General features: G+C 70.2%; 42 protein-coding genes (1 of these 42 cut by a window edge). 18 read left to right on the forward strand and 24 right to left on the reverse strand.

The genetic code is table 11. The features are described 5' to 3' along the window. Positions 1–1,006 precede the first annotated feature (1,006 nt). The 8 genes from ABTY62_RS16405 to ABTY62_RS16440 all read left to right on the forward strand — a co-directional run bounded on the left by ABTY62_RS16405 (position 1,007) and on the right by ABTY62_RS16440 (position 9,518). Complete coding sequence (locus ABTY62_RS16405) at positions 1,007–1,948, forward strand: hypothetical protein (protein WP_352130081.1); 942 nt, start codon at positions 1,007–1,009, stop codon at positions 1,946–1,948. 81 nt (positions 1,949–2,029) lie between these two features. Continuing rightward, the gene (locus ABTY62_RS16410; RefSeq protein ID WP_352130082.1) at positions 2,030–2,467 is read left to right on the forward strand and encodes a phage tail protein; all 438 of its coding nucleotides are present in this window, start codon (positions 2,030–2,032) and stop codon (positions 2,465–2,467) included. After that, the gene (locus ABTY62_RS16415) at positions 2,468–3,232 is read left to right on the forward strand and encodes a CIS tube protein (protein WP_352130083.1); all 765 of its coding nucleotides are present in this window, start codon (positions 2,468–2,470) and stop codon (positions 3,230–3,232) included. After that, positions 3,232–5,130, forward strand: coding sequence for a VgrG-related protein (locus ABTY62_RS16420; protein ID WP_352130084.1), 1,899 nt, complete (start codon positions 3,232–3,234; stop codon positions 5,128–5,130). Before ABTY62_RS16415 ends, ABTY62_RS16420 begins: the two co-directional genes overlap by 1 nt. Further along, complete coding sequence (locus ABTY62_RS16425; protein ID WP_352130085.1) at positions 5,130–5,603, forward strand: GPW/gp25 family protein; 474 nt, start codon at positions 5,130–5,132, stop codon at positions 5,601–5,603. Before ABTY62_RS16420 ends, ABTY62_RS16425 begins: the two co-directional genes overlap by 1 nt. Beyond that, on the forward strand, positions 5,603–7,570 hold the full coding sequence (locus ABTY62_RS16430; protein WP_352130086.1) for a putative baseplate assembly protein: 1,968 nt from the start codon (positions 5,603–5,605) through the stop codon (positions 7,568–7,570). Before ABTY62_RS16425 ends, ABTY62_RS16430 begins: the two co-directional genes overlap by 1 nt. Further along, the gene (locus tag ABTY62_RS16435) at positions 7,567–8,139 is read left to right on the forward strand and encodes a phage tail protein (protein ID WP_352130087.1); all 573 of its coding nucleotides are present in this window, start codon (positions 7,567–7,569) and stop codon (positions 8,137–8,139) included. The genes ABTY62_RS16430 and ABTY62_RS16435 overlap by 4 nt, the downstream gene beginning before the upstream one ends. Beyond that, positions 8,136–9,518, forward strand: coding sequence for an NADase-type glycan-binding domain-containing protein (locus tag ABTY62_RS16440; protein WP_352130088.1), 1,383 nt, complete (start codon positions 8,136–8,138; stop codon positions 9,516–9,518). Before ABTY62_RS16435 ends, ABTY62_RS16440 begins: the two co-directional genes overlap by 4 nt. Positions 9,519–9,542: 24 nt before the next feature. Here ABTY62_RS16440 and ABTY62_RS16445 read toward each other — a convergent pair whose 3' ends face one another. The 3 genes from ABTY62_RS16445 to ABTY62_RS16455 form a co-directional block, all read right to left on the reverse strand. After that, positions 9,543–10,205, reverse strand: a complete 663-nt coding sequence (locus ABTY62_RS16445; protein WP_352130089.1) for a class I SAM-dependent methyltransferase — start codon at positions 10,203–10,205, stop codon at positions 9,543–9,545. A gap of 101 nt (positions 10,206–10,306) precedes the next feature. Beyond that, positions 10,307–11,176, reverse strand: coding sequence for a M56 family metallopeptidase (locus ABTY62_RS16450; RefSeq protein WP_352130090.1), 870 nt, complete (start codon positions 11,174–11,176; stop codon positions 10,307–10,309). Next, a complete protein-coding gene (locus tag ABTY62_RS16455) occupies positions 11,173–11,532 on the reverse strand; it encodes a BlaI/MecI/CopY family transcriptional regulator (RefSeq protein WP_352130091.1) in 360 nt (119 codons plus the stop codon). Before ABTY62_RS16455 ends, ABTY62_RS16450 begins: the two co-directional genes overlap by 4 nt. Positions 11,533–11,911: 379 nt before the next feature. Here ABTY62_RS16455 and ABTY62_RS16460 point away from each other — a divergent pair, with 379 nt between their 5' ends. Together ABTY62_RS16460 and ABTY62_RS16465 are read left to right on the forward strand one after the other, a co-directional pair. Further along, positions 11,912–16,189: a discoidin domain-containing protein gene (locus tag ABTY62_RS16460; RefSeq protein ID WP_352130092.1), complete on the forward strand. Its 4,278-nt coding sequence runs from the start codon at positions 11,912–11,914 to the stop codon at positions 16,187–16,189. Positions 16,190–16,352: 163 nt separating this feature from the next. Further along, positions 16,353–16,643, forward strand: coding sequence for a zinc-ribbon domain-containing protein (locus ABTY62_RS16465; RefSeq protein ID WP_352130093.1), 291 nt, complete (start codon positions 16,353–16,355; stop codon positions 16,641–16,643). Positions 16,644–16,660: 17 nt separating this feature from the next. Here ABTY62_RS16465 and ABTY62_RS16470 read toward each other — a convergent pair whose 3' ends face one another. The 9 genes from ABTY62_RS16470 to ABTY62_RS16510 all read right to left on the reverse strand — a co-directional run bounded on the left by ABTY62_RS16470 (position 16,661) and on the right by ABTY62_RS16510 (position 30,008). Then, a complete protein-coding gene (locus ABTY62_RS16470; protein WP_352130094.1) occupies positions 16,661–18,028 on the reverse strand; it encodes an ankyrin repeat domain-containing protein in 1,368 nt (455 codons plus the stop codon). 146 nt (positions 18,029–18,174) lie between these two features. Next, a complete protein-coding gene (locus ABTY62_RS16475; protein WP_352130095.1) occupies positions 18,175–20,925 on the reverse strand; it encodes a bifunctional YncE/alkaline phosphatase family protein in 2,751 nt (916 codons plus the stop codon). Between the two features lie 6 nt (positions 20,926–20,931). Beyond that, complete coding sequence (locus ABTY62_RS16480; RefSeq protein WP_352130096.1) at positions 20,932–22,308, reverse strand: ABC-2 transporter permease family protein; 1,377 nt, start codon at positions 22,306–22,308, stop codon at positions 20,932–20,934. Then, the gene (locus ABTY62_RS16485) at positions 22,305–23,246 is read right to left on the reverse strand and encodes an ABC transporter ATP-binding protein (protein ID WP_352130097.1); all 942 of its coding nucleotides are present in this window, start codon (positions 23,244–23,246) and stop codon (positions 22,305–22,307) included. Before ABTY62_RS16485 ends, ABTY62_RS16480 begins: the two co-directional genes overlap by 4 nt. Before the next feature lie 373 nt (positions 23,247–23,619). Beyond that, positions 23,620–24,546 carry an ROK family protein gene (locus tag ABTY62_RS16490; protein ID WP_352130255.1) on the reverse strand — a complete coding sequence of 309 codons (927 nt, stop codon included), beginning with the start codon at positions 24,544–24,546 and terminating at the stop codon, positions 23,620–23,622. A gap of 11 nt (positions 24,547–24,557) precedes the next feature. Next, the gene (locus ABTY62_RS16495; RefSeq protein ID WP_352130098.1) at positions 24,558–26,288 is read right to left on the reverse strand and encodes a dipeptide ABC transporter ATP-binding protein; all 1,731 of its coding nucleotides are present in this window, start codon (positions 26,286–26,288) and stop codon (positions 24,558–24,560) included. Then, entirely contained in the window at positions 26,285–27,184 is a 900-nt protein-coding gene (locus ABTY62_RS16500; protein WP_352130099.1) for an ABC transporter permease, read from the reverse strand. Before ABTY62_RS16500 ends, ABTY62_RS16495 begins: the two co-directional genes overlap by 4 nt. Continuing rightward, positions 27,181–28,140 carry an ABC transporter permease gene (locus ABTY62_RS16505; RefSeq protein ID WP_352130100.1) on the reverse strand — a complete coding sequence of 320 codons (960 nt, stop codon included), beginning with the start codon at positions 28,138–28,140 and terminating at the stop codon, positions 27,181–27,183. The genes ABTY62_RS16500 and ABTY62_RS16505 overlap by 4 nt, the downstream gene beginning before the upstream one ends. Positions 28,141–28,190: 50 nt before the next feature. Next, positions 28,191–30,008: a peptide ABC transporter substrate-binding protein gene (locus tag ABTY62_RS16510; RefSeq protein ID WP_352130101.1), complete on the reverse strand. Its 1,818-nt coding sequence runs from the start codon at positions 30,006–30,008 to the stop codon at positions 28,191–28,193. A gap of 306 nt (positions 30,009–30,314) precedes the next feature. Here ABTY62_RS16510 and ABTY62_RS16515 point away from each other — a divergent pair, with 306 nt between their 5' ends. From ABTY62_RS16515 to ABTY62_RS16545, 7 genes are all read left to right on the forward strand, one after another. Then, on the forward strand, positions 30,315–31,547 hold the full coding sequence (locus tag ABTY62_RS16515) for an ROK family protein (RefSeq protein WP_352130102.1): 1,233 nt from the start codon (positions 30,315–30,317) through the stop codon (positions 31,545–31,547). Between the two features lie 25 nt (positions 31,548–31,572). Then, complete coding sequence (locus tag ABTY62_RS16520) at positions 31,573–33,093, forward strand: M81 family metallopeptidase (protein WP_352130103.1); 1,521 nt, start codon at positions 31,573–31,575, stop codon at positions 33,091–33,093. After that, the gene (locus ABTY62_RS16525; protein WP_352130104.1) at positions 33,090–33,905 is read left to right on the forward strand and encodes a copper homeostasis protein CutC; all 816 of its coding nucleotides are present in this window, start codon (positions 33,090–33,092) and stop codon (positions 33,903–33,905) included. Before ABTY62_RS16520 ends, ABTY62_RS16525 begins: the two co-directional genes overlap by 4 nt. A gap of 146 nt (positions 33,906–34,051) precedes the next feature. Further along, positions 34,052–34,978 (forward strand): endo-beta-N-acetylglucosaminidase H, encoded by a 927-nt coding sequence (locus ABTY62_RS16530; protein WP_352130105.1) that lies wholly within the window; start codon positions 34,052–34,054, stop codon positions 34,976–34,978. 290 nt (positions 34,979–35,268) lie between these two features. After that, entirely contained in the window at positions 35,269–37,524 is a 2,256-nt protein-coding gene (locus ABTY62_RS16535; protein WP_352130106.1) for an MMPL family transporter, read from the forward strand. A gap of 111 nt (positions 37,525–37,635) precedes the next feature. Beyond that, on the forward strand, positions 37,636–38,856 hold the full coding sequence (locus ABTY62_RS16540; protein ID WP_352130107.1) for a sensor histidine kinase: 1,221 nt from the start codon (positions 37,636–37,638) through the stop codon (positions 38,854–38,856). Further along, positions 38,853–39,533, forward strand: a complete 681-nt coding sequence (locus tag ABTY62_RS16545; RefSeq protein ID WP_352130108.1) for a response regulator — start codon at positions 38,853–38,855, stop codon at positions 39,531–39,533. The genes ABTY62_RS16540 and ABTY62_RS16545 overlap by 4 nt, the downstream gene beginning before the upstream one ends. On the opposite strand, the gene ABTY62_RS16550 is transcribed toward ABTY62_RS16545, so the two are convergent. The 11 genes from ABTY62_RS16550 to ABTY62_RS16600 form a co-directional block, all read right to left on the reverse strand. After that, positions 39,519–39,974, reverse strand: a complete 456-nt coding sequence (locus tag ABTY62_RS16550) for an LppU/SCO3897 family protein (protein WP_352130109.1) — start codon at positions 39,972–39,974, stop codon at positions 39,519–39,521. The genes ABTY62_RS16545 and ABTY62_RS16550 overlap by 15 nt on opposite strands. A gap of 39 nt (positions 39,975–40,013) precedes the next feature. After that, complete coding sequence (locus ABTY62_RS16555) at positions 40,014–41,162, reverse strand: S8 family peptidase (protein ID WP_352130110.1); 1,149 nt, start codon at positions 41,160–41,162, stop codon at positions 40,014–40,016. Next, complete coding sequence (locus tag ABTY62_RS16560) at positions 41,162–42,151, reverse strand: hypothetical protein (protein ID WP_352130111.1); 990 nt, start codon at positions 42,149–42,151, stop codon at positions 41,162–41,164. The genes ABTY62_RS16555 and ABTY62_RS16560 overlap by 1 nt, the downstream gene beginning before the upstream one ends. 235 nt (positions 42,152–42,386) lie before the next feature. Continuing rightward, positions 42,387–44,453 carry a helix-turn-helix domain-containing protein gene (locus ABTY62_RS16565; RefSeq protein ID WP_352130112.1) on the reverse strand — a complete coding sequence of 689 codons (2,067 nt, stop codon included), beginning with the start codon at positions 44,451–44,453 and terminating at the stop codon, positions 42,387–42,389. Between the two features lie 35 nt (positions 44,454–44,488). Continuing rightward, positions 44,489–45,211 (reverse strand): dienelactone hydrolase family protein, encoded by a 723-nt coding sequence (locus tag ABTY62_RS16570; RefSeq protein ID WP_352130113.1) that lies wholly within the window; start codon positions 45,209–45,211, stop codon positions 44,489–44,491. Positions 45,212–45,455: 244 nt separating this feature from the next. Continuing rightward, positions 45,456–47,636 (reverse strand): discoidin domain-containing protein, encoded by a 2,181-nt coding sequence (locus ABTY62_RS16575; protein WP_352130114.1) that lies wholly within the window; start codon positions 47,634–47,636, stop codon positions 45,456–45,458. Positions 47,637–47,695: 59 nt separating this feature from the next. Next, a complete protein-coding gene (locus ABTY62_RS16580) occupies positions 47,696–49,294 on the reverse strand; it encodes a glycoside hydrolase family 13 protein (RefSeq protein WP_352130115.1) in 1,599 nt (532 codons plus the stop codon). Between the two features lie 56 nt (positions 49,295–49,350). Then, on the reverse strand, positions 49,351–50,226 hold the full coding sequence (locus ABTY62_RS16585) for a carbohydrate ABC transporter permease (RefSeq protein WP_352130116.1): 876 nt from the start codon (positions 50,224–50,226) through the stop codon (positions 49,351–49,353). Next, positions 50,223–51,179, reverse strand: coding sequence for a carbohydrate ABC transporter permease (locus ABTY62_RS16590; RefSeq protein WP_352130117.1), 957 nt, complete (start codon positions 51,177–51,179; stop codon positions 50,223–50,225). Before ABTY62_RS16590 ends, ABTY62_RS16585 begins: the two co-directional genes overlap by 4 nt. Positions 51,180–51,184: 5 nt before the next feature. Next, the gene (locus ABTY62_RS16595; RefSeq protein WP_352130118.1) at positions 51,185–52,525 is read right to left on the reverse strand and encodes an ABC transporter substrate-binding protein; all 1,341 of its coding nucleotides are present in this window, start codon (positions 52,523–52,525) and stop codon (positions 51,185–51,187) included. A gap of 158 nt (positions 52,526–52,683) precedes the next feature. Continuing rightward, positions 52,684–53,682 carry a LacI family DNA-binding transcriptional regulator gene (locus ABTY62_RS16600; protein ID WP_352130119.1) on the reverse strand — a complete coding sequence of 333 codons (999 nt, stop codon included), beginning with the start codon at positions 53,680–53,682 and terminating at the stop codon, positions 52,684–52,686. Positions 53,683–53,937: 255 nt separating this feature from the next. Between ABTY62_RS16600 and ABTY62_RS16605 the strand changes: the two genes are divergently transcribed. Continuing rightward, entirely contained in the window at positions 53,938–56,961 is a 3,024-nt protein-coding gene (locus tag ABTY62_RS16605; protein WP_352130120.1) for a 3-keto-alpha-glucoside-1,2-lyase-like domain-containing protein, read from the forward strand. 85 nt (positions 56,962–57,046) lie between these two features. On the opposite strand, the gene ABTY62_RS16610 is transcribed toward ABTY62_RS16605, so the two are convergent. After that, a protein-coding gene (locus ABTY62_RS16610; RefSeq protein ID WP_352130121.1) for a serine/threonine-protein kinase crosses the window boundary here: on the reverse strand, positions 57,047–57,671 show its 3' end. It continues 1,661 nt past the right edge of the window; 625 of the gene's 2,286 nt are visible here — the last part of the coding sequence; the start codon falls outside the window, past its right edge; its stop codon occupies positions 57,047–57,049.

Raw genomic sequence — 57,671 nt, forward strand, 5'->3', positions numbered from 1 at the left:
TACCCCTGTACAGCGCGCCAGTGCGCCAACGGCGGTGCCGCTGCGTCGTGTCGACCGGGGGACCGCGCCACAGCCGGGGGGTTCACCGGCCGGGCCCCGGCGGGAGACGAGCCGTCCCAGGCTCCCCGCCTCGCTTCCCTTGGCGTCGGCGCGGGCCCTTACCTCCGCGCTATCGACGGTGGCCCCGGCCGGGGCTACCCCTGTACAGCGCGCCAGTGCGCCAACGGCGGTGCCGCTGCGTCGTGTCGACCGGGGGACCGCGCCACAGCCGGGGGGTTCACCGGCCGGGCCGGTGACCCGGGGCTCGGCGGCGGCCCCCGTCCCCAGCGCCGCGACCACCGGTCGCGCTCCCCGGGCGGTCTCTCCGGTGCAGGCCATGCCCGCGCCGTCCGTGTCGGCGACGCCGCCGGGTACCGCGGCGACCGGCACCCGTATCCCCCAGGGGGCACCACCGTCACGGACACCTGGTCAGCCCCTTTCCGCCCCCGGAGCCGTCGCGCCGTCAGGCGCGGACGGCAATGCGAGCGTGGCCTCGTCGGTGCGCCGCGCTGCCGGGCCGGCCGAGTCCCGTACGCCTGTGCAACGCGAGGCCGTCCCGTCGCCGTCACCCTCGCAGCCCACGTCGGGTCGGGAGGGTACGGACGGCCCACCGGGGCAGCCCACCGCCGCGTCGGCACCTGCGGAGGGCGGGCCCGCGGCGACGCCGCCCCTCAGGCCATCCGCCGCCGATGGTGTTCCTGTGCAGCGCAAGGCGGCCACGTCAGGAGCGGTGCGGTCCGCCAAGGCCGGACCGGCCCCACAGCCCCCACAGCCGCGACCGCGCGCCGGCGCGCCGATGCGCTTGCCGCAAACCCCTCCGCCCGTGCAGCGCGAGGCCGTCACTGTGCCGTCCCCCGCGCGGCTCGCGCCTGGCCGCACGAGTGCGGGCGGCCGACCAGGGACGGATACGGGCAGTGGGCCCGCGGCGGCGCCACCCCCCAGGCCCTCCGCGGCCGATGCCGTTCCCGTGCAGCGCAGAGTGGCCGCACCCCGCAACGGTCCCGCCGACGCGACGCGGGCGCCCTCGCCGTCCCTGCCCGTGCGGCGGTCCGGGGACGGCGACGGGGGCGGCGACGGGGGCGGAGGTCCAGCCACGCCCGTGCAGCGCGCCGCCGCGCAGCCGTCCGCCCTGTCCGCCCCGCCCGCAGCGCCTCAGGGGCAGCCGGAGGCGCGGTCGGCGGCGGGTGTTGAGGGTGCGGCGTTCGGTGGGGCGACGATGCCGGTGGCCGCGCCGCCCCAGGCGCCGTCGTCCGCCGCGCCGCTCGTAGGGTCCGTGGCGCAGCGGATCGCCGCGGCCCGTACGCCCGGCGTGGCACAGCCGCTCGCGCAGCCCGGCCACGCGCCCGCGCGGCGGGCCTCGGGCGGTGGTCCGCCTGCCGCTCTGCCGGTGCAGCGCGTGGCGGCCCCTCCCCGTAGCGCGGCCCCTCCCCGCGCGCGGCCTCAGCCGCCCGCGCCCCGGCACACTTCGCCCGCCGCACCCGTACAGCTGCGGCGCGGGGAACCCGTACCGCCCGTACCGCCCGTACCGCTGCCCGTGCAGCGAAGTGGCGCCACACCGGCCCGTACGCCCGCCTCACCGCGCCCCGCGCTGCCCCTCCCGAGCACGACGCCGTCACCCCCGCCGGCCCGGACCGTCCAGCGCACCCCCACCGCGTCCCAGAACCCACGGACGACGAGCACGAGGACCAGTACGCACACCACCAAAACAGAGGCAGGCGAACGCACCGGCACCCGCAAGTCCACCGCCTCCGAGCGCACGCCCACCGCCGGCTTCGACCCCCGGGCGCTGACGGACGGCCAGCTCGACGAGCTGGTCCACCGGCTGATCGGCCCGCTGACGCGGCTGCTGAGGACCGAGTTCCGCCTCGACCGCGAGCGCGTCGGCAGGCTCCGTGACCCACGCCGCTGACCACCGGACCACCGGACCGACGCTCAAAACCCCAGCGCACCCAGACCGCACCACCCGTAGCAAGAAAGAAGGCCGACCCCGATGCCCAGTGATCTCGACCCGGGATCCACGATCTTCTTCACCCTCACCATCGACGGCGAGAGCCTGGGGTACTTCAACAGCTGCGAGGGCCTGTCGTCCGCGGTGGAGATCGAGCAGCACCAAGAAGGCGGCAACAACGGCTTCGTCTGGCAACTGCCGTCCCGCGTGACGTTCTCCAGCATCCGGCTGGCCCGGCCCCTCACCCCGGACACGGCGAAGGTCGCGGCCTGGATCTCGTCCGTCACCACGGGCGTCACCCGCCCCACCGGCCAGATCGCCGCGCTGCGCGCGGACGGTTCGCTGGTCGCCCAGTGGGGGCTGATAGACGTGCTGCCGGTGAGCTGGCAGGGGCCCTCACTCAACCCGGAGAGCCCGGCGGTGGCCACCGAGGTGCTGGAGATCACCCACCACGGCTTCACGGATGCGGGGGCGGCGTAGATGGCCGGGCACGGAGGCAGGGGCGGCGGAAGGGGCGGCGCGAAGGGGGGAGCCAAGGGCGGTGCCGGCAAGAGCCTGGTGCGCGCCTCGCTGGCGATCCACCAGCCCCCCGTCGGGGAGAGCACCACCCCCGGCGCGCTGATCAAGAACTTCACCTTCGACTTCAACCCGTCCCAGCTCACCATGAGCCGCCGCACGACCTGGAAGGCCACCCCGAGCGCGGCCGTCCGTGACGGCTCGGAGCCGGAGTTCATGGGCCCCGAGCCCCGACGGCTCGGCATTGACGTGTTCCTGGACTCCTCCGACGAGCCGGACGGCAACAGCGTGCTGAAGAAGGCCGAGGCGCTTTTCTCCTGTTGTGAGGTGACCGAGGCGAGCCTCGCCGCCAAGCAGCCGTCGACGCCGTGGGTGGTGTTCCAGTGGGGTTCGTTCTCCACCGCGCGCTTCACCGCCTACGTCGAGTCCGTGGACGCGACGTACACCCTCTTCTCCACCACCGGGGTGCCGATCCGGGCCACCTGCCAGGTCCAGTTGCATGAGATACCGGGTAGTACCGAGCGACAGAACCCCACGTCGGGTGCGCTCACCGCGCGCCGCGTCCACCGGCTGGTGGCGGGCGACTCGCTCCAGTCGCTGGCCTGGCGGGAGTACGGGGACGCCACCGTCTGGCGGGTGATCGCCGAGACCAACGGCATCGACGACCCGTCGCGGCTCGAGCCCGGCTCGGAACTCATCCTGCCCGCGGTCGAGGAGGTGACCGCCTGATGACGAAGATCGCGTACTCGAGCGTCATCCACGTGAAACTGAACGACACCGTCCTGCCCCCGAAAGTCGCGAGCCGATTGACCGAGGCATGGGTGGACTTCGGGGCGGGGGTGCCCGGTGCCTTCCAGCTCACCTTCCGCGATCAGCGCCGGAAGGTGTTGCAGCAGGCGCGCGTCACCATCGGCAGCGAGGTCGTGCTGGCGCCCGTGGCGGACGGCAAGGGGGCGCAGGATCCGCTGTTCACCGGCGAGGTCACCGGGCTGGAGACGGATTACGACGGCACCGGCACGTTCACCGTCGTACGGGGCTACGACCTCGGCCACCGCATGGTGCGCCAGCGCCGGGTGGCCGGATACCCGGGCCTGTCCGCCAGCGACATCGCCAGGAAGCTGATCAAGAAGAGCGGGATCCGTGCGGGACGGATCGAATCCACCGGGTCCGCGTACGAACACGTCACCCAGGACAACGTCAGTGACTGGGACTTCCTGGCCCGCCTGGCGGACGAGAACAAGAAGGTGATGTACCTGGACTCCCGGGGGAAGTTCCAGTTCGTCAGCCGTGAGAGCGCCGCCGGGGCCCCTCCGCCGAGCTTGGACAGTGACAGAAGCCCGTTCGTGCTCCAGGGCGGCCGGGACATCCTGCGCTGCCGGACCTCCGTCACCTCCGCCGACCAGGTTCCCCGGGCGCGGGCGCGCGGATGGAACGTGCAGGAAAAGGCGCCCCTCACCGCCCAGGCGTCGACCAAGAGCAACCCCGCGCTCGCCATCGGCACCGGACCCGGCTCCGGTAAGACGAAGTTCAAACCGGTCAGCCTGGTCGAGACGGCCGTCCCGTACGACGAGGACGGACAGGTCGAGCGGGCGGCGGAGTCGCTGGCCGACGACGTGACATCGGCCTTCGCCGAACTGGAGGTCACCGTCCGCGGCAACCCCAAGTTGCGCCCCGACATCCCGGTGACGCTCAAGGACGTCGGCAAACCCTTCGAGGGCAAGTACACGATGACCGGTGTCCGCCACGTCTTCGAGCCGGGCAGCCACTACCAGACCTGGGTGACCGTCAGCGGCCGCCAGTGGCGGTCGCTGTACGGCCTCGCCTCCGGCGGAACGGCGGCCGCGCCCCGGATGCCGTCCGTGGCCAACGCGATCGTCACCAACGTGAAGGACCCGCTGCAACAGGGCCGGGTGAAGCTGGAGTTCCCCTGGCTGGACGCCACCTACGAGAGCGACTGGACCCGCACCGTGCAGTCCGGCGGGGTGGACGGCGGCAGCATCCTCCCGCTGGACGTCAAGGACGAGGTCCTGGTGGCGTTCGACCGCGGCGCACTGGACCATCCGTACGTCATCGGCGGCCTCTACAGCGGCAAGGACAAGCCGGAACCCGGCGACGTACCGCTGTACGACCCCCTCAAGGGCAAGGCGACCCGGCACACCGTCGCCGACCGGGAGAACAACCGCCTGGACCTGCTCAGCCAGCGGCTCGGCAAGCGTGGCGTGCGGCTGAGGACCGGCGACGACCGGCTCACCATCAACCTGGACCGCACCAGGACCGAGATCACCGTGGACAGCAAGGGCTCCGTCGTCATCAAGGGAACCCGGTCGGTGTCGGTCGAGGCGGGCACGGACCTCAGCCTCAGGTCGCACGGCACCATGAACCTGCGGGCCGGGGGAGCGATGACCTTCACGGCGGGCGGGGCCCTGTCCGCCACCGCGGGCAGCGCCTTCAGCCTCAAGGGCGCCACCGGATCCGTCCAGGCCGGGACCCTGAGCGTGACGGGCGGGAACGTGAACGTCCGCCCCGGGACCCTCCAGGTGATGACGCCCGGCGTCATCACCATCGGGGGCACCTCCGTCGCGCTGACCGGCCTGGTCACCGTCAACGCCAAGCCGGTGCCCCTCTGATGGCCGGGCAGTTCGTCGGCTCCGGCTGGTCCTTCCCCCTGCGCGTCAGCCCGATCGGGGGCATCGCCCTGGTCAGCGGGGAGCGGGAGATCGAGGAGGCCATCCGGCTGGTGCTCGCGACCGCCCCGGGCGAGCGGCGCATGCGCCCCGAGTTCGGCTGCGCCATCCACGACCTGGTCTTCGCGCCCGTCAACGAGGCCACCGCGGGCCGGATCCAGCACGAGGTGTACACCACCCTGGACCGCTGGGAGCCCCGTATCGAGGTGCGTGAGGTGGAGGTGACCGCGGGCGACGACCAGGGGGTGCTCTTCATCGACGTCCGGTACGTCATCCGCGGCACCAACAACCCGCGCAGCCTCGTCTTCCCGTTCTATGTCATCCCCTCCCACGACGAACCCGATCCGTCCTCCGACGCCGCCGGCCCCGACGGCGAGGGCCCCGGCGGCGGACCGGCCACCGAAAGCGATCGCTGATGGCACTGCCCTCCCCGAACCTCGACGACCGGCGCTTCCAGCAGTTCGTCGACGACGCCAAGCGCTACATCCAGCGGCGCGCCCCCGAGTGGACCGACCACAACGTCTCCGACCCCGGTGTCACCCTCGTGGAAACGGTCGCCCACATGGCCGACCAGATCGTCTACCGGCTCAACCGGATCCCCGAGAAGAACCACCTGGCCTTCCTCGACCTCGTCGGCATCACCCTCTTCCCGCCGTCCGCCGCGCGCACCGACGTCACCTTCTGGCTGTCCGCTCCGCAGGCGGACCCGGTCCGCGTCCCGCTCGGCACCGAGACCGCCACCCGGCGCGGCGACAGCGAGGAAGCGGTCGTCTTCGCCACCGAGCGCGAACTGACCGTCGTCGCCAGCGAACTGCGCCATCTCGCCGTGCAGCACCGCGGACAGCAGGTCACCGACCGCACCACGGACCTCGTCGAGGGGACCGACGTGCTGTGCTTCGCCCAGTCCCCGGCGCCCGGGGACTGCATGCTGCTCGGGCTCAGCGCCGCCGTCCCGCACTGCGCGGTCGCGCTGCGGCTCGACAGCCAGGTCGACGGTGTCGGCGTGGACCCCCGGCAGCCGCCGCTGGTCTGGGAGGCGTGGACCGCCGACGGCTGGGTGGTCTGTGAGGTCGACCGGGACACCACCGGCGGCCTCAACCGCCCCGGTGACGTTGTCCTGCACGTCCCCGGCGGGCACATTCTCTCCCGCACCGGGCGGAAGGAAGCGGGCTGGCTGCGCTGCCGGGTCACCGAGCCCGGGCCCGGCCAGCCCTTCTACACCTCCTCGCCCACGGTGCGGTCGGCCGAGTCGTTCACCATGGGCGGCACCGTCCCCGCCGTCCACGCCGAGACGGTGGACGACGAGGCCCTGGGCGAGTCCACCGGGCTGCCCGGCCAGCGGCTGCGGCTCGCCCACGCCCCGGTCGTCGGCGACGTACCCCCGCTCCACCTCCAGGTGGCCGGCCACGCCGGGGGGGACGGCTGGATCGACTGGGAGGTCGTCCCGCACTTCGCCGCCTCCCGGCCGCACGACCGCCACCTGACCCTCGACGCCGCGACCGGCGAGATCGCCTTCGGCCCCGCCGTCCGCGAACCCGACGGCACCCTGCGCCAGTACGGGGCCGTACCGCCCAAGGGCGCCGTGATCCGTGCCCGCCGCTACCGCACCGGGGGCGGGCGCACCGGCAACGTCGCCCGCGGCGCCATCCGCATCCTGCGCGACTCCGTCCCGTACGTCGCCGAGGTCGTCAACCGCGAGGCCGCCCACGGCGGAGTGGACGGCGAGACCGTCGAGGAGGCCAAGGCCCGCGCCCCGATCACGCTGCGCGCCCAGGACCGCGCCGTCACCCTGCGCGACTACGAGGAACTCGCCCGCCGCGCCGCGCCCGAGACCGCCCGCATCACGTGTCTGGAAGGCGAACCCGAGAGCCACGGCGCCTACGCCGTACGCGTCCTCGTCGTCCCGCGCGCCGTCCCCGACCCCGGCGGACGGCTCCGCTTCGAACAACTCGTCCCCGCCGACGCGCTGCTCCAGCGCATCACCCGCTACCTCGACGACCGGCGGCTGATCGGCACCCGGCTCGCGGTCGGCCCGCCGTACTACCAGGGCGTCACCGTCGTCGCCACCGTCCACGCCTTCCGCGGCGTCGACGCCGACCGGGTCCGGCGCGACGCCCACGACGCCCTCCACCGCCACATCGACCCGCTCACCGGCGGCGCCGACGGCACCGGCTGGCCCTTCGGCCGCCCCGTCCAAGCGGGCGAGATCTTCGCCGTACTCCAGCGCGCCCCCGGGGTGGAACTGGTGGACGAGGTACGGCTGCACGCCGCCGACCCGCTGAGCGGCAAACGCGGCAACCCGACCGACCGGATCGACCTCGACCCGCCGTCCCTCGTCTTCTCCTACGACCACCGTGTCCGGGTGATCGGAGACGCCTCATGAGGGGCTCCATCGACGGCCTTGCCTCCTCCACCCCGCTCGCCCTGATGCTGCCCGCCGTCTTCGCCGACGACGACCTGATGCAGCGCTTCATCGCCGGGCTCGACGAGGTCCTGGCCCCCCTCCACAACGTCCTGGACTGCCAGGACAGCTACTTCACCCCCGCCCTCGCCCCCACCGACTTCACCCGCTGGCTCGGCATCTGGATCGGCGCCGAGACCGACGGCATCGAGGACGACAACCCGGAAGGCGTGGCCCGGCTGCGCGACGCGGTCGCCGCCGCGGCGTATCTGCACCGCGTTCGCGGCACCCGCGGCGGCCTGGCCGAGACCATACGGCTCGCCTTCGGCGTCGAAGCGGAGATCACCGAAAGCGGCGGCGCCACCTGGAGCGCCCGCCCCCGCGGCGCCTTCCCCGGCGAACCCCGCCCCGGGCTCCACGTCACCCTGCGCCTCCCGTCGCCGACCCCGGCCGACGAGCACCGCCTGAACGAGATCGTGGCAGCCGCGCGCCCCGCCCACGTCCCCTACACGGTCCAGGTGACCGCTGCGGAAAGGAACCCTCAGACATGACCGCCAGTCAGGCATCCGGTGGCCGCGACACCAGGGAGCCGACCCTGGCCTGCGCGGAGTGCGGTACGCGGTACGAGCCGGAGCAGTCCTTCTGCGACGGCTGCGGCGCGGTGCTGCCCTGGCCCCCCGCCCGGCCCCCGGCCCCGCGCCCCGACCACGAGCCGTGGCCGCGGCGGGCAACGGCTGGTGGTGAGCCGACCGGTGGTGAGGGTGAGCCGGCGGGCAGCGGGTCGGCCGGTGACGCGTCGGCGTCACGCCGCTCGGCTGCCGGTGTCCCCGGCTCGCCGGGCCCGATGACGGCAGATCAGCCCGCCCCGCCCGGATCCGACCGGCCCGACCTCGCGCAGGGCCGCCCCGGTCCGGCCGACGCCGAGGACCGGCCGGGCACCGGCGATCCCGGCGGGGACGACCACCCCACCCGACCCGCGCCCCGGGCGTGGGCCACCACCGGAAACGGCACCGCCGACGGGGACCAGGAACGGGACCGGGAACGGGACCGGGCCAGAGACCTCCTGGTGCCCGTGGCCGACCCTCAGGGCGAACCGGACCGCCCCCCGTCCGTGTCCCCGGTCCTCCCCGGCCGCCCCGCCCCGGCCCGCCCGGAGGTCCGCACCCCGGGAGAACCGGAGAGCCACGGCGGCGTCGCGTGCCCCTGGTGCCGCACCGCCAACCGCCCCGACCGCCACTTCTGCGCCCGGTGTGCCATGCCGATGGCCGAGGGCCCGGAGAACCCGGCCCGCCGCCCCTGGTGGCGGCGGTTGCTCGACCACCGCAACAGGGAGGTGCCCTGGGCGGGCGACCGCCCCCGCCTGCGCCACCAGATCGGCCGCATCCTGCGCTGGGTGGCCCTCGCGGCGGTACTGGGGCTGGTGGCCTGGGCCCTTTTCCAGACCCCGCGGGCCGTCAATGCCGTACGCGACCACTTCGCCAAGCGCGCCCCGCTCGTCCCGGACTCCGTCAAGGCCTCCCGCTCCTACCCCGAGCACGGCCCCGACAAGGCATTCGACGCGGTCAGCAACTCCTGGTGGGGCCCGGGGGTTCCCCAGTCCGCCGAGGGGGAATGGCTGGAGGCCCGCTTCCGGGACCCGGTACGCCTGCTCGACATCGGCATCACCCCCGGCCAGTCCGCCCGCGGTGACACCCTCACCAAGTCCGCCCTCCCGCACCGCGTCGAGGTCCGCATCACCACGGACGACGGCAAAACCACCACCAGGGACCTCAACCTCGACCAGGGCGTCGGCTTCCAGCACCGCCCCTTCCGCGCCGAGAACGTCACCGCGGTCCGCTTCACGATCCGTTCGGCCTACGGAGCCGACGCCAAGAAGCAGGTGGCCATCGCCGAGATCGAGTTCTTCGGCCCCTCCAATGCCACCCGCTGAGCTTGATGCGTCGGGGGACGCCCCTTACGCAGCTGGGCTCGAGGCTTTACGGGCCACGCCGATGACACACGGAGAGCTGGGTGTGGTGCGGCTGTTGATGAGGAAATCGAAGTGCCTCGCGCGTTCGATCGTGAATCCGGCGGCACTGATGGCCGGTTCGGGATTCCGGGTCAGGTTGCAGCCTCCCCCCAGCAGCGGCCACACCACGTTGACGATCCGCTGTCGCCTGGCCAAGGCGGGCCGCGTCGACCTGATGTGCTCGTAGAAGTACAGACATCCGCCCGGCCGCAGGACGCGGGCCGCTTCGGCGAGTGTGGCGGGGACGTCGGCGATCGAGCACAGGACAAGTGAGGCCACCACCCCGTCGACGGAGGCGTCGGGCACGGGCAGCGCCTCGGCCCGGCCCGCCCGGATTTCCACGGGCACCGGACAATCGGCCGCCGCGCGCTCGGCGAGTGCCCGCAGCCGGGGCTCGGGCTCGATGGCGATGACCTGCTCGACCTCCGGCGGGTAGTGCCGGAAGGTGGCACCGGACCCGGCGCCGATCTCCACGATTCGGCCGGTGGCGCCGGCGAGCAGCTCCCGCCTGTGTTCCAGCGCGCCGTGAGCCTCGGCGAAGGCGTTGATCCTCGGATAGACGCGAGCGAACAGCGGGTGGCGAATCTGCTTGTTCCGGGCGGCGGCCATGACAATGACTCCTCTCGGGGCGCAACACCCTCAACCTACTACGCTCACGTAGTAATTACTACCTGGTCGTAGTAGAAGAGGGGCCGTCGTGCGCTCGACGCTCAGTGCCCCCGTCCCAGGCAGATCAGGGGAGTCGCCGCAACCAGCCAGGCAGAGCCGGCGATCGCCCATGCGTAGAGGGCGGCCCCGGCCGCGGTGACCGCCACCTGTCGGCGGTCCGGGCGCGCGGGCGGCGGCGGATCGCCCTCCAGTTGGGTGATCCTCGCGGCGAGCAGGGCACGTCCCCCCATCGCCGCGGCGGGCGCGGCATGCGCCCACCGAGGCGCGTCGCCGACCTTCAGCAGCGCCCCTGCCACAGCGCCTGCGCCGCAGCGCGCCATCGCGCAGCGGTCCGCCGCCAGTTCGCGATCGGCGACGACCGCCGCCCGCAGGTGGCCCAGCAACGGGAGCGCGAAGTGCTGTGCCGTCAGAAAACTGGCGACCAGGGCTCTGAGCGGGTCGCGACCACGGACATGCTCGGCCTCATGGGCCAGAACCGCGCGCAGTTCCTCAAAGGTTGCCGACTCCACCAGTCCGCTGCTGACCGCCACCCGGGGACGCAGCAAGCCGTAGGCGAACGCGAAGCGACCGGCATCCTCCACCACATCAACCGGGACGGTCGGAGCCACCTGCCGGGCAGCGGCACGCACAGCCGCATCGTCGACGGCCGCGGCGCGCACGTGGCGACCGACAGTCCGGGTCGCGCCCAGCCCGCGCCGCACCCGCTGGACGGATCGCACGGCTCCGGCCACTGACAGGGTCAGCAACACCGCACCGGCCCACACGGCGCTCGACAGCAGGCGGGGACCGGCCCCGTGATGGGTGATCCGCCAGGCCAGCGCCATCGCCAGGCAGCAGCCGAGATAGGCCACCGCCGCTCGGATGGTCGCGGATAAGGCGACCAGTGTCCAGAAGGCGCGGTGGCCGGTCACGGCGACTGCTCCAGCAGCCGCCGCAGACGGTCCCGCAACTGCGGGTCCAGTGACGCCTCGGCGGCGAAATGCGTGACCGCGGCATCCCCGTGCGCCCGCAGGACCTCCCGTACGGCGATCGCGGCCTCGTCCGCGACGGCCGCCGTGTACACGTAGCCGCGACCCTGCGGGGCCCGGTCGAGCATGCCCTTCTCGGTGAGGCGGCTCATCACCGTCATCACCGTGGTGTAGGCCAGCGGCTGGTCCCGGCCCTCATTGAGCCTGCCGAGTACGGCGCGGACGGTTACGGGCGCTTGGACCTCCCAGCACACCCGCATGACCGCGCCCTCCAATGCTCCCAGGGTCACTGCGACCATCCCTTCGAAACGTCGTCTACTACGCAAGCGTAGGACGTGCGGGGTCGTGAGGTTCGCCGAGAAAGACGATGGGATGCGCGCGTGACTGGACTACGCAAGAATTTGCGTCACTTGCGTGCGCTTGCGCTGTAGAGAGCAGGCCGAGGCCTCGGTGTATGCGGTGAAAAGTGTGCCGTCGTGACCGTAGACGCACTCACATAGTTCTGCAATATTCCGATGGAAACAATGCAAAAAGTCGAACATGGCATCCCGTGTGGGTTCGTCCTCTCCATACGGGAGCTCCCGCCGCCTTGCCGTACCGCGCCACCGCTCTGACCAGGAAAGAGCCGTCCTCGCCGCCCCTCCGGCGCGCGCGAACCCCCGCAGGGAGTGATCCCGCATGACTCGACACAAGCCGAGATCCTGGAGACGGCGCGCAGCAACTGCTGCGCTCGCCTCCGCTGTCACGGTTCTGGGCCTGCCGGCCGTCGGCGCGCAGGCGGCCGGCGGTCCCAACGCCGCCGCGGACGCCCCGGCCAAGTCCGGCAGCGCCCTCGGCACCCACTCGGCCGCCAATGTCGCCGACGGCGACGCCGACACCTACTGGCAGGCCGGAAAGAAGTCCGCCCAGTGGGTGCAGACCGACCTCGGCCGGACCGAGCGCGTCCGCCAGGTCGTGCTGCGCCTGCCCGCCGACTGGCAGACCCGCAAGCAGACGCTGGCCCTCCAGGGCAGTGCCGACGGCAAGAGCTTCGCCACGCTGAAGCCGTCGGCGCAGTACGTCTTCAGCCCCGGCAACGGCAACACGGTCAAGATCTCCTTCCCCGCGACCCTCGCCCGGTACGTGCGCGCCGACTTCAGCAAGAACTCGGTCGCCTCCACCGCCCAGCTCGGCGAGATGCAGGTCTTCACGGGCGCCGCCTCGACCCCCAACCTCGCCCTGGGCAAGACCTTCACCGAGAGCGGGCACGCCGACGTCTACGGGGCGGCCAACGCCGGTGACGGCAACCGGGCCACCTACTGGGAGAGCAAGAACAACGCCTTCCCCCAGTGGCTCCAGGTCGATCTCGGATCGTCGGTCAAGGTGAACCAGGTGACCCTGCGGCTGCCCAGCGGATGGCCGAGCCGCAGTCAGACGCTCAAGATCCAGGGCTCGGCGGACAACCAGAACTTCACCGACCTGACGGCCTCGAAGGCATACCCCTTCGAGGACGTCAGTGGCAACGACCAGTCGGCGACCATCAGCTTCGACACCACCACGACGCGCTACGTGCGCGTGCTGATCACCGCCAACACCGGCTGGCCAGCCGGGCAGTTGTCCGAGCTCGAGGTCTACGGACCGACCACCGGCGACACCCAGGCACCCACCGCGCCGACGAACCTGAGCTACACCGAGCCGGCCACCGGCCAGATCAAGCTGACCTGGAACGCGGCCACCGACGACACCGGCGTGACCGGCTACGACATCTACGCGGGCGGACAGCTGCGGGCGAGCGTCGCCGGGAACGTCCTGACGTACACGGACACCCAGCCGGCCGACAGCGACATCACCTACTACATCCGGGCCAAGGACGCCGCGGGCAACGTCTCCGCCAACAGCAACAGCGTCACCCGCAAGGGAACGGGCGGCGACACCCAGGCCCCCACGGCGCCCGGCAACCTCGCCTACACACAGTCCGGCAGCGACGTGAAGCTCACCTGGCAGGCGTCGACCGACAACGTCAAGGTCACCGGTTACGACGTCTACGCGGGCGGCGAGCTCGTCAAGTCCGTGGCGGGCGACGTCACGACGTACACCGACACCCCCTCGGCCGCGGCGACGGTCACCTACTACGTGAAGGCGAAGGACGCTGCCGGGAACGTGTCGGCGGCGAGCAACAGCGTCACCCGGCCCGGTTCCGGTACCGGCTCCGACCTCGCCCAGGGCAAGCCCATCGAGGCATCCTCGTACACCTTCACCTACGTCGCCGCCAACGCCAACGACGGTCAGACCAGCACCTACTGGGAGAGCGCGGGCGGCGCCTACCCGGCCACCCTCACCACCAAGCTGGGCGCCAACGCCGACCTCGGCCAGGTCGTCGTCAAGCTCAACCCCGACGCGGCCTGGTCCACGCGCACCCAGAACATCCAGGTGCTCGGCCGCGACCAGGACGCGACGGCCTTCACGAGCCTCGTGGCGGCGAAGGACTACACCTTCAACCCGGCCGGCGGAAACACCGTGACGATCCCGGTCACCGGCACGGCCGCGGACATCCAGCTGAGGTTCACCGCCAACTCCGGCGCCCCGGGCGCACAGGTCGCCGAGTTCCAGGTGATCGGCACCCCGGCCGCCAACCCGGACCTCAAGGTCACCGGTATCACGAACACGCCCGCCGCCCCGGTGGAGACCGACGCCGTCAGCCTCTCGGCGACCGTCACCAACAGCGGCACCAAGGCGTCGAAGGCCACCGACCTGAACTTCACGCTCGGCGGCACGAAGGCCGCCACGGCGGACGTCCCGGCCCTCGCGGCCGGCGAGTCGAAGACGGTCACCGCGAGCATCGGCACCCGGGACGCGGGCAGTTACGCGGTCGGCGCCGAGGTGGACCCGTCGAACAAGGTCATCGAGCAGAACGAGGCGAACAACGCCTTCACCCGCTCCGACGCCCTTGTCGTCAAGCCGGTCTCCAGCTCCGACCTGGTCGCCGCACCGGTCTCATGGACCCCGTCCAGCCCGTCGGCCGGTGACGACGTCAAATTCACCCTCGCGATCAAGAACCAGGGCACGACGGCCTCGGCCTCGGGCGCCCACGACGTGACGCTGACGATCCAGGACTCCAAGGGAGCCACCGTCAAGACCCTGACCGGCTCCTACAGCGGCGCCATCGCGGCCGGTCAGACGACCGCACCCGTCAGCCTCGGCTCATGGACGGCCGCCAACGGCAAGTACACCGTCAAGACCGTCATCGCCGACGACGCCAACGAAGTGCCGGTCAAACGGGCCAACAACACCACCACGCAGCCCCTGTTCGTCGGCCGCGGCGCGGACATGCCGTACGACATGTACGAGGCCGAGGACGGCACGGTCGGCGGCGGAGCCAAGGTCGTCGGCCCGAACCGGACCATCGGCGACTTCGCCGGCGAGGCCAGCGGCCGCAAGGCGGTCACCCTCGGCGCGACCGGCCAGTACGTCGAGTGGACCACCCGCGCGGCCACCAACACCCTGGTGACCCGCTTCTCCATCCCCGACGGCACCAACACGACGCTGAACGTCTACGTGGACGGCCAGTTCCTCAAGGCGATCGATCTGACCTCGAAGTACGCCTGGCTGTACGGCAACGAGACCGCGCCCGGCAACTCGCCCGGCTCCGGTGCGCCCCGCCACATCTACGACGAGGCGAACCTGCTGCTCGGCAAGACCGTTCCGGCCGGTTCCAAGATCCGGCTCCAGAAGGACGCGGCCAACACCTCCACCTACGCCATCGACTTCATCAACACCGAGCAGGCGACCGCGGCTGCGAACCCGGACCCCGCCGCCTACGCGGTCCCGGCCGGCTTCTCACACCAGGACGTGCAGAACGCGCTCGACAAGGTCCGCATGGACACGACGGGCAAGCTCGTCGGCGTCTACCTGCCCGCCGGAGACTACGAGACCTCCAGCAAGTTCCAGGTCTACGGCAAGGCGGTCAAGGTCGTCGGAGCCGGACCGTGGTTCACCCGGTTCCACGCGCCCTCCTCGCAGGAGAACACCGACATCGGCTTCCGGGCCGACGCCACCGCCAAGGGCTCGACGTTCGCCGGATTCGCCTACTTCGGCAACTACACGTCCCGCATCGACGGCCCGGGCAAGGTGTTCGACTTCGCAGGCGTCTCCGACATCACCATCGACAACATCTGGGTCGAGCACATGGTGTGCCTCTACTGGGGCGCCAACACCGACAACATGACCATCCAGAACTCCCGCATCCGGGACATGTTCGCCGACGGCATCAACATGACGAACGGCTCCACCGACAACCACGTCGTCAACAATGACGCCCGGGCCACGGGCGACGACAGCTTCGCCCTCTTCTCGGCGATCGACGCGGGCGGAGCGGACGAGAAGAACAACCTCTACGAGAACCTGACGTCCACACTCACCTGGCGGGCCGCCGGAATCGCCGTCTACGGTGGCTACAACAACACCTTCCGCAACATCCGCGTCGCCGACACCCTGGTCTACTCCGGCATCACGATCTCCTCGCTGGACTTCGGCTACCCGATGAACGGCTTCGGGACCGAGCCCACGACGATCGAGAACGTCTCCCTGGAAAGAACGGGCGGCCACTTCTGGGGCGCGCAGGTCTTCCCGGCCATCTGGGCGTTCTCCGCCTCCAAGGTCTTCCAGGGCATCCGCGTCAACGACGTCGACATCGACGACTCCACCTACGGAGGCGTGATGTTCCAGACCAACTACGTCGGCGGGCAGGCGCAGTTCCCGGTGAAGGACACGATCTTCACCGACATCACCATCACCAACTCGAAGAAGAGCGGCGACGCGTTCGACGCCAAGTCCGGGTTCGGCATCTGGGCCAACGAACTCCCGGAACCCGGTCAGGGCCCCGCCGTCGGTGAAGCCACCTTCCGCAATCTGCGGATGAGCGGCAACGCCCAGGACATCCGCAACACGACCAGCACGTTCAGGATCAACGTCGAGTAGACCGCGAACGGCACGGAACGGCACGGGGCCTCTCTTCAAGGAGAGAGGCCCCGCGTCGTCGTGCACCGGCGGTGCTGGTCGCCGAGAACACCGACATGCGTGAGACTGTGCTCCGTGACGGCACCGTGCCGCTCGCAGGCACTGACCCGGGAGGACCAGCAGCGTGATCATCTTTGGCACCAAGGGATACCTGTATCAACTCGCGATACTGACGCTGGTCTGCGGCCACTGCGGCAACCCCTCCGCGCACACGCTCAGGAAGCGCGTCACGAAGTTCACGCTGTTCTTCGTGCCGCTGTTCCCGTTCTCCACGAAGTACGCAACGCAGTGCACCTTCTGCGGCGCGGAGCAGAAAGTGACCAAAGAACAGGCGGAGCAGCTGCTGGCGCAGAGCGCGAGCGGCCACGACGGTCAGACGTACGGGCAACCGCAACAGCAGCCGTCCCAGCCCTGAGGCCCGAGCCTGCCGGGTCAGGCTGCCCCAGCCCGTGTGAGCACCTCGGCGATCTTGTCGAGGCCCTTCTCCCGGGCGATGCCGAGCGGCGTGTCGCTGTCGACCCTGAGCCCGGACGGATCGGCGATCCGGGCGTTGACGTCGGCCCCGGCGGCGATGAGCGTTTCGATGACGCCGGTCCCGGCTTCCCGCCACACCGCGCAGTGCAGGGGCGTCGCGCCCGCCGTCGTGCGCGGGTCGGGATCACCGACGCGTTCGAGCATCAGCCGGAGTACCTCCTGGTGGCTGCCGCTCGCGGCGGCGTGCAGGGCGGACACGCCTTTGATCCCGACCAGGTCCTTGTGCGCGGTGCGCCGCGCCGGGTCCGCGCCGGCGTCGAGCAGCGCCGCGACGAACTCCGGCGCGTCGACCGCCACCAGCAGCGGCGTCAGACCGAGCCGGTCCTCGGCCTCGACGTCCGCGCCCGCGTCGATGAGGCAGCGCAGGATCTCCAGCCGCTCGGCGACCGGCCGCTCGCGTTCGTAGGGGAGTCGGCTCTCGGCTACGACGTGCAGCGGCGTTCTGCCGGGGCGGTCGGTCGCCCGTGGGTCGGCGTCGGCGTCGAGCAGCGCCCGCACCACCTCCACCGAGGGGCCGGGCCGGCCGGTGCGGAACGGACCTCTGACGGCCATCCAGAGCGGTGTCACCTTGCGCTCGATCCGCTCCATCCCGAAGTCGGCGGGGTGCAGGCCGAGCTCCGTCAGGAGGCTGTCGTGGCGGGTCCGCGCGCCGGTGTCGGCGCCCGCGGCCAGCAGCATCCGCACCGTCTCGGCCGAGCCCGACATCACCGCGAAGTGCAACGGGGTCATCGCCGAGCGGTCACCCTCGGCCGGCCCCAGCGGGACACCCGCGGCGATCGCGGTGGCCAAGGTCTCCAGCTCGCCGTAGGCACAGGCGTTGGTCAGCCGGGCGGAGTCCGGCGGCGCGTAGACGGTCAGCTCGGCCAGCATCCGCGACAACCGCCGCGGAGTACCGAAGGCGTCCTCCGCGTCGGACCCGTCGTGGTCGATCCGGTGGACGCCGGGATCGCCGGGCCGCGGATCGTCGAGGTCGATGACCCAGTAGCACTGCGTCGATTCGTTGAACCCGATCACGAAGCACGGCCGGTCCACCCCGAACGGATCGCCCCCGCTGGTCCCCTGCGGAAAGCTCACCCGGTCGCCGTCCTCAGCGGTGACCAGCAAAGTACGCGGCGGCCACGTGATCGCCATCAGCGTCTCGATCTCCGGCGGCAGCGGCCTGGGCGCGTCGGTCCAGTGCACGCCCGCTTCGACCGTCCCGGGTAGGGTCCCGCCGAGCCGCTCGATCTGACGCAGCACCTCGGTGTGCACACCTTCGCTTCGCATCGGGTCAAGCTAGCAGTAGTCCGCCAGGGCGAAACGGCGCGGCTCCACCCTGCACCGTGCCCGCCGGGACGGCGCCTCACGTCACGCAAGTGGGCCCCTGACCGGCGAGAATGCCGATCAGGGGCCACCCGACACATGAGTTCGTGTCAGCCGTCGTTCTCCGCCGAAGGGATGGCGGCGCCCGGCACGTCCTGCGGAGCGTAGATCTTCTTCTCACCCGGGTACGGCTTCGCCCAGTTGTGGGTCTGGTACCACGTGAGATGGTTCATCTGGGCGGGCGGAGCGTAGTCCGGAACGGCGTTGGGACCGGTCAGCCGCTGCTTCGACTTCCACTGGTCCCACTCGGCGGCGACGTTCTTCATGTCCGCCGGCACCGAGGCCGACGGCACGGCCGCCGCCTTCAGGCTCTGCGCCGCGGGGGTGTCCAGACCACAGGAGGGCGGGGTCTTCACACCGTCGGTCAGCGAGATCCGGTTGGGCAGCGCCTTGAACGGCGTGAAGTCCGGTCGCTGGGTGAACGCCGAGGCCATCGGGGTGGCCGCGGTGTCCTTCTGGTTCATCGGCTGGATCCCGAGGATCTGCTCGATGGTTCGCGCCATGTTGATCTGCGAGTAGTAGTGGCTGTCCACCGTGGAGTGCTTGGCCCAGGGGCTGATGATCTGGACCGGGGCACGGTGGCCGTCGACGTGGTCGAGACCCGCCTGGGAGTCGTCCTCGACGACGAAGATCGCCGAGTCCTTCCAGTACTTGCTGTGCGAGATCTCGTCGACGATCTGGCCCACGGCGAGGTCGTTGTCCGCGACCTGCGAGGCAGGGCTCACCGGACCACCGGTGTGGTCGCTGGAGAGCCAGAACATGTTCAGGTTCGCCGGTCCGTTCTTCTCGAAGTCCTTCTTCCAGATCTGTGCCCGGTAGACGTCCGGGACGCTGGTGTCGAACTTCGGGAAGCCGTGCACCGACACGTCGTTGAGCGACGGGATCGGCGAGGTCGAGTTCAGCGGGTAGGCGGTGTCCTGACCGGTCGCCGCCATGTTCTTGGTGTCGCAGTACAGGTTCTGCCAGCTGGCGTCCGCCGGCTTGGTCAGGAACTGCTGGAACTCGCCGAAGTTCCGGACGGACTTGCGGGCCGCCTGCGCACCGGTCCAGATGAAGCCGGTCTTCTGGTGGCCGAGGGCGTCGTCCTCGGTGTCGTAGCTGCGGGTGTACTCACCGGCCGAAGACTCGGTGTACTCCGGGTCGTCGGCCTGCATCAGCCAGTTGTGACCCTCGGCGGAGTTGGTGCCGATGTCGTACGTGTTGTCGTACAGGCCGAACTGCTTGGCCAGGGCGTGCTGGTTCGGCGTGACGTTCTCACCGAACTCGGTCAGCGACGGGTCGCCGTTGCCCTGCGGTATGTCACCGAAGACCTGGTCGTAGGTCCGGTTCTCCTTGACGAGCAGGAAGACGTGCTTGATCGTCGAGGGGTCGCCGAGCTTGACCGGGACCGGCACCGGCTTGGCCGGGGAGCCGTCGGACTTCTTGAGCGACGCGCCGTTCCAGCCGTTCTGCTTGAAGACCTTGCCGGTGTAGGACTTGATCACGCTGTCGTCGGGCAGCGTGAACTTCTGCACGCTCGACGTCGTGTCGTGGGTGCCGCGACCGCCGGTGGCCTTGCGGCGGGCGTCGATGCCACGGGTGTTGGAGACGTACACCTCGTTGCCGGAGGTGGCGATCTCCGAGGGGAAGTAGTCCGTGGGGAGCAGGCCGACATAGCTGACCGGCTCCTGCGCGGAGGTGTACTTGTAGACGGCGACGGCGTTGGCGCGGCCGAGGGTCACCAGCAGGTGACCGTCGTCGGTGAGGGTCACCGCGTCGGGCTCGTAGCCCACCCGAGCCTTGGCCCACGGCTGGGTGGAGATGGTCTGGACGACCTTGTCCTTCGCCGTGTCGATGACCGAGACGTTGTTGTCGGCGGTGTTGGTGACGAACACCACGCCGTTCTTGGCGTACACGGCGGTCGGGTGCAGACCGACGTCGATGCCGGCGACCGCGGCGTCCTGGTTCGCCAGGTCGATGACGCTGACCGTGCCGCTGGTGGTGGCAGCGGTCTTCTGGTCGGCGAGTACCTGCGTGCCGTACGAGTTGATCGTGGGCTCGCCGGGCTTGGCCGGGCGACCGCCCTCGTTGCTCACGTAGAGCTTGTCGCCGACGACGACCATGCCGCGCGGGGCGTTGCCCACGTTCCAGCTCTGCTTGATGGTCCCGGTCGCGGCGTCGATGGCGACGACCCGGTTCTGGCCGTTGACCGCGGAGTACGCGGTCTTGCCGTCGGCCGAGAACGCCACCGCGCCCACCAGGGCGCGCTTGGACCCCTGCGCCGGGATGCTGACGGTCCTCGGGCCGGCGACGCTGCCGTCCGCGTTCACGGTGAACACGGTGTAGCCGTCCGGCTGGCCCAGCCACAGCTGATTGCCGTCGGGCGAGTACGTCGGGCCTTCCTGGCCCACGTTGTTGCTGCTGATGCGGGGGTTCGACGACGCGGCATTGCTGACGAGCTGCTGCGTCTTCCAGTTCTTCAGGTCCACGATGGCCAGGGCCGCGCCACCGTCGGTGACCGAGGCGGCCATGTGCGTGCCGTCCGGGCTGACCGAGGACGACATGATCTTGCCCTGGTTGATGACGAGCCGGTCGCCGTACGGGGCGATGTACTGGTTGCTGGAGACGACCTGGCCGTTCTCGGTGACCTGGCCGACCTGGTCCGTGCCGAACTGGTGGGTCTGCGCGAGCGCCGTGCCGGCGGCCACGAGGGCGACGGCGGTGGTGCCCGCCGTCAACAGCGGCATCCGGCGGCCGATGCGTCTGCCGATGAGGTTGATCCGGGCTTCCTCGACGAGTTTGCGGCGGCGAGTCACCTGCATTGCGTGTTATCCCTTCGGGGTGGTGTCGAGCAGTTCGACGTTGCCGTCGAACTGCCACAGCGGGTTCGGTGCGTCCCCGTCGGGGGTCCGCACCAGGAAGTAGCCGTTCACTTCCTTCGGTCCATCGCCATCGGCCATGAACCGCCCGTCCGGAGTGACATCGAGTTGGTAGATGGCCTGTCCTGTGCCCTCGACGCCGGGAAGATGCCAGGTCACGACGCAGCGCCAGTCGTTGCCCGGGCCTTGTGCCGCGACCCTGGTGCTGCCCTTGTTGCACGACGCCGTGGCCTTCAACTGGGCCTCGGTGACGGCCGGCCGGTTGAGCTGGTCGGTCTGCATGCGGTACAGGTGCGCGAACGCCGTGGCGAGCGAGCGCTGCACCTTGTCCTGCTCGATCCCGGAGCCCGTCGCCGAGGTCGTCGCGGCGACGACCGCGAACGACGCGGCGGCCACCCCGACGAGCGGCAGGACTCCGACGGTGATCGCGCGGCGGCCCGAACCGTCGTGGGTCAGGTTGGTGAAGTCGCGCCGTACGAAGAGCACATAGGCCAGCGCCGTCGCCACCACGGCCCAGACAAGGCTGACAACGATGCCGATCAGCAGCGGGCCGAGTTGCCGGGGGCTGGTGAACAGGCCGTTCCAGGAGATGAAGGCGTAGCTCGGCAGGGCGACGCGCACGGCCACCGGAAGCGGCAGCATCTGGGCGACCGCCATCGCGAGCGAGACGAGCACGGGCACCAGCAGCCCCATCGGGGACCGTCCCAGCGTGACCGACCCGAGGAGGCCGAGTGCGGCGAGCGCCAGGGTCGGAGCGAGGACGCAGACCCAGGCGAGCAGGACCTGTACGGCGGCGTCCGACGGTGCCAGGAGATGGCCGTCGAGACCGACCAGCGGCTGGTTGCCGACCGCGAGGAGGCCGCCGACGGTGCTGGAGACCGCGAGCCCGGCCACGAGCAGCAGCAGGACGGCCAGACTGGCCACCGCCTTCGCCACGAAGATCCGCCGGGGCGAGCGGACCGCCACGAGCAGATGGCGCCAGGTGCCGAGCCGGTCCTCGGAGGCGAACACGTCACCGGCCACGACCGAGGTCAGCAGTGGGAGCGCCCAGGTCCCCGCGAAACCGAGCATCACCAGCGGCCCGGCCCACCCGGAGGCGAGCATCCAGCGCCCGAAGAGGGTGTCGACGGGAAGCGTGCTCTGCTGGCTCACTCCGGCGACGAAGAGGGCGGGAGCGATCCAGCAGACGAGGACCAGCAGGCGGATTCGCCACTGGGAGACCAGCTTGACGAGCTCGAAGCGAAAGGCGCGGGTGACGGGGACGCGACGGCCCCCGGTCACCTGCTCGTGTTCCTGTTCCCGGCTCTGGGCGAGGGTCGCGGTCATCTGTCCGCCTCCTGCTGCTCGGTGAGGGTCAGAAACGCGGCTTCGAGCGGCGACACCACGGGAGTGAGCTCGCGCGGCACGACGCCCTTCTCCACGAGCCGCACCACGAGTTGGTCGAGGGCGGGCGCCAGGGCGCGTACGACGAGCGGTTCGGCGTCCTGCCGTATCCCGGCGTCGTCGACGACCTGGATCCCCGGCGTGTCGTCCGCCAGCCGGCGCGCGGCCCGCGGGTCGGAGGTGAGCAGCCGGTAGTCGAGTTCACGGTTCTCGGTGGCCAGCTCGCTCAGCGGGCCGGAGAAGACGACGCGTCCGGCGGCGAGGATGGTCACCTCGGAGCACAGCGCCTCGAGGTCGTCCATGTTGTGGCTGGAGAGCACGACGGCGGTTCCGTCGGCCGCGAGCCGGTTGAGGACACCGTGCACATGCTTCTTGCCCGCCGGATCGAGGCCGTTGGACGGTTCGTCGAGCACGAGCAGCCGGGGCTTGGTCAGCAGGGCGGCGGCGAGCCCGAGCCGCTGGCGCATGCCGAGGGAGAAGCCGCGGGTACGGTCGTCGGCGACGTCGGTGAGACCGACCTCGGCGAGTACGTCGTCGATGCCCGCCGTGCGCGCGTCGTGGCCGCGGAGCGCGGCCAGCGCGGCGAGGTTCTGCCGTGGGGTGAGCGAGGGGTAGAGAGCGGGGCCGTCCACGAAGCCGGCGACACCGTCGGGCGCGTCCAGTGCCCGCTCGACCGGTGTACCCAGGACCTCCAGGCGACCGCCGTCGGCCACCGCGAGCCCGAGCAGAAGGCCGAGCAACGTCGTCTTTCCGGCGCCGTTCGGTCCGACCAGGCCGTGGATCTGTCCCTGCGTTACATCGAGATCGATGCCGTCCAGGGCGACGACATTGCCGAAGCTCTTCGTGATACCGCGAGCCCGGATCGCGCGGAGTTCTTCCATGGGTCCCTTCCTTCAAATACCTCAAGGACCCTATGGATTGTTCATGCCACTCATGGGGATGGGGAGTTGAATGTACGTCGAACATGAAGCGACTTGGCATTTTCGAAGTCGCTGTCGAACGGGAACCTCCCGCGTTTTGACCAGCATCTTTGCTATTACTTGGGCAAAGTTAGATGCTTTCATGAATGAGTTGCAATGGTGAATGCCGTGGCGAATTCCAACGGGGCACGGAGCGGAATTGATCTGCGCCCTCGGAGTCCCCGCGAGGTACGGCATGGACCGGCGATGACCTGCGGTCGTCGGCCCGGCCAACGCTGAGGCGACGGCCCCGAATCCGGACGGTTTCCGCCGATCGGGGCCGTCGCCGCGGTCCTCAGGGTGTCGTCGGGACTCCCACGCCCGGCCTCGTCTCCAGGCGGGCGCGGGCGGCGGCGCCCACGGGTACGGCATCGGTGCCGAGTCGGGCCCGGACCAGGCGGACCGGGTGACCACTGACCGGGGGCTCCTCGGCGAGCTCGGCTCGTATGACGGGCTCGAGAAGGTGCCAGGCACGGCTGACGCCGCCACCGATCACCACCGTGGTGATGTCCACCAGGCCGGCTGTCATGAGGACCGCCCGCGCGAGCCCGGCGCCGGCCGCGCGGTACACCTCCAGGGCATCCTCGTCGCCGTACGAGGCCGCGTCAGCGACCTCTCGAGCGGTGAGCCGGCGGCCGGTGCGCTCGGCGAATCGGGCCCCGATGGAACGGCCGGAGGCCAAGGTCTCCAGGTGGCCACGCCCCCCGCAGGTACAGGGCAGGTCGCCGAACCCGGGGATGTGCCCGATCTCGCCGGCCGCGCCGTGCGGGCCGGCGAAGAGCCGGCCGCCCGCCCAGAGCGCGCCGCCCACGCCCGTGCCCAGCGCGATGCCGAGGACATCGGGCTCGCCCCGTACCGCGCCGCCCGACACCTCCCCGCGCAGGAACGCGTTGACGTCGTTGTCGAGGAACGCGGGAACGCCCAGGGCGTCCTCCACGGCGGCGGTGACGGCGAAGCCCGACCAGCCGCTGAAGGAGTCGCTGGCCACCAGGATGCGACCCTCGGCGGTGTCCACCACCCCGGCCGCGCCGACGCCGGCGCCGATCAGCCGGCCGGGCGTACGCCGCAACAGCGGTGCCAGTACACCGAGCGCGGCGTCGATCATGGCCTGCCCGCCGGAGGCCGCCGGAGTGGTCGTGCCGGCCCGGTCGAGCACCGTGAGGTCGTCGTCGCACAGCACGACCTGGGTCGTGGTCCCGCCGATGTCCACCCCGGCGAACAAGGAGCGGTCGCTCACGCCTCGGCCTCCGTGCGTCCGGCCGCCAGGGTGGCCAGGCGTTCGGCTCTGCGTCCGCGCTGGACCACCGGGTCGGGGACCGGCACGGCGGCCAGCAGCCGCCGGGTGTAGTCGGTCTCCGGGCGCAGCAGCGTCTCACCGGTGGGGCCCTGCTCCTCGATCCGCCCGGCCCGCATGACGGCGACCCGGCGGGCGAAGTGCTGCACGACGGCGAGGTCGTGGGAGACGAACAGGCAGGCGAAGCCCAGCTCGTCCTGGAGTTCCGTGATGACCTTCAGCACGGACTCCTGCACGCTCACGTCGAGCGCGCTGGTGGGCTCGTCGGCGACCAGCAGCCGGGGCTCGAGCACCAGCGCGCGGGCCAGACTGACCCGCTGGCGCTGACCGCCGGACAGCTCGCCGGGGGCGCGCCGGACGATGTCGCGGGGCAGCCGGACCCGGTCGAGCACCGCTTCTACCCTGCTGCGCTGATCCCGGGCGGACAGTTCACGGCGATGTACCCGCAGCGGCTCGGCGACGCACTCGCCGACCGTCATCCTGGCGTCGAGCGAGGCGACCGGATCCTGGAGGACCACGCCGATGCCGGACCGCAGCCTGCGGCGGGCACGGGAACGGGTACGCGCCAGGTCGGCACCGAACAGCGACACTGTGCCGGACGTCGGCGGGATCAAGCCGAGTGCGACCCGCGCCGCGGTGGACTTGCCGGAGCCCGACTCGCCCACCAGGCCCAGGGTCTCGCCGGGGCGGACGACGAGCGAGATGCCGTCCAGGGCGTGCACGGCGCGCTTTCCGCGACCGAACACCACCGAGATGTCGCGGAGTTCGACGACCGGGGCGGTGGCGTCGCCGCTGCCGGACCCGTCGTCCGGGCGGGCCTCGCCGGCCGGCGGGCGCTCGTCGGACTCCGCGACCGACAGCCGGGGCACGGCGGCCAGCAGCCGCCGGGTGTAGTCGTGGGACGGGCGCAGCAGTACGTCCTCGACCGGGCCGGTCTCCACGATCCTGCCCTGGTACATCACGGCGACCCGGTCCGCGAAGTCGGCGACCACACCCATGTTGTGGGTGACGAGCAGGACGCCGGTGCCGGTCTCGGCGGCGAGCCTGCGCAGCAGGTCGAGGATCTCGGCCTGCACGGTGACGTCCAGCGCGGTGGTCGGCTCATCGGCGATCACGAGGGCCGGGTCGTTCGCGATGGCCATGGCGATGACCACGCGCTGGCGCTGGCCCCCGGAGAGCTGGAAGGGGTAGGCGGCCGCGCGCTTCTCCGGCTCGGGGATGCCGACCCTGCGCAGCAGGCCGACGGCGCGAGCGGCGGCGTCCTTGGCGGAGATGTCGTTGTGGTTGCGGATCACCTCGGCGATCTGCTTGCCGATCCGGGTGAGCGGGTCGAGCGCGGTGGCCGGCTCCTGGAACACCATGGAGACGGTCCGGCCGCGCAGCGCGGCGAGCCCTGCCTCGTCGGTGCCGACGATGTCGGTGCCGTCGATCACGGCTCGGCCCGTGGCACGGGCGTTTCCGGCCAGCAGCCCCATCGCGGCCAGCGCGACGGTGGACTTCCCGGAGCCCGACTCGCCGACCAGAGCGAGGGTCTCACCGGGACGGACGTGCAGGGACACCCCCCGTACGGCGGGAACCTCCGCGGACTCGGTGGTGAAGACGACATCGAGGTCGTCGAGTTCGAGGATCGGCTCGGCCGCCGGGGCGCCGGAGGCCTGGGTGGCGGTCATCCGCGTCCCCTCACGTCGAATGCGTCACGGAGCCCGTCCCCGATCGCGTTGAACGCCCACACCACCAGGATGATGGCCAGGCCGGGCGGCAGGATGAGCCACCAGTAGCCGGAGTAGGCGGCGGTGAGTCCCGCGGAGAGCATGCCGCCCCAGTCGGTGGCCGGCGGCTGAAGGCCCAGGCCCAGGTAGGAGACGTAGGCAACGAGGAGGATGGAGTCGGCGATCTGGAAGGTCGTGGCGACGACGATGGTCGACACGGAGTTGGGCAGGATGTGCCGCAGGATGGCGCGGGCGTGCGTTCCCCCGATGGCCCGCAGGGTCAGTATGTAGTCACGATTCTTCAGGCTCAGGGTCTCGGCCCGGATGAGCCGGGACGGCACCAGCCATGACACCAGTCCGAGGATGAGGATCAGGCCGGCCAGGCCGGGGGTGGTGATGGCGGAGACCACCAGCAGGATGAAGAGGGCGGGGATGGCGATGCCCGCGTCCACGACCCGCATCATCACCGCGTCGATCCAGCCGCCGGCATAGCCCGCGGCCGCGCCCCACAGGGTGCCGATGACGGTGGCCAGGACGCCTGCGGCGAGACCGACGACCAGCGACACCTTGCCGCCGTACATCAGCCGGCCCAGCTCGTCGTGGCCGACGGCGTCGGTGCCGAGCCAGTGTGCGCCGCTCGGCGAGAGGTTGACCTGCTGGAGGGCGGTGTGGGTCTGGTCCGTGTGGTACACCAGCGGGCCCACGAAGCAGAACAGGACGAAGAACACCACGACGCCGAGCCCGGCGACGGCGAGCCGGTTGCGCAGGAAGCGCCGCACGGCGAGCCGGGTGCCGGAGGCCTCGCGGGGGGTGTCCGCGGTGCCGGGCGTCTTGGCCGGCTGGATGACGGCGCTCATGTCCGGCCTGCCTTCACTCGGGGATCGATGATCCGCTGGACGATGTCGGCGAGCAGCGTGCCGACCACGGTGGCGACGGAGATGACCAGCACGCAGCCCAGCAGGACCGGGTAGTCGGAGGCCTGTGCGGCGGACCAGAACAGCAGTCCCATGCCGGGGTAGTTGAAGAGCTGCTCCACCACCAGCGCACCGCCGAAGAGCACCGGCAGGTAGTAGCCGAGCATGGCGACCACGGGGGTCAGGGAGTTACGGAAGACGTGCCGCCGCAGGATGGCGCGGGAGCGGGAACCGCCGGCCCGCGCCGTCCTGACGTAGTCCTCGGAGAGATTCTCCAAGGTGGCGGCGCGCATGTAGCGGCTGAACACCGCGACCATGGAGGCGGCGCCGGCGGCCACCGGCAGTACCAGGGCCTGTGGGTCGGAGAACACCTGGGCGAGCGAGTCCCCCTGCGGTGCCTGAGACGGGAACCACGGCAGCACCTGGCTGAACACCAGAACCAGGATCAACCCGAGGAAGTACACCGGGGTGGAGTAGGCGATGAAGCTCAGCGTGGTGATGACGTAGTCCACCGGCCTGTTGCGGCGCATGGCCTGCCACATACCCAGCGGGATCGCCAGGAGAAGGCCGATGACCATCGACAGGACGGTCAGGACCAGGGTCTTCGGCAGCCGCTCCCCGATGAGCCGGGAGACCGGCGCGTTCAGGGTGTACGAGGTGCCGAGGTCTCCGTGCAGCAACTGGTTCAGATAGTGGAGGTACTGCACGGGCAGAGGCTGGTCGAGGCCCTGTTCGTGGTTGAAGTGGGCGATCTGCTGCGCCGTGGCCTGCGGGCCGAGGATGCCGCGGGCGGGACCCCCGGGCAGGGCGTGCAGCAGACCGAAGACCACGATCGTCACGATCACGATCACCACGACGGCCTGGAGAACGCGTCTGATCAGGTACGAAGGAGTACTCATGTGTTTTCCGGTCGCTTCGGCTCAGGAATGCGCTGGGTCACCGGCCGGGCTCACTTGTTCGTCCACTTCCACATGGCGGGGTGGAAGTTGGCGAGCGAGTCCTGGGCGAAACCGCCCAGCCCGTTCTTGACCACGGAGACCTGGTAGTCGGGCTCCGGCAGCCAGATCACCGGCAGGTCCTTGGCCAGCGCGGCGCTGTACTCCTGGACGGCGGCGGGCGACTCGGAGGTGGTGGTCTGCGCGATCAGCTTGTCCACCGCCGGGTTGGAGTAGCTGCCGAAGTTGGAACCGCCGCCGGTCTGGAAGAGTGAGTCACCGCTCGGGTACGCCGGGAAGTACCAGCTGCCCGCGGTACCGAAGAAGGACAGCTGCCACTTGCAACCCGAGTCACCGGACTTGCACTGACCGGACTGCGAGAGCACGGAGTTGACGGGGGCCGTCTTGATGGTGAACTTGATGCCGGTCTTCGAGAAGGAGGACTGGAGCGCGCTCATCATGTTGTCGGTCACGGTCGAACCGGACTGGGACAGCACCTGCATCTCGAACTTGGTGCCCTTGGCGACGCCCGAGCCGCACTGATTGTCGCCGCTGCCCGCGTCGGTGCACACCATGGTGCCGTTCTGCTCGCTCCAGCCGTGCGAGGTCAGCAGCTGCTTCGCCTTGGCGGTGTCGAACGGGTACGGGTTCTTCTTCTGCTCCGGGGAGACGAAGTCGGAGGCCTGCCCCTGGGGGATCGGACCGTAGGTGGGCACCGCCGTGCCGTTGAAGATCACCTTCGACAGACTGGTCTGGTCGACCGACATCTGGATCGCCTGGCGGGCGTAGAGCTGCTTGAAGACGGCGCCCATGGCCGGGTTGTTGAAGTTGTAGGGCATATAGGTGATCGCCCAGCCCGCCCACGGTTTGACCGTGTAGCCCTTCGACTTGAAGGACGCCTCCTGGCTGAGGTCCGTGGCGTTGATGTAACCGTAGTCGACCGTGCCCGCCCGCAGCGCGTTCGCCTCGGCGTCGGTCGTGGTGAACGGCAGCAGGTTGACGTGTCTGATGTTGGCCTTGCCGCCGCCGTCGTACTTGGCGTTGGCGGTCAGTTCGACCCTGCCCGCGGTGGAGAAGGACTTGAGGGTGTAGGGACCGCTGACGGTCTTCCACAGCGGGTCGGTGGCGTAACCGGAGATGTTCTTGGCGGCGCTGTTGAGGTACTTCCAGACCTTCTTGGCGCCGGCGGGGGTGCGGTCCAGGTCGGAGACGGCATCGGAGTCGCCGGTCTTGTCCCAGGCGTGCTGCGGCATCGGGCGGATCATGCTCAACTCGTTGGCGAGCATCCACTGCTTGTTGTACGCCTTGTCGAACGTGATGGTGAAGTGAGTGTCGTCGGTGATCTTCAGCGAGGTCCAGTTGTCCGGCGCCTTGCCCGGGCTGTAGTTTGCCCAGTCGGCCTTGTTGGCCTTGATCAGGTTGAACCAGAACTCGACGTCGCGCGAGGTGATCGGCTTGCCGTCACTCCAGTGCCGGTCGCCGAGGGTGATCGTGACGCTCTTGCCGTCCTTGTCGAAGTCCGCGGCGGTGGCGAGGGAGTTGTTCTTGTTCCAGCCGACCTCGCCCGTCGAGCCGTCATAGGCGATCAGCGGCTCCCAGAGGGACTGGGATATGGAGGAGTTGTTGGTGTTGAGGTGCGAGGCCGTGCCGACCGGGAGGATCCAGTTCGGCGTGAAGTTGGCCGGGAGCGCGTAGTTGATGGTGTCGGTCGAGTGTCCGCCGGACGACGAGGTGCCGCCCCCGGAACAGCCGGTGAGCAGTGCGCCGGACATGACGGCGGCACCCGCGACGAGGGCCCAGCGGCGGCCGGTCGCCGTATGAGCAAGGAACATGGCTCTCCTCGGAGTGAAAGGACCCGTGTGTGCCCCATGGGGCCTGGGGAGGGCGCCGCGGGGATCGGCGCTGCGACGACAGTCAACGTCTCACGTGCTGATTAAACAAACAAGAATTAGTAAAAAGTAAGTTTCTGCGAGTTCGACAGAACCCTCCGAAGCCCTGTCCAGGTAGCGAAAACGCCATCTTTGATCCGGTTTGTCACGTTGCTGATCACGGCAATGCCGTCCGGGAAGCGGTTCACGTACGCATTGCGCGGGCGTACTGTCTTCGTCACACCCACCGTTGCGGAAGTTACTTCGTACATGACTGAAATAAGTGCGCGGAACCGTCAGCCGGCGAAGGGGAGTTCCTCCCTCGCCGCCCGCGTCCTCGAACTCGTGGCCTCGGGCCAGGCCTCGTCACGCGCCGAACTCGCCGCCCTGCTCGGTGCCGCCCCCTCGACCATCTCCCTCACCGTGGGGCAGCTGGTCGAGCGCGGGCTGATCGCCGAGGAAGGCACCCAGTCGTCCACCGGCGGGCGCCCCCGCAAGGTCCTGCGGCTCGGCGGCACCGACGAGTTCGCCGTCGCCGCCGACCTCGGCGGCCGGCATGCCCGGATCGGTGTGGCGCTGCCCGGCGGCCGGCTCGAGAAGGTCTCCACCGTCCCGTTCGTCATCGCCGACGGCCCCGAGCAGGCTCTGCCACGGCTCGCCGACACGCTGGAGGCCCTGGCCGAGGAACACGGACGCGACCGGATGTGCGGTGTCGGCCTGTCCCTGCCGGGCCCCGTCGACATCCGATCCGGGGCCGCCATGCTGCCGTCGCGGATGCCGGGGTGGAACCGCTTCCCGGTCGCCACCTGGCTGGAGGAACGCTTCGGCGTCCCGACCGCGGTGGACAACGACGCCAACTGCATGGCGATGGGCGAGCACACCGTCCGGCCCGCCGAACACCGACAGTCGATCATGGTGAAGATCGGCTCGGCGATCGGCGCCGGCGTCATCGTCGACGGTCGCCTCTACCGGGGCGCCACCGGCGCCGCCGGCGACATCACCCACATCCGGATCGACGGCGCCGCCGACATCCCCTGCTCCTGCGGCAAGACGGGCTGTCTGGAGACCGTGGCCTCCGGCGCCGCCCTGGTGCGCATCCTGCGCGAGCGCGGCGCCGACGTCAGCAGCCTCGAGGAGGTCGTAGGCCTTGCCGCCGACGCCGACCCCGAGGCCACCCGCGCGGTCCGCCGGGCCGGAGAACACCTCGGGCAGGTGCTCGCCGCCAACGTCAACTTCTTCAACCCGGACGCCGTCTACCTCGGCGGCATCCTCTCCACCCTGGAACCCTTCGTGGCCGCGGTCCGCAGCCAGCTCTACGACAGCTGCCACCCGCTGGTCACCGAGCACCTCACGATCGAGCGGGCCAGCCTCGGCGTCGACGCCGGAGTCGTCGGGGCCGGACAGTTCGCCCTGCAACGCGCCATGGCGCACGCCCTGCGCAACGTCGGCGGCACCGGGCTCGGGGCCGAGCACCTCGGCCCCGCCGCACACCGCACCCCCTGACGCACCACAACCCGCACGAGGAGCCATGTCGGAATCCCGCACCGCCGCCCGCCCGGTCATCGCCGTCGCCGGGCTCGGCATCGAGTCGTCCACCTTCTCCCCGGCCCGCACCGAGGCCCCCGCGTTCCACCCCTCGCGCGGCGCCGACGTGCTCGGCCGCTACCCGTTCCTCGCGCCCGGCGAGGAACTGCGCGAGGCCGCCGACTGGCACGGCGCCCTGGTGGGCAAGTCGCTGCCCGGCGGCATGGTCACCGCCGCCGCCTGGTCCGCACTCACCGACGAGCTCATCGACCGCCTGGCCGCACTGCCCCGGCTCGACGGTCTCTGGTACGACATCCACGGCGCGATGACCGTGGAGGGCGTCGAGGACGCCGAGGCCGTCCTGCTGGAACGCATCCGTGCCACCGTCGGCCCCGACGTGATCGTCTCCACCTCGATGGACCTGCACGGCAACGTCTCCCGCGAACTCGCCCACCGCAGCGACCTCATCACCTGCTACCGGATGGCCCCGCACGAGGACCACATGGAGACCAAGGAGCGCGCCGTGCGCAACCTGGTCGACCTGCTCGCCTCCGGCGCCCCCCGGCCGGTGAAGGCATGGGTACCGGTCCCGGTGCTGCTGGCCGGAGAGCAGACCTCCACCCGCATCGAGCCCGCCAGGAGCGTGTACGCGGCGGTCGACGAGGTCGAGGCCATGGACGGGGTGACCGACGCGGCGATATGGGTCGGCTACGCCTGGGCCGACGAACCACGCAACCGCGCGGCCGTCGTCGTCACCGGCCCCGACCGGAACGCCGTGTCGTCGGGCGCCGAACGCCTCGCCCGCGGCTTCTGGGAGGCCCGTCACGACTTCGGCTTCGTCGCCCCGACCGGTACCTTCGACGACCTCCTCGACGAGGCCCTGCGCTCGCGGCACCGGCCGTACTTCATCAGCGATACCGGCGACAACCCCACCGCGGGCGGCGCCGGCGACGTCACCTGGGGCCTGACCAGGCTGCTGGAGCGCCCGGAGTTCCAGAAGGACGACGGCCCGACCGTCCTGTACGCCTCGGTGCCCGGCCCCGCCGCCATCGACACCGCGGTCGCCGCCGGCGTGGGCGCCACCGTCACCGTCACCGCCGGAGCCGAGGTGGACGACCGGCACGCCGGTCCCGTCACCCTCACCGGCGTGGTGCACGCGATCAGGCACGGCGACCGCGACGCCGAGACCGAGGTCGTGGTCCGAGTCGGCAGCGTGTACGCGATCCTGACCCGGCTGCGCAAGCCCTACCACCATGAACACGACTTCACCGACCTGGACCTCGACCCCCGCTCCGCCGACGTGGTCATCGTGAAGATCGGCTACCTGGAGCCGGAGCTGTTCGACATGGCCGCGGCGTGGAAGATGGCCCTCACCCCAGGTGGTGTCGACCAGGAGCTGGTGCGACTCGGTCACCACCGCATCCGCCGGCCCATGTTCCCCTTCGACCCCGACATGGCCGACCCGGACCTGACGGCCCGGCTCATCCCGGCCTCCGACCAGCCGCTCACCGGGGACGACGAGTGACCGGCCGCACGCCGGGACCCACCCTCGAGATCGCGGTCACCTCCCCGGCGGGTGCCCGTGCCGCCCGCGACCACGGTGCGGACCGGGTCGAGCTGTGCACCGGGCTCGAACTGGGCGGCCTGACCCCGTCGGCGGCCTCGGTGGAGGCGGTCGCGGCCGTCGGGTCGCCGGTGCACGCTCTGGTGCGGTGCCGTCCCGGTGACTTCGTGTACGACGCCGAGGAGATCGCCCTGATGGTCGCCGAGGTACGCTCGGTCGTCGCCTCCGGCGCCTCGGGCGTGGTGGTCGGCGCGCTGACCGCCGAGGGCCTCCTGGACACCGACGCCGTCACCCGCCTGACCGACGCCGCCCATGAGGCGGCCTCGAACCACGACCGCTCCGTGGACGTCACCCTGCACCGCGCGATCGACCAGTCCGCCGACCCGGTCGCCGCCGCGGCGCTGCTCCCCTCACTGGGGATCACCAGGGTTCTCACCTCCGGCGGCGCGGCCACCGCGGCTGGCGGGGCGACCACGCTTGCCGCGATGGTCGCCGCGGCCCCGGGTGTGCAGGTCATGGCGGGCGGCGGCGTCCGCACCGCTGACATCCCCGCCCTGGTGGCCGCGGGGGTCGCCGCAGTGCACCTCTCCGCCAAGACCCGGGCCGAGCCCCGGCGCGGCGGTGCGTGGATACCTCTCGGAGCCGCGGGAGCCTCCGCCCTCCAGGACACCCACTTCGTCACCGACCCGAAGGTGGTGGCCGAGGCCCGGCAGGCACTGGACGCCGCACGGACCACCGGCCGCCCGGACCGTTCCGCCGACGGTACGGCGTGACCTAGAACCCGTGGCGTGCGTGGGAGTCGTGAAGAGTTCGCGCGCGATTCTCGGGATTCGGTGACGGGAGCGGAAGACTTGGAGCGCTCAATCGGCGCTTTCGAACTGGTCGGGCGCCGACCCATGCGAGGGGAGATCGGTCAACGATGTTCACTCTGGTACGGAGCAGAGTACGGACGGCCGCGTTCGCGCTCTCGGTGGTCGCGGCCCTCGCCTTCGGCGGGACCGCCGCGACCGCCGCGACCGGCGCGGCAGCGGCCCCCGCTGCCGCGAAACAGGGTCCGACCTCGGTGGCGTACGTCGAGGTGAACAACAACAGCATGCTGAACGTCGGCAAGTACACCCTCGCCAACGGCGGCGGCAACGTCTTCGACGTCGCCGTGGTCTTCGCGGCGAACATCAACTACGACACGGGTACGAAGTCGGCGTATCTGCACTTCAACGAGAACGTACAGCGCGTCCTCGACAACGCCGCCACGGAGATACGGCCGTTGCAGCAGAAGGGCATCAAGGTCGTCCTCTCGGTGCTCGGCAACCATCAGGGCGCGGGCTTCGCCAACTTCCCGTCCCAGCAAGAGGCTTCGGCGTTCGCGAAGAAACTGTCGGACGCCGTGGCCAAGTACGGCCTGGACGGCATCGACTTCGACGACGAGTACGCCGAATACGGCAACAACGGCACAGGCCAGCCCAACGACAGCTCGTTCGTGCACCTGGTGACGGCGCTGCGCGCGAACATGCCGGGCAAGATCATCAGCCTCTACAACATCGGCCCGGCCGCGTCGCGCCTCTCCTACGGCGGCGTCGACGTCTCGTCCAAGTTCGACTACGCCTGGAACCCGTACTACGGCAGCTGGCAGGTCCCCCGCGTGGCACTGCCCAAGTCGAAGCTGTCGCCGGCGGCTGTCGAGATCGGCCGGACTTCGCAGAGCACGGCCGCCGACCTCGCCCGCCGCACCGTCAGCGAGGGGTACGGCGTCTATCTGACGTACAACCTCGACGGCGCCGATCGCAGCGCCGATGTCTCCGCGTTCACCAGGGAGCTGTACGGCAGCAACGCCGTCTACACGCGGTAAGGCGAGGTGTTGTCTCTCCTCGCCGTGTGAGTACCCGAGAGACGACGGTGCCTGACCGGGGCTGTCCCCGGTCAGGCACTGCGGGTGCCGTAGGTCTCACCGCCGCGGTCGGCTGACGCGGGTGATGTCGGACCCAGGTAGGAGACGGCGCCACCCGCTCCTACTGCGATTTCAGTAGCGGGTCCAGTGGCTTCGGTAGCCGGCAGTGCCAGTAGCCGCACGACGACGGGACCGGTCCTCCCGGGCGAGGCTGTGTGGGCAATCGAGGAACGGATCTGGAGTGCCCTCACATGGCAACTTTTCTCTATCGACTGGGCCGTACGGCCTTCCGGCGACGAGGCTACGTCGCCCTGATGTGGCTGGCCATCGTGGCCGCCGTGGGTCTGGGTGGCATGCAGGCGTCGGGAGCCTCCAGCGATGACTCCTCGATGCCGGGGATCGAGTCCCAGAAGGCATACGACCTCATGCAGCAGCGCTTTCCCGGAGCGAGTGCCGACGGCGCCGGCGCCACGGTCGTCTTCGTCGCCCCCGATGGGCAGAAGGTGACCGCGAGCGACAACCGGAAGGTCATCGAGGAGACGGTGGACTCCCTGGGCAACGGCTCGCAGGTGGCCAGGGTCGCGGATCCCTTCGAGTCGCAGGCCGTCAGCAAGGACGGTTCGACGGCGTACGCGACCGTCACCTACAAGGTGGCGCAGGACAAGGTCACCGACGCCAGCCGTGCGGCGGTGAACAAGTCCGCCGACCAGGCGCGTGCGGCGGGCCTGACCGTCGAGACCGGCGGCTCCGCGATGGAGGCCGGCGGTGGTCTCAGCGGGGTCGCCGAGATCGTCGGCATCTCGGTGGCGGCCGTCGTGCTGCTGATCACCTTCGGTTCGCTGGCCGCGGCCGGGCTGCCGCTGCTGACCGCGATCGTCGGCGTCGCCGTGAGCCTGTTCGGGATCATGATGCTGGCCCATCCGCTCGGGCTGTCCTCGGACACCGGCACCCTGGGGATGATGCTGGGCCTGGCGGTCGGCATCGACTACGCGCTGTTCGTCGTCTCCCGCTACCGCGAGGAACGTGGCAAGGGCCACACACCCCAGGAGGCGGCGGGTCTGGCTGTGGGGACGGCCGGCTCAGCGGTCGTCTTCGCCGGCCTCACCGTGGTGATCGCGCTGGCCGGCCTGTCGGTGGTCGGGATTCCGATGCTGACGAAGATGGGCCTGGGCGCCGCGGGGGCGGTCGTGATCGCCGTACTGGTCGCGCTGACGTTCGTCCCGGCGATGCTCGGGTTCTGGCCGAACGCGGTGCTGGCGCGCCGGGGGCGCAAGGGGTCCAAGGCTTCGGTGAAGAGCGTCACGCCTGAGAAGGAGGAGAAGGGCGGCAAGGAGAACCTCGGCACCCGCTGGGCCCGCTTCGTCCTGCGCCGCCCCATCCCCGTTCTGATCCTCGGCGTCCTCGGCCTCGGTGCCCTCGCCGTACCGGCGGCGTCCCTACAGCTGGGTATGCCGGGTGACGAGGCCAAGTCCACCGCCACCACCGAGCGCCGCGCCTACGACAACCTCGCCAAGGGCTTCGGCCCCGGCTTCAACGGCCCGCTGACCGTCGTCGTGGACGCCAAGGGAGTGTCCGACCCCGAGGCCGCCGTGAAGAGGATCAGCGAGAAGATCGGCGACACGAAGGGGATCGTCTCGGTCTCGCGGGCCGGCTTCAACAAGGACGGTGACACGGCGGTGTTCCAGGCCACCCCGTCCACCGCCCCCACCGACGCGAAGACCAAAACCCTGGTCAAGACCATCCGCGCCGAACGCCCCGCCCTGGAGTCGGACACGTCAGCGACCTTCGAGGTCACCGGCAGCACCGCGCTGAACATCGACGTCGCGGCCAAGGTCCAGTCGGCACTGGTCCCGTACCTGATCACGATCGTCGGTCTGGCCGTCGTGCTGCTGATGGTGGTCTTCCGGTCCGTCTTCGTGCCCCTCAAGGCGGCGCTCGGCTTCCTGCTCTCGGTGCTCGCGGCGCTCGGCGTGATGGTGCTGGTCTTCCAGCAGGGTCACCTCGCGAGCCTCTTCGGCGTGGAGCAGACCGGCCCGATCATGAGCCTGATGCCGATCTTCCTCGTGGGCATCGTCTTCGGACTGGCCATGGACTACGAGGTCTTCCTGGTCTCCCGGATGCGGGAGGCGTACACCCACGGTGAGTCGGCCAGGCAGGCCGTGGTGTCCGGGTTCCGCCACAGCGCCCGCGTGGTGGTGGCCGCCGCGCTCATCATGATCGCGGTCTTCTCCGGATTCATCGCCGAGGACGGCTCCATGATCAAGACGATCGGGTTCGGTCTGGCCGCCGCAGTGCTGTTCGACGCCTTCGTCGTCCGTATGGCGATCGTGCCCGCCGTCCTGGCCCTGCTCGGTGACAAGGCCTGGTGGCTGCCGAAGTGGCTGGCCCGGATCCTGCCGCGGGTCGACGTGGAAGGGGAGGCACTCAGCCGCCGGCCGGCCGAGAACCAGGCCCAGGCCGAGAACCAGGCCCCGGCCCCGGACGAGCCGGTGGAGTTGCGCGTCTGACGGTCTCCGCCCGCCCCTGGGCCGCCCGAGGCAAGGCCTCGGGCGGCCCACACGGCCGCTCTCCCGGCCATCGGCGACCATGGACCCACCACTCCCACCCGGAGAAACACGATGACGAGCAACCTCGAACGGTTCGCGGAGCGCCACGCCAGGGCCGCGGACGTGGTGATGGCGGCGGTGCTGTGCGCCCTCACGGTCTTCGGAGCGCAGATCAGCACCGCCGAATCCGCGCCCCCGGAGAACGTGTGGCCCGCCCGGATCCTCGCCGTCGTCTGCGGCGCCGCCGTTCTGAAGTCCCGCACCCATCCGCGTGCCGCACTTGTCGTCACCGCGGCGGCCACCGCCGTCATGACCGGCCTGGACTACCTGCCCAGCCCGCTGCTGCTGGCTCCCGTCATCGCCGCCCTCTACTGGCTCGCCGCCCTCACCGACTCCCGGACCACCGCGATCTACAGCTACCCGACCATGGCCGTGCTGGTGGCCACCTCGCTGTCCGCCGCCCCGTTCGGGGACAACATCATGCTCCGGTCCGCGGGCACGGTCCTGTGGCTGCTGCTGGCCCTGGCCCTGGGCGGCATGAGCCGCTTCAGGCGCGCCTACCTGGAGTCCGTGCAGGCCCGCGCCTCGCACGCCGAACGCACCCGCGAGGAGGAGGCCCGGCTGCGCGTCGCCGAGGAACGCATGCGCATCGCCCGCGAGCTGCACGACGCCGTCGCCCACCACATGGCCGTCGCCAACGCGCAGGCCGGCACCGCCGCCCACCTTGCCACCACCCAACCGGAACAGGCCCGGAAGATCCTCACCGACCTGGTCGGCACCACCTCCTCCGCGCTGCTGGAACTGAGCGCCACGGTGAGTGTGCTGCGTGAGACCGGTGACCCGGCGGCCGGCCCTCTGGAGCCGACTCCGGGTCTGGGGCGTCTGCCGGAGCTGGTGGCAGGCTGCGAGTCGGCCGGTCTGACGGTCACGGTCACGACCGAGGGAAGGGTTCGGCCCCTGTCTCCGGGGGTGGACCTGACGGCGTACCGGATCATCCAGGAGGCCCTGACCAACGCCACGAAACACGCGTCCGACCATGCGGCCCGTGTCCGGCTCAGCTATTCGGACGCACGCCTGCTCATCACCGTGACCAACGAGGGCACTGCCGTCACCCCGTCGGTTCCCGGTGGCGGGTACGGCCTGATGGGCATGCGTGAACGCGCCCACTCCGTCGGCGGCGACCTGCGCGCCGGGCCCCGCCCCGAGGGCGGCTTCGAAGTCGCCACCGCCCTGCCCCTCCAGCCCCTGACCCGGGCGGAAGCCCTGGCCGAACGACAAGAGGAAAACCGTTGACCATCCGTGTCCTGCTCGCCGACGACCAGGCCCTGTTGCGCGGTACGTTCCGGCTGCTGATCGACTCCTGCGAGGACATGGAGGTGGTCGGCGAGGCGGCCGACGGGCAGGAGGCGCTGGAGCTCGCCCGCGCCCGTCAGCCGGACGTCGTGCTCATGGATATCCGCATGCCCGGCACGGACGGCCTGGCCGCCACCGCCGCCATCTGCGAGGACCCCGACCTGGCGGGCACCCGGGTGCTGGTCCTGACCATGTTCGAGACCGAGGAGTACGTCGCCCAGGCACTGCGCGTGGGGGCCAGCGGCTTCCTGGGCAAGTACGTCACCACGGACGCGCTGCTGTCCGGGATCCGTACCGTCGCTGCCGGTGAGGCGCTCCTGTCGCCGGGCGCCACGCAGGCCCTGATCACCCGCTTCCTCACCGCTCCCGCTTCAGGAACACCCCTCGCCCCCGTGGAACGCCTGGGCGACCTCACGCCCCGTGAGCAGGAAGTCACCGTGCTGGCGGCTCAGGGCAAGTCCAATGACGAGATCGCCCAAGAACTCGTCCTGAGCGTCCTGACCGTGCGCACCCACGTGCAGCGTGCCCTGACCAAGCTCGGCGCCCGGGACCGCGCCCAACTCGTCGTCATCGCTTATCAGAGTGGCTTGGTGCGTCCCGAATCATCTGGCTTCTGACAGGCAGAGCGTCAGAAGCGTCACCGTCCGGCGCGTTTCGGTGTACCGGGTCTCACCGGGCTGGCAGTCCCCCTTGATGTCGCCGGTGGACTCCACCCGGTACCTGGCCGCCTCGTCGGAGCAGTCGACCACTTCGAGCTTCTCGCCGCCGTCGGTCCCCTTCTCCTTCATACAGTCACCGACCGCGGCGGAGACTTCTCTGTCGTCGGTCGTACTGGGGTTGCGGGGCTCGTCCTCCTTGAGGAGGTACCAGACGCTCGCACAGATCGCGGTGATGAAGAGCACGACGGCCTTGCCCAGCGGCGACCGCGGGTTGAAGCGGCGCGACGGTCGCCGGGGTGTCACCGGCCGCTGCCCATGGGGCGCCTGGCCCCCGGCGTACGGCTGATACTGCGGGTCGTAGGTTTGGTAGCCGCCCTGAGGCGGCGGAGGCGCGGACACGTTTCTCTTCCTTCCATAGGCACGTTCACGGATGGGTGCTCAGCCGCGGATCGCGGCCGCGCCGCGGCGGGCCGCACGGGTGATCAGCACGGCGCCGGTGATCATCAGCAGTCCGACGGCCGCCGCGCCGAGGCCTATCCCCACCAGGTCCATCTCCAGCGGGGGGTTCTTGGTCTTCGGGGTGCCGTCCGGCGTGGCAAGACGCTTCTTCCCCTGGTACGCCACGGGTGCCGTCTCGTCGGCGGGTGGTTTCGCGGAGGCCGTGACGGCGGCGGCCGCGTCCACCGGGCCGTAGCCGACCAGGGCGTTGTGGCCTCCGGACGGGTGGCGTGCGGTGCTGGTCAGGATCGTCCGTACCTGCGCGGGCGTCAGTTTGCCGTTCTGGGAGAGCATCAACGCCACGACGCCGGAGGTGAGCGCGGTCGCGGGGGAGGTGCCGTTGATCGTGTCGTAGCCGCCGGTGTTCTTCGCGCTCATGATGTCCACGCCCGGAGCGGCCACCGCGGTATAGGTCCGTACCGTGGAGAACTCGGCGCGGCTGCCGTTCTGCTGGAGCGCGGCGACCGCGATCACACCGGGGTAGGCCGCCGGGTACTGGGCGTCGTTGAACATGTCGCCGTCGTTGCCCGCGGAGGCGAGGACCGGGATGCCCTTCTGCGCGGCGCGGGCCAGGGCGGCGGCTTCCTGCTCGTCGTAGCTGTTGCCCAGGAGCTCGCCGCCGATCGACATGGAGATCACGTCGGCACCGTGATCGACCGCGTAGTCGATGCCCTGGGCGATCGGGCTGCCCCCTTGGATCACCCTGGGTTTCTCATCGCCATTGGTCACACGGACCGAGAGGATCTGGGCCTTGGGGGCGACTTTGATGACGTCCGAGGCCATGGCGGTGCCATGGTCGCCCCATTCCGGGTCGCCCGGCCGCAGACCGTCGCGGATGTAGTCGGGGCCCTCGGTCACCTTGCCGCGGAGCGAGGGGTGGTCCGCCTCGACGCCACTGTCCAGAACCGCGACCGTGATGCCCTCGCCCTGCGTCGCCCGCTGGGCCGCGGCCAGCCCCATGGCCTGGTACTCCCAACTGGTCGGGACCGCCTCGGCCGCGCTGGGCGCGCCGTACGCCGCGCCGGGCGCCGCCAGGCCGAGCAGCGCCGCCGCCACGGCCACGGCCACGGTGATACGCCGCACGCTCATCAGGACACCTCCAGCAGCAGGTCGGTCAGGTGCAGGCTCATGTCGTCGCAGAGGGCTTTCGCCGCACCGCGCCACGGAGCGCGGTCGTCCCCCGCGTCCCAGCTGTGGCTGCCCCACTCGCCCGGCAGGCGGCCGGCCTTGCGGCCGTCGACCGCGCCGGCGGAGGCGATGAGAACGTACGGCAAAGACCCGTCCGGGACCGTGATGCCCGCTCCGCCGTTGCTGCGCTCGTCGCTCCAGTCCTCCGCGAGGGTGCCGGGCACGCCGTAGGCCTTCGCGCCGACCTCGGGGTCCAGCTTGTCCTCGTCCTTCTCGAAGAACGCGGTCATCTGTGTCTTCGCCGACTGGCCCTCGGGCAGCACCACCAGCGCGACCGTCGCGACGGTATTGCCTGTCGGATCCACATACGTGGCGCGCAGCACCGCCGCACAGTCGAGCTTCTTCACCGCGGCGATGGTGACGTTGTTGAGTCCGTCCGCGCAGTCGGTGCTGTCGGAAATGCCCACACGGTGCCAGGCGGCCCGGGAGGGGTCGGTTGACGTCACCTTGATGTTCACCCGAGGGGCCAGAGCCGCGGGGAAGAGGGTCTCCACCGTCTCGTTGCGCCACAGGCTCGGGCCGTAGGCGTCTCTGTTGCTGATGGACCGGCTGTGGTTCGAGTAAGCATGATTGGTCAGGAGACCGCCGCCCAGCACGGCGAGGGCGCCGACGACACCGAGAAAGCCGGCCAGGAAGCCGCGCCCCCTGCGGCGGGCCGGGACCGGCGGGGGCGGTGGTGCGGGCATGCCGCCGTACTGCGGCACCGGTCCGCCGTGCGGAGCCGGCGTCCCGTGCCAGCCGGGCTGGGGCGGCGCCGGCGGCAGGGGCGGCACGGCGGGCACCGCCGCACCCGGCTGCCACGCGTGATCGGCGGGCCAGGGCGGCTGGTGGGGGTGTTGCCCGTAGGCTCCGGCGCCGCCGGGACTCTCGGGCGGTCTGGGATAGGACATGGCCCCGCTCTCCTTATTGTGTCCGTGCCAAGTGAGCCGACGCGAGGCACAGGGGGAGCGAGTCGGTTTGACGAACCGTCAGCGCAGCCCTGCGAGGCCGAACGTTGCTGACTGCTGGGCGAGCGGTCGGCCCGCGCAGCGGTCCTCAAAGTAGATCGGTCGTCAATGCCGGGCAATTGCAGAAGCGCACAGTACGGGGATCGGGCTTTTCGAAGTGCACAAGAGGGGGAGTGGCTCAGCCGCGAGGCTGTCCGAGCACGGGCCGGCCCGTGAGGAGAAAAGCCGCGATGCCGACGTCTGCGATGGTGACCACGTCGGTGTCGTGGACGCTGAGCGCCTGTGCGTCGAGGTCCATGCCCAACTGTTTGGAGGCGGCCTTGATGTGGCTGCGGACCGTCGGATCCGACAGGTTCAGAGCCTGCGCGGTGGCGGGAATCGAGAGGTCGTTCTCCAGCCAAGCGGACACGGTGGTCAGCAGGTCCCTGTTCTGAGGGTCCGAGCGCAGTTTGCTCAGCCGCTGTTCGGCCCACTCCTGGACGGTGTCGCCCGCCGCGGCGATGAGTTCCGCGAAGTCGGGAGCCGGTTCAGGCGTGAGGTCATCCGAGGCCGGCAGGGCAAGAAGGTTGAATGCGAGGAGCAACAGGACGCGGTTGTTGACGCTGTTGAGGTCGAGTCCCAGGAGGTACCCGGCGCGGCTCAAGCGGCCTCGCAGGGTGTTGCGGTGGATGCCCAAGGCCTTGGACGCCTCGACCGGCTTGTACGAGAGGCCGGTGGGCAGGGTCTGGAGCAGCAACGTGTGCTCGGGCTTCAGCAGCGGGGCAAGAAGCGCCTGTGCCCAGGCGGACGCCTTGTTCCTGGGGAGCAACGGGGCGATCTTCGGGTCCGCGCCGACCGCGACCCGTTCAGGGGAATGCGCAGCCACGAGAACGGCATGCGCGGCTTCCGCGTAGCCCGCACCCGCGGCGTCGAGCGGGTACGGCGTGCTCACTCCCATGGCCAGCCCCCGACGGGCGCTGATCAGATGGCCGAGATCGGACTCGACCCCTGCGTCTTCACGGGCCGGAGTCACCACGATGATGTGCTGGTCCTTGCCGGGGCAGGGAGAGACCAGTGACCTGCGCCCCATGTGCTTCAGGCACCACTGGAGGTGCGGGTCGCGGGCCTGGTTGCCGGTGTCGATGATCCGGACGCGGACCAGCTCGGTGTCCATCAGAGCAGGTGCGATCAGACCAGCGATGACCTGCGTCTTGAGCACCTCTCCACCGAACAGCAGCTGGGTTGCGGCCTGATGGACAGAACGGGACGCGAGCACGGCGGACTGGGCGGCTTGGTGTTCGAGCCGGGCCTGCTCACACAGACCCAGGAGTTTTGCCGCGTACCGGAGCAATTTACCGGCCGTCGACTCGAACGCGCTGCGGGAGGCGACAGCCAGCAGTACACCATCTTCCGCACCGAGGACCCGGACGAGCTGTGTGTGCTCGGCATCGGAGCCATCGGTACCGGCCGCTGAGTCGGCTGCTACCAGGGGGCGGGCCAGATTGGCCGGGCCGGCCGGGGCTACGGCGAAGGCTCCTCTTTCACCGGAACCGGCGGCGACATCCGCGCCCAGCGCGTCGGACAGCCAGCGCACGATGCGACCGGCCGCCTCCGGGTCGGCCAGCTGGGACGGCAACGCGTTGAGAAGCGACTCGAGCTGCTCGACCTGGCGCTCGGCGACGAGGGCTCGTTGCCGCTGTAGATCCTCGTTGACCCCCGCCCACTCGCTGTCGGCGGCCGTGACGAGGAGCGGAAACTCCAGCCGCTGCGCCAGCGTGCGGATGCTGGGCGGTATGGCCGGTACCCGGCCGGGCGAGTGCAGTGCCAGGCCCGATGCTCTGCGTTGCTTGAGGTACCGCAGCAGTTGATCAAGGGCCCCCGACGCCCGCTCGTCGAGGTCGTCGGGCAGCCTCACCAGGGCCAGCGCACCTTGGGCGGGCGACTTCGTGGCCTGGTCAGGCGCTTGCAGCAGTGGCACCGCACAGACGCTGGTCACCCGGTTCTCCGCGTAGGCGCGGCCTTGCCGCGGGTCCACGAAGAGCAGCCCGAGGTCCGGCCTTCCGGACGTCAGGTACCCCAGGGTGGGCATGCTCCGTCCCCCTTCACACTCTCGGTGCCCGACGCCGCCCGCGCAGCTGCGCGCCGGTCCGGCAAGGGTTCCGTTACTCAACCACACCGTATGCGCGCCGTGGCCCCTGACAAACCCAACGTGGCCCGCCCCGACCGGCCGGTACCTGCCATCGGCGGTACCGGTCGGTCGGGGCATCACCTACCGTCTGCGGCCGGCCTGACGGCCCGGCCTCACTTCAGGTGCCGGCCGAAGAACCGGTCCCCGTCCTCCACCTCGAACCACGGGGTGCCGGTGTGCCCGCCCAGATTGGCGTGCAGCGTCTTCTCCTTGGTGCCGAAGGCGTCGAACAGGTCCAGTGCCCGCTGCCGGGGGTTCCCTTCGTCGTCCCACTGGAGCAGGAACAGCAGCGGAATGGTGACCTGCCGGGCCTCCTCGCGTTGGGCGCGGGGCACGTAACCCCCGGCGAAGAAACCGGCGGCCGCGATGCGCGGCTCGACCACCGCCAGCCGAATGCCGACGGCGGTCCAGCCCGAGTACCCGACCGGGCCGCCGATCTCGGGCAGCGAAAGGAGGGCGTCCAGGGTGGTCCGCCATTCCGGGACCGCCTTTTCGACCAGCGGGCCGATGAAGGACTCGAAGATCTCATCGACCGGCTCGCCGGCCTGCATCGCCCGGCGGAGGTCGGCGCGGGCCTGTTCGTCGGCGGCGGAACGGGGCCGGTCACCGCACCCGTGGGCGTCGATGGCGGCCACCGCGTAGCCGTATGCCGCGGACTGCCGGGCCCGGGCCACCAGCCGGGGTTCCCTCTTGGGCAGGCCGTTGTTGTGGGCCATCAGGATCAGCGGAGCCGGTGCGGTGGATTCAGGCGTCCACAGGGTGCCGGGGATCTCGCCGAGGGTGAATTCGCGCTCGAGGGTGCCGTTGTCGAGGCGTTGTTCGGATGTGAATTGCATGGTCGTGCCTTTCGGGAGTGCTCTTGAACGGCGCTCCCGGACGACCTATCGCCCGACCGTGACCCCGGAGGGAAGCACCCATGTCGATACGTTCACGGGTACCACCTCCTCGTTCTCTCGCACGGCCTCCGGAAAGGTAGCAGTGGTCGCCGTGGTCCGCCAACAGGTTTTTACGGAGGCTCCCGGGCTCGCCGCGAAGGCGGTCTCGGTCAGCCGGCCAGGCCGCCGCACCCCGCCGTGGCGGTCAGGACGTCAGATAGGCCTCCACCTCGCTGAACTGGGCGGCCGGCCAGCCCGTGTTGGCGGTGACGTGCAGCCTCAGATAGCGCAGGTCGGTGTTCTGGGGCAGGTTGAGGGTGACGGCGTTACCCTGTGCTGGGTCGAAGCGGTAGCCCTGCGAGCCGACCACCGTGGAGTACGACGAGCCGTCGGTGCTGCCGAGCACGGACAGGGTCTGGGTGCGGGCCTGCCACGCCGAGGAGGGCGGCAGCTTCAGCACGACCCGGCGCACCGCCTGGCGGGCGCCGAGGTCCACCGTCCACGACTGGGGGAAGGCGTTGTTGGCGGACTCCCAGTAGGTGTTCGCGTCGCCGTCCACCGCCTTGCCGGGGGTGTAGACGTCCTGCGATCCGGTCGCGGTGGCCGGCCGGCCCTTGAGCAGGTTGCGGGCGGGGTCCGGGTCGGGGTTGCTCTGCCCCGGCTGCGGCCAGGTGGAGCAGTCCGACCAGGCGCTGCTCCAGCCGGAGTTTCCGCCGCCGTCGGTGAGCGCGAAGGAGCCGGAACCGGCCGGGTACGGGCAGTTGTAGACGCCCGCCGCGCCGACGCCGGTGGCCGCGACGTTGCTGAGCTTCGCCGCCCCCTGCGCCTCGGCCTGGAAGACGACGGTTCCGGTGTTCCTCACCGTCGCACCGGTCACGTTGACGTATCTGACCGCGTAGCCGTGGCCGCCGCCGGAGACGAACTCGAACGCGCTGTAAGGGCTGTCCGTGATGGTCGTGTTGGTGATGTTGACGGTGGCGCTGATGGCGCTGTCGTAGGAGTCGACGCGCAGCGCCCCCATCGGGTGGTTCCAGTTGGGGTTCATGGCGCCGGTGCGCACCAGCGTGTTTCCGTCGACCGTGATCGTGCCGGAGAGAGGGTGGAAGGGGTCGAGGAACTTCTGGTTCGAGATGGCGATCCCGCTGCCGAGGGCGTTGGTGTCGGAGATCAGGTTGTTCTTGACCGCGATGTCGGTGCCGCCGTAGATCGCGATGCCGTTGGCGAGGTTCGGTTGCGAGATGGTGTTGTTCTCGAAGCTGCTGTCGGTGTCCGGCGCATTCAGCGACCACATGGCGAGCGCGTCGTCGCCCTGGTTGCGCAGGAAGTTGTCGCGGACGCGCACGCCCTTGGCACTGCCGTTGAGGTTGAGCCCGTCGGCGGTGGTGTCGAGGATGCGGTTGTGCTCGACGACAAGGTTGTCGTTGTTGCCCATCAGCCAGAGGCCCACCTTCAGGTGCTGGAGCCACATGCCCGACACGCTGGAGTTCGGGCCGAGTGAGCCGTTGACGAAGTTGTCGGGGTTGGAGTCGACGCGCTCGGTGACCTCTCCGATGACCGCGAAGTCCTTGATGTGGACGTTGCCGGACGAGCTGGACTGGTCGATGAAGCGCGAGGTGTGCACGGTGGAGTACCAGTGCCCGGCGCCTTGCAGGGTGACGTTCTGGACGCCGCTCAGGGAGGAGGTCAGCTTGTAGTCGCCCGGTGGGATCCAGACCACGCCGCCCTGGGCGGAGGCGATGGCGTCGCGGAACGCCTGCGTGGAGTCGCCCTGCCCGGTCGGGTCGGCGCCCTTCGAGGTGACGGAGACCGATCCCGCGGGCTGCGTGGCGGCCGGCTCCGCCTGCTCGAAGTCGACCACGTCGACGGTGGCCTGGACATTGGCCGCCTCGAACGCGATCTTGTCGCCGGCCTGGACGCTCTGGCCGAGTAAAAGCCGGGCGTTGTCGTAGAAGTGGTGGGTCTTCGCCCCGGCGATCCAGCCGGTGTCCACGTACGAGTACGTGGAGGTGACCGCCAGGGTCTTCGCCAGCCTGGTTCCGTTGACGTACACGTTGAGCGTGCCGGACTGGCCGTCCGGCACGCTGTAGGAGACGGTCACGGCGTTGGCCGCGCGGGGTGCGGTGAATTCGACGCGCTGGCCGGAGGCGAGACGGACGGCCTGGCGGCCGGATGCCTCGGAGGCGAGGGTCCCCTGGGTGTAGTCGGGGCCGATCTTGGTGCCGGTGGTGGTGGCCGACTCGGCCTCGACCGAGGTGAAGGGGAGGGCGGCGCCCGCGGCGGCGTGCGCGGCGGTGGGGGGCAGGACGAGCAGCATGCCGGCCGCCAGGGCCACGGTCGCGCCGATCGCCGGCATACGCCTGACCGATCCGAAGGTATTGCTGCGCATGAGCTGATCCCTTCGTGTGGGGGGGGTGGGGTGAGAAGGAAGCACGGTGCGGTGGCGGCTCAGGCGCGCAGCCAGGCCGCGGTGTCCCGTGGCAGGCGGCCACGGTCGTCCAGTGGTCCGCTGGCCAGCAGGGAGCGGGAGTGGGCGGGCAGCCGGGCGGGCGTGTCCGCGAGGTTCACCACGCAGATGAGCCCGTCCGCGCCGGCGAAGGCGAGGACGTCATCGGGGGCGGGGAGCCAGGTGAGCGGGGTGTCGCCGAAGCCGGACGTGGCGCGGCGGATACGGAGGGCATCCCGGTAGAGGCTGAGCATCGAGCCGGGGTCCTGCGCCTGGCGGTCGGCCGCGTAGCCGGGCCAGCCGGCGGGCTGCGGCAGCCAGGGTTCCACGCGGGAGCCGAAACCGGCGTACGGCGCCTCGGCCGCCCACGGCAGCGGCACCCGGCAGCCGTCCCGGCCCGGGTCGGTGCCGCCCGAGCGGAAGTGCATCGGGTCCTGGACGCGGTCGTGGGGGATGTCCGCCTCGGGCAGGCCGAGCTCCTCGCCCTGGTAGACGTAGACGGCTCCGGGCAGGGCCAGCGACAGCAGGGCGGCGGCCCGCGCCCGCCGGGTGCCGAGAGCGAGGTCGGCGGGGGTGCCGAAGGCCTTGGTGGCGAAGTCGAAGGAGGTGTCCTCGCGGCCGTAGCGGGTGACCGTGCGGGTCACATCGTGATTGCACAGCACCCAGGTGGCGGGCGCGCCCACCGGAGCGTGCTGGGCCAGCGTCTCGTCGATCGACACCCGCAGCCGCCGGGCGTCCCAGGGACAGGCCAGAAAGGAGAAGTTGAAGGCGGTGTGCAGCTCGTCGGGGCGCAGATAGCGGGTGAAGCGTTCGGTGTCCGGCAGCCACACCTCGCCGACGAAGATCCCGCCGTATGCGTCGGCCACCGTCCGCCAGGAGCGGTAGATGTCGTGCAGTTCGTCGCGGTCGACGTAAGGGTGCCGGTCACGACCCTCGACGAAGTCGGGCAGGCGGGGGTCCTTCACGAGCAGGGCGGCCGAGTCGACGCGGACCCCCGCGACGCCCCGCTCGAACCAGAAGCGCAGGATGTCCTCGTGTTCCCGGCGGACGGCCGGATGGCTCCAGTTGAGGTCGGGCTGCTCGGGGGCGAACAGGTGCAGATACCAGCCACCGTCGGGCAGCCGGCTCCACGCCGGACCGCCGAACTGTGATCGCCAGTCGTTGGGCGGCAGCTCACCGTGGTCGCCGCGGCCCGGCCGGAAGTGGAACAGCTCGTGCTCGGGACCGCCTGCGAGAGCGGCACGGAACCAGGGGTGCTGGTCGGAGACGTGATTGGGCACGATGTCGACGATCGTGCGGATGCCCAGATCCCGTGCCTCGGCGATGAGCTTCTCCGCCTCGGCCAGGGTGCCGAAGGCCGGGTCGATGGCGCGGTAGTCGGCGACGTCGTAGCCGCCGTCCTTCAGCGGCGACAGATACCAGGGCGTGAACCACAGCGCGTCGACGCCCAGTTCGGCGAGGTACGGCAGCCTGGCGCGGACGCCCGCGAGGTCGCCGGTGCCGTCGCCGTCGCCGTCGGCAAAGCTGCGCACGTACACCTGATAGATGACCGCGGAACGCCACCAGTCGCGGTCCGTCCGGGCAGGGGTGGGCTGTGCCACGGCGGTGCCTTTCTTCTCGAGGGGGTGGGAGCCGGTCCTTCGCGCTGCGGGCGGGGTCAGCCCTTTGTGCTGCCCGCGCTGATCCCGGCGATGATGTGCCGTTGGAAGACGAGGAACAGCGCGACCATCGGGATGCTGGCGATGACCATCGCGGCGATGAGCACGGTCAGCTGGATGTTCTGGGACAGCTGCACCAGCGCCACGCTGATCGGCTGCTTGTCCGGGTCGGAGAACACCATCAGCGGCCACAGGAAGTCCTGCCACACCGCGACCAGAGCGAAGATGGACACCACGCCGAGCACGGGACGCGACATGGGCAGCACGACCGACCACAGGGTGCGCAGCCTTCCGGCGCCGTCGATCTCGGCGGCCTCCAGCACATCGCGCGGGATCTGGTCGAAGAAGCGCTTGAGGAGATAGAGGTTGAAGGCGTTGGCGACCGCCGGAAGCCAGATCGCCAGGGGGTCGTTGAGCAGGCTGGTGTGGATCAGCGGCAGGTCGGCGACCGTCAGGTACTTCGGTACGACCAGTGCCTGGGCCGGGACCATCAAGGTGGCGAGGATGCCGCCGAGGATCACCTTGCCGAAGGCGGGCTTCAGCTTTGCCAGGGCGTAGGCGGCGGCCGTGCAGAACACCAGCTGGAACAGCCAGGCACCGGCCGCCTGGACCACCGTGTTCCACAGGTGGGTGGGCAGCTGCATGAGCTCCCAGGCGTCGGTGTAGCCGCTGACGCGCCAGTGGGACGGGACGAGGGTGGGCGGGGTCCGGGCCACCTCGTCCGGTGACTTCGCGGCGCCGGTCACCATCCAGTACACGGGGAACAGGAAGGCGAGCGCGAAGAGCACGACGACGCCGGCGAAGACGGTCCAGTAGACGGCCTTGCCGCGGGGGCGGGCCAGGGTCGCGGGGGAGACGAGGGTCCGGGTGCTCATGCGTCCTCCTCCCCGGATCGGGTCAGTCGCAGATAGAGGGCGGAGAAGAGCCCGAGCAGCACCAGGAGCATGACGCTCAGCGCACAGGCGCCGCCGAAGTCGTTGTAGAGGAAGGCGTACTTGTAGATGAGGTACAGCACGGTGACCGTGGCGTCCTCCGGGCCCCCGCCGGTGATCACGAAGGGTTCGGTGAACACCTGCATCGTCGCGATGATCTGCAACAGCATCAGCATGAGGATGACGAACCGGGTCTGCGGAACGGTCACATGCCGGATGCGCTGCCACAGATTCGCGCCGTCCAGCTCGGCGGCCTCGTACAGCTCACCGGGGATGGACTGGAGCGCCGCCAGATAGATCAGGACCGTGCCGCCCATGTTGGCCCAGGTCGCGACGGCGACCAGGGATATCAGGGCGGTGTCGGCGCCGTTGGTCCAGTTCGAGGTGGGCAGGTGCGCAAAGCGGAGCGCCTCGTTGGCCAGGCCGGCGCCGGGGTCGTAGAACCACTTCCACAGCAGGGCGGTGACCACCGGCGGAATCATCACCGGCAGATAGACCACGACCCGGAAGAAGGCCTTCGCGTGCCGGAGTTCGTTCAGCACCAGTGCCAGTACGAACGGGATCGCGAAGCCGATGAGCAGGGCGAGCAGGGTGAAGGTGAGCGTGTTGCGCCAGGCGGCACCGAACTCGGGGTCGTGCAGGACCCGGGTGAAGTTGGCGGTGCCGACCCACTCGGGCGAGGAGCCCGGTGTGTACTTCTGGAAGGCGATGACCACCGCGCGGATCGCCGGATACCAGGAGAAGAGGGCGAAGCAGAGCAGGCCGCCGAGGAGGAAGGCGTAGGCGCGGGCCTGGTCGTGCAGGCGCCGCCGCCCCCGGCCCGCCACCGGGGGCGGCGCCTTGACGGGCCGTACGGCGATCGCGTCGGCGGGGCGCCGGGCCACGGTCCTGGTCATCGGTGTCAGCTCCGCGACAGGATGCTGTCGATCTTGCCGGAGGCGCCCTCGAGGAGCGCGTCGATGTCGGCGTCCTTCTTGGTCAGGACCGCGGAGACGGCTCCGTCGAGGACGGAGTAGATCTGCTGGGCCTTCGGCGGCTCGATCTTCATCCGCAGGTCCTGGTTGCCGTCGAGGAAGGCCCGGTAGTTCTCCACGGGGACATTGGCGTTGGCCGTCTTGACCCGCTGGTCCTCGGCGTCGGCGGCGCCGGTGAACAGCCGCGGCTCGGGCAGGCCGACGGGGGCGTCGCGCTTCTTGGCGCGGGCGTAGTCGCCGAGGAAGCCCTTGCCCGGCGTGAGGAACATGTGGTCGAGCCACTTCAGACCGGCTCGGATCTGGGCGGGGGAGTCCCCCTTGTGGAACATGTAGCCGTCGCCGCCGATGAGCGTCCCCTTGCCACCGGGCATGGGGGCGATGGCGAGGTCCTTGTAGTTGCCGCCCTTCTCCTTGACCAGGATCGGGATGTTGTCGGGCGCGGCGAGGTACATACCGAGCTTGCCGGAGCCCATCAGCTGCTGGACGTCGTTGAGGATGAGCAGCTGCTTGCTGCCCATGGAGTCGTCCACCCAGCGCATGTCGTGCAGGTTCTGGAGGACCGCGCGCCCCTCGGGGGTGTCGATGGTCGCCTTCTTGCCGTCGGGGCTGACGACGTCGCCGCCCTGGGAGTACAGCTCCGCCGTGAAGTGCCAGCCGCCCTGGTTCTGCGCGCTGTAGTCCGCGTAGCCGACGGTTCCGCCGCCCAGCTCCGCGATCTTCTTGGCGTCGGCGCGGACCTCCTGCCAGGTCGTCGGCGGCTTGTCGGGGTCGAGGCCGGCCTTCTCGAAGAGCGTGCGGTTGTAGATCAGGCCCATCGAGTAGCCGGTGCGCGGGATGCCGTAGACCTTGCCGTCGACCGTGTAGATGTCGCGCAGTTCCTTCCGGATGGTGTCGTAGCTCTTCAGCTCCTTGAGGTACGGGGTGAGGTCGGCGGCCTGACCGATGTCGACGACGTGCTTGGCGTCGGTGAAGTAGGTGTAGAAGACGTTCTCCATCTGACCGCCGGCGAGCTTGGCGTCGAACGTCTTCGGGTCCTGGCAGGGGAACGCGTCATGCGCGACAACATCGATGTCCGGGTTCTGCTTTTCGAAGGAGGCGACGTCCTCCGCGAACAGCGCGTGGTCGACCCTGGCGCTCTTGGGCGGCATGCAGTTGACGGTGATACGCGTCTTTCCGCTGGCCGCGTCGTTGTCCGAGCCGCATGCGGTGAGGGCAAGGGAGCAGGCACTCAGCACGATGAGGCGACGACGGAACCCGGTGCTTCTCATGGTGGACCCCTCTGGACAGGAGCAGGGAAGCCCCACGCCGGTGGGCGGAGCGCACACAGCCGTGGGTGCGCCGCACACTCAAGCACCGTCGACATCATGCTGCAAGATGTCGCGCAGAAACTGAAAACAATCGACAGGTATGCGAGTCCCGGTCGGGTTCACCCCTGCGGGGCTTGCGCGGTGGAGGCGCGCACCACCAGTTCGGGCTCGAACAGCAACTCCTCGGCCTGTACGGCCAATCCGCTGATCTGCGCGTTCAACAGCTCCACCGCAGCCCTGCCCATGGCCTCGATGGGCTGGCGCACGGTGGTGAGCGGCGGCTCGGTGCAGCTCATGAGCGCGGAGTCGTCGTAGCCGATGACGGATATCTGCGACGGCACGCCGAGCCCCTTGCGGCGCGCGGCCCTGATGGCCCCGAGAGCCAGCGGGTCGCTGGCGCAGACGATGCCCGTGACCCCCCGGTCGATCAGCCGGGAGGCCGCGGCCTGGCCGCCCTCGATCGAGAAGATGGCCCGGGCGACGAACTCGTCCGGCAGATCACCGGCGACGGCTCGGGCGGCGGCCAGCTTGCGGGCCGACGGCATGTGGTCGCCGGGCCCGAGCACGAGCCCGATCCGTTGGTGGCCGAGGGAGGTCAGATGGCGCCAGGCCTGCTCCACCGCGACGGCGTCGTCGCAGGAGACGGCCGGGAAGCCGAGCTGCTCGATGGCCGCGTTGACCAGCACCACCGGAATGTTGCGGTCGGCGAGCAGCCGGTAGTGGCCGTGCTCCGCGTCGGCCTGCGCGTACAGGCCGCCGGCGAACACCACGCCGGAGACCTGCTGTTGCAGCAGCAGCGTCACGTAGTCGGCCTCGGAGACCCCGCCCTTGGTCTGGGTGCACAGCACCGGAGTCAGGCCCATCTGGGCCAGCGCCCCGCCGATGACCTCGGCGAACGCCGGGAAAATGGGGTTCTGCAGCTCGGGCAGGACCAGTCCGACCAGGCGGGCGCGGTCGCCGCGCAGCTGCGTGGGCCGCTCGTAGCCGAGGACGTCCAAGGCGGCCAGCACGGACTGCCGGGTGGCTTCGGACACTCCGGGCTTGCCGTTGAGCACCCGGCTGACCGTGGCCTCGCTGACCCCCACCTTTTTCGCCACTTCAGCAAGTCGTCGCGTCATACACGCAAGAGTATCGCAAGTTATGCAAGTCGCTTGCGTAAATGCTCTGCGGGCTCGGGGAACAAGGGCTTTCGACTTGTTCGGGACAAAGTATGGACGGTTCGAGGTGTTGTTCGTACGCTGGGCGTCGATTTCGTACGGACGTCTGCGTGCATCACGGCGGAATGCCGCTGCACCACCCGTACGTGGACGAGCTCCACTCCATGGCCGCGGTCCGCCGTCGGCCGCTCCGCCTAGCGCCCAGCAGGAGGAAGAGTGACGCCACGCAAGTACCCGAGCCTCCGTAGCCATCGCCGTAGACCACGAAGAATCACCGGCCTGCTCCTCGCCGCCCTTTTCGCCGGCGGTCTCGCGACACCGGCCGCCGAAGCGGACGAGAAACCCTTCGGGGACCTGCCGCCCCAGGAACCCGGCGTCACCCTCCGCGTCTTCGATATCCAGTCCCCGCTGACCAAGCTCTGCGACCTCAAGCCGGCCCAGACCCCCAACGTCGACAAGCTGATCCCCAACGTCGACTGGTCCTCCACCGAGGGCTTCGATTTCACCGACAACTTCGTGTCGCAGATCATCGGCAACATCAACATCCCCACCGACGGCACGTACACGTTCCGCCTGATCAGCGACGACGGTTCCCGACTGCTCATCGACGACAGGAGGGTCATCAACCACGACGGACTGCACGGTGCCGAGCCCAAGGACGGCGAGGTCGCCCTTACGCCCGGCTACCACGCTCTGCGCATCGACCACTTCGACCGCGGTGGCGAGCAGCAGGTCACCCTCCAGTGGAAGCCGCCGGGCGCCGACGACTTCACCCTCGTCCCGAACTCCGTGCTCAGCACGGACGCCGGCGTCGTCCGTGTCACCGCCCCCGGCCGCAAGGAGTGCGAGGGCAACAATGACACCCCCGGCGACGGCCTCCCGTTGACCTCGGTCAACCCCGGCTACACCCTCACCGATCTGCGTCCCGAGGGCTTCGAGCCGCAGGTCTCCGCGATGGACTGGCTGCCGGGCGGCAAGCTCGCCGTGACGACGTGGGGCGGCAGTACCAAGACGGAGGGAGAGGTGTACGTCCTCGACCACGTCACGGGTGACACCGGCCCGGAGAAGGTCACGTACAAGAAGATCGCCGGCGGGCTGAAGGAGCCGATGGGGATCAAGTACGTCGACGGAAAGCTCTACGTCTCGGAGAAGCACCAGCTCACCGAGTTGTCCGACCTCGAGGGCGACAACACCGCGGACGAGATCCGCAAAGTCGCCGAGTGGCCGTACGGAGGGAACTTCCACGAGTTCGCCTTCGGACTGCTCTACGAGGACGGGAACTTCTATCTGAACCTCTCCGTGGCCATCAACTACGGCGGGGCGACCACCAACCCGCAGCCCGCCGCGAACCGCGGCGCCACCATCAAGGTGAACAAGAAGACCGGAAAGGTGAGTTACCTGGCCGGCGGCCTCCGCACACCGAACGGGATCGGACGGGGCCCCGAGGGCGATCTGTTCGTCACCGACAATCAGGGCGGCTGGCTGCCCGCCTCCAAGCTGCTCCACGTCAAGCAGGACCGCTTCTTCAACCACTACACCAACCCGGACGGCCCGTTCGACGACCGCCAGGTCACCAAGCCCGTCCTCTGGCTGCCGCAGAACGAGATAGCCAACTCGCCCAGCACCCCGATGCTGTTGAAGAAGGGGCCCTTCGCCGGGCAGATGCTCTTCGGCGACGTCACCTACGGCGGAATCCAGCGCGCCGACCTGGAGAAGATAGACGGCGAGTACCAGGGCGCGGTGTTCCGGCACACCCAGGGCCTGGAGGCCGGCATCACCCGGATCAGCACCGGACCGGACGGTGCCATCTACGCCGGCGGTCTCGGCGCCGACGGAAACTGGGGCCAAGAAGGCAAACTCCGCTTCGGCCTGCAAAAACTCACCCCGAACGGCACGACCGCCTTCGACATCAAGACCATGCGCGCCACCCGCGACGGCTTCGAACTCACCTATACCAAGCCCCTGTCGGCGGAGACCGCCGCCAAGCTGACGAACGGCGCCTACTCCGTCGAGCAGTGGCGCTACGTCCCCACCCCGGCGTACGGCGGCCCCAAGGTCGACGAAGAGGCCCTCCCCGTCGCAGCCGCCCGACTGTCCGACGACCGTCGCACGGTCCGGCTCACCATCCCCGGCCTCAAGACCGACCGGGTGGTGCACATACGCTCACCGCGCCCCTTCGCCTCGGACGCCGGTGAGCAGCTGTGGTCCACCGAGGCCTGGTACACGCTGAACGCACGCCCCGGCCCCGAGCAGCCCATCACCTCGTACGACGCGGAATCGGCACGCCTGGCGGGCGGAGCCGACATCGACACCGAGCACGCCGGCTACACCGGCGGCGGCTTCGTCGACGGCTTCGGCACCCCGGGCGCCATGGCCACCTTCGAGGTCGACGCACCCGCGAAGGGCAGCTACGACGTGGGACTGCGCTACGCCAACGGCCCCCACCCCTTCACCGGCACCAAGACCTTGGGCATCACCGTCAACGGCGGGCAGGCGCAGCAGACCAGCCTCCCCTTCACCGGCGCCTGGAACCGCTGGTCCACCAAGACCGAGCGGCTCTCTCTGCGCAAGGGTCGCAACACCATCGCCTATACCTATCGGCCCGAGGACACCGGCCACGTCAACCTCGACATGATCGAGGTGCGCAGACCCGGCAGCCGGATCGACCTGTTCTCCGGCGGGAGCGTCTCCACCGCCTGGCAGCACACCGACGGACGCAGCGTCGAATGGCCGCACTCCGCCGAGGACTCCATCGAGGTGTGCTGCGGCGACATCCGCACCAAACAGGCTTTCGGCGACTACAGGCTGCACGCCGAATTCCGGGTGCCGAAGCTGCCGGACGATGTCACCGGGCAGGACCGCGGGAACAGCGGCATCTACCTCCAGGAGCGGTACGAGATCCAGATCCTGGACTCCTTCGGAGTGGAGAAACTCGCCCCGAACGACGCCGCGTCCATTTACAACAAAAAGGCCGCGGACCTGAACGCCGCCACCGCTCCGGAAACCTGGCAGACGTACGACATCGATTTCCGTGCGGCCCGTTTCGACACCGCGGGCCGGAAGACCGATGACGCCAGGATCACCGTGGTGTGGAACGGCAGGAAGGTCCACGACAACGTGGCCGTGGACGGCCCGACCGGTGGCGGCGACGCCGAATCGGCGGCGGCGGGCGCAATCCGGCTCCAGGACCACGGCAACAAGGTCCGCTTCAGGAACCTCTGGATCGAACCGCTCGACTGACAGCCAGGAAGAGACCCGTCCCGGGCCGGTGAACCACCGTGCGTGAGAACGTACGGCTTCGCCGGACCCGGGACAACTGGGCTCGTCACACGCGCAGCGCCCACAGCGTGCCGCTGTCGTCGAGGAACGCGACCGAGTCGCCGCTCGCGGCAGGCTCGCTCATGGCCGTGCTGTCGAACTGGCCAGTCCAGAGCGTGCGGCCGTGTTCCACTCCGACGATCCGCACGCTGGTCCAGCGCTGGAACACTCGTTCCTGCCCGGTCCCGGAGAGCAGGGCGTACTTGCCGGTGGTCTGCACTCTCTGAGTATCGGCGTGCCACCGTTTTGTGCCGTCGTCGGCGGCCAGGCACACCGGTCCCGATGCCGTGGGCAGGACGAACCCGCCCGCCACGCTGGTCGTCCCCTGTTCCTTCAGGCCGACCCCTTCGTACGTACTGCCGTAGGTCCAGGTCTGCTCGCCGGTGAGTCCGTTCAGTGCGGTCGGTTTCCGGCGGGACCCCGCGGCGAGCGGAAGGAACACCGTGGTGTCCGACACCAATTCATTGAGCGGCTGGAAGGCCCCGGTGGTGAGGGTGTCCGGTTTGGTCGTCTGGAACGGGCTCCGCCACATCACCTCGCCTGTCTCCGCCTTGCGGCAGACGAGGTCGACGGGGGCTGTCCTGCCGTCCTCGTAGCAGAGCAGGCCCTCACCCAGGGGCTGCGCCAGGTCG

This window comes from Streptomyces sp. NPDC097640 (assembly GCF_040302705.1).
Taxonomy (GTDB): Bacteria; Actinomycetota; Actinomycetes; order Streptomycetales; family Streptomycetaceae; genus Streptomyces.

Coding starts and splice junctions, on each gene's coding strand:
- ABTY62_RS16410 (WP_352130082.1), top strand. CDS start 2,030: ATGCCCAGTGATCTCGACCCGGGATCCACGATCTTCTTCACCCTCACC.
- ABTY62_RS16415 (WP_352130083.1), top strand. CDS start 2,468: ATGGCCGGGCACGGAGGCAGGGGCGGCGGAAGGGGCGGCGCGAAGGGG.
- ABTY62_RS16420 (WP_352130084.1), top strand. CDS start 3,232: ATGACGAAGATCGCGTACTCGAGCGTCATCCACGTGAAACTGAACGAC.
- ABTY62_RS16425 (WP_352130085.1), top strand. CDS start 5,130: ATGGCCGGGCAGTTCGTCGGCTCCGGCTGGTCCTTCCCCCTGCGCGTC.
- ABTY62_RS16430 (WP_352130086.1), top strand. CDS start 5,603: ATGGCACTGCCCTCCCCGAACCTCGACGACCGGCGCTTCCAGCAGTTC.
- ABTY62_RS16435 (WP_352130087.1), top strand. CDS start 7,567: ATGAGGGGCTCCATCGACGGCCTTGCCTCCTCCACCCCGCTCGCCCTG.
- ABTY62_RS16440 (WP_352130088.1), top strand. CDS start 8,136: ATGACCGCCAGTCAGGCATCCGGTGGCCGCGACACCAGGGAGCCGACC.
- ABTY62_RS16445 (WP_352130089.1), bottom strand. CDS start 10,205: ATGGCCGCCGCCCGGAACAAGCAGATTCGCCACCCGCTGTTCGCTCGC.
- ABTY62_RS16455 (WP_352130091.1), bottom strand. CDS start 11,532: ATGGTCGCAGTGACCCTGGGAGCATTGGAGGGCGCGGTCATGCGGGTG.
- ABTY62_RS16460 (WP_352130092.1), top strand. CDS start 11,912: ATGACTCGACACAAGCCGAGATCCTGGAGACGGCGCGCAGCAACTGCT.
- ABTY62_RS16470 (WP_352130094.1), bottom strand. CDS start 18,028: ATGCGAAGCGAAGGTGTGCACACCGAGGTGCTGCGTCAGATCGAGCGG.
- ABTY62_RS16475 (WP_352130095.1), bottom strand. CDS start 20,925: ATGCAGGTGACTCGCCGCCGCAAACTCGTCGAGGAAGCCCGGATCAAC.
- ABTY62_RS16480 (WP_352130096.1), bottom strand. CDS start 22,308: ATGACCGCGACCCTCGCCCAGAGCCGGGAACAGGAACACGAGCAGGTG.
- ABTY62_RS16485 (WP_352130097.1), bottom strand. CDS start 23,246: ATGGAAGAACTCCGCGCGATCCGGGCTCGCGGTATCACGAAGAGCTTC.
- ABTY62_RS16495 (WP_352130098.1), bottom strand. CDS start 26,288: ATGACCGCCACCCAGGCCTCCGGCGCCCCGGCGGCCGAGCCGATCCTC.
- ABTY62_RS16500 (WP_352130099.1), bottom strand. CDS start 27,184: ATGAGCGCCGTCATCCAGCCGGCCAAGACGCCCGGCACCGCGGACACC.
- ABTY62_RS16505 (WP_352130100.1), bottom strand. CDS start 28,140: ATGAGTACTCCTTCGTACCTGATCAGACGCGTTCTCCAGGCCGTCGTG.
- ABTY62_RS16510 (WP_352130101.1), bottom strand. CDS start 30,008: ATGTTCCTTGCTCATACGGCGACCGGCCGCCGCTGGGCCCTCGTCGCG.
- ABTY62_RS16515 (WP_352130102.1), top strand. CDS start 30,315: ATGACTGAAATAAGTGCGCGGAACCGTCAGCCGGCGAAGGGGAGTTCC.
- ABTY62_RS16520 (WP_352130103.1), top strand. CDS start 31,573: ATGTCGGAATCCCGCACCGCCGCCCGCCCGGTCATCGCCGTCGCCGGG.
- ABTY62_RS16530 (WP_352130105.1), top strand. CDS start 34,052: ATGTTCACTCTGGTACGGAGCAGAGTACGGACGGCCGCGTTCGCGCTC.
- ABTY62_RS16535 (WP_352130106.1), top strand. CDS start 35,269: ATGGCAACTTTTCTCTATCGACTGGGCCGTACGGCCTTCCGGCGACGA.
- ABTY62_RS16540 (WP_352130107.1), top strand. CDS start 37,636: ATGACGAGCAACCTCGAACGGTTCGCGGAGCGCCACGCCAGGGCCGCG.
- ABTY62_RS16555 (WP_352130110.1), bottom strand. CDS start 41,162: ATGAGCGTGCGGCGTATCACCGTGGCCGTGGCCGTGGCGGCGGCGCTG.
- ABTY62_RS16560 (WP_352130111.1), bottom strand. CDS start 42,151: ATGTCCTATCCCAGACCGCCCGAGAGTCCCGGCGGCGCCGGAGCCTAC.
- ABTY62_RS16565 (WP_352130112.1), bottom strand. CDS start 44,453: ATGCCCCGACCGACCGGTACCGCCGATGGCAGGTACCGGCCGGTCGGG.
- ABTY62_RS16570 (WP_352130113.1), bottom strand. CDS start 45,211: ATGCAATTCACATCCGAACAACGCCTCGACAACGGCACCCTCGAGCGC.
- ABTY62_RS16575 (WP_352130114.1), bottom strand. CDS start 47,636: ATGCGCAGCAATACCTTCGGATCGGTCAGGCGTATGCCGGCGATCGGC.
- ABTY62_RS16585 (WP_352130116.1), bottom strand. CDS start 50,226: ATGAGCACCCGGACCCTCGTCTCCCCCGCGACCCTGGCCCGCCCCCGC.
- ABTY62_RS16590 (WP_352130117.1), bottom strand. CDS start 51,179: ATGACCAGGACCGTGGCCCGGCGCCCCGCCGACGCGATCGCCGTACGG.
- ABTY62_RS16595 (WP_352130118.1), bottom strand. CDS start 52,525: ATGAGAAGCACCGGGTTCCGTCGTCGCCTCATCGTGCTGAGTGCCTGC.
- ABTY62_RS16600 (WP_352130119.1), bottom strand. CDS start 53,682: ATGACGCGACGACTTGCTGAAGTGGCGAAAAAGGTGGGGGTCAGCGAG.